The 55,073-nt window shown below is 71.2% G+C and carries 51 protein-coding genes and 4 tRNA genes (1 of these 55 running past the window's edge); 26 read left to right on the top strand and 29 right to left on the bottom strand.

Features of this window, described 5'->3' with window-relative positions; all coding sequences use genetic code 11:
• The first annotated feature begins 20 nt into the window (after positions 1-20).
• Entirely contained in the window at positions 21-461 is a 441-nt protein-coding gene (locus tag ACIBI5_RS06360; RefSeq protein WP_397243740.1) for an Asp23/Gls24 family envelope stress response protein, read from the top strand.
• A gap of 353 nt (positions 462-814) precedes the next feature.
• On the top strand, positions 815-1,534 hold the full coding sequence (locus tag ACIBI5_RS06355; RefSeq protein WP_397243738.1) for a PIG-L deacetylase family protein: 720 nt from the start codon (positions 815-817) through the stop codon (positions 1,532-1,534).
• Between the two features lie 186 nt (positions 1,535-1,720).
• On the opposite strand, the gene ACIBI5_RS06350 is transcribed toward ACIBI5_RS06355, so the two are convergent.
• Together ACIBI5_RS06350 and ACIBI5_RS06345 are read right to left on the bottom strand one after the other, a co-directional pair.
• Positions 1,721-2,446 carry a hypothetical protein gene (locus tag ACIBI5_RS06350; RefSeq protein WP_397243736.1) on the bottom strand — a complete coding sequence of 242 codons (726 nt, stop codon included), beginning with the start codon at positions 2,444-2,446 and terminating at the stop codon, positions 1,721-1,723.
• Positions 2,433-2,948 carry a SigE family RNA polymerase sigma factor gene (locus tag ACIBI5_RS06345; RefSeq protein WP_397243734.1) on the bottom strand — a complete coding sequence of 172 codons (516 nt, stop codon included), beginning with the start codon at positions 2,946-2,948 and terminating at the stop codon, positions 2,433-2,435. The genes ACIBI5_RS06350 and ACIBI5_RS06345 overlap by 14 nt, the downstream gene beginning before the upstream one ends.
• Positions 2,949-3,078: 130 nt before the next feature.
• On the opposite strand from ACIBI5_RS06345, the gene ACIBI5_RS06340 reads away from it, so the two are divergent.
• Positions 3,079-3,987 (top strand): hypothetical protein, encoded by a 909-nt coding sequence (locus tag ACIBI5_RS06340; RefSeq protein ID WP_397243732.1) that lies wholly within the window; start codon positions 3,079-3,081, stop codon positions 3,985-3,987.
• Positions 3,988-4,017: 30 nt separating this feature from the next.
• Here the strand turns inward: ACIBI5_RS06340 and ACIBI5_RS06335 are convergent, their stop codons facing one another.
• The gene (locus ACIBI5_RS06335) at positions 4,018-5,802 is read right to left on the bottom strand and encodes a family 20 glycosylhydrolase (RefSeq protein WP_397243730.1); all 1,785 of its coding nucleotides are present in this window, start codon (positions 5,800-5,802) and stop codon (positions 4,018-4,020) included.
• Between the two features lie 123 nt (positions 5,803-5,925).
• Between ACIBI5_RS06335 and ACIBI5_RS06330 the strand changes: the two genes are divergently transcribed.
• Entirely contained in the window at positions 5,926-7,830 is a 1,905-nt protein-coding gene (locus ACIBI5_RS06330; protein ID WP_397243728.1) for a primary-amine oxidase, read from the top strand.
• On the opposite strand, the gene ACIBI5_RS06325 is transcribed toward ACIBI5_RS06330, so the two are convergent.
• From ACIBI5_RS06325 to ACIBI5_RS06310, 4 genes are all read right to left on the bottom strand, one after another.
• The gene (locus ACIBI5_RS06325) at positions 7,831-8,334 is read right to left on the bottom strand and encodes a MarR family winged helix-turn-helix transcriptional regulator (RefSeq protein ID WP_397243726.1); all 504 of its coding nucleotides are present in this window, start codon (positions 8,332-8,334) and stop codon (positions 7,831-7,833) included. It abuts the gene before it with no gap.
• Positions 8,331-10,295: a threonine--tRNA ligase gene (thrS, locus tag ACIBI5_RS06320; RefSeq protein WP_397243724.1), complete on the bottom strand. Its 1,965-nt coding sequence runs from the start codon at positions 10,293-10,295 to the stop codon at positions 8,331-8,333. Before thrS ends, ACIBI5_RS06325 begins: the two co-directional genes overlap by 4 nt.
• A 41-nt stretch (positions 10,296-10,336) precedes the next feature.
• Positions 10,337-10,942 (bottom strand): glycoside hydrolase family 25 protein, encoded by a 606-nt coding sequence (locus tag ACIBI5_RS06315; RefSeq protein WP_397243722.1) that lies wholly within the window; start codon positions 10,940-10,942, stop codon positions 10,337-10,339.
• Between the two features lie 117 nt (positions 10,943-11,059).
• Positions 11,060-11,956, bottom strand: coding sequence for a TIGR03564 family F420-dependent LLM class oxidoreductase (locus ACIBI5_RS06310; protein ID WP_397243720.1), 897 nt, complete (start codon positions 11,954-11,956; stop codon positions 11,060-11,062).
• A 49-nt stretch (positions 11,957-12,005) separates the two neighbouring features.
• On the opposite strand from ACIBI5_RS06310, the gene pgm reads away from it, so the two are divergent.
• Positions 12,006-13,625 (top strand): phosphoglucomutase (alpha-D-glucose-1,6-bisphosphate-dependent), encoded by a 1,620-nt coding sequence (gene pgm, locus ACIBI5_RS06305; RefSeq protein ID WP_397243718.1) that lies wholly within the window; start codon positions 12,006-12,008, stop codon positions 13,623-13,625.
• Here pgm and ACIBI5_RS06300 read toward each other — a convergent pair.
• From ACIBI5_RS06300 to ACIBI5_RS06290, 3 genes are all read right to left on the bottom strand, one after another.
• Positions 13,622-14,473, bottom strand: a complete 852-nt coding sequence (locus tag ACIBI5_RS06300; protein ID WP_397243716.1) for a MerR family transcriptional regulator — start codon at positions 14,471-14,473, stop codon at positions 13,622-13,624. The two genes, pgm and ACIBI5_RS06300, sit on opposite strands and share 4 nt — an antisense overlap.
• Positions 14,474-14,564: 91 nt before the next feature.
• Complete coding sequence (locus tag ACIBI5_RS06295; protein ID WP_397243714.1) at positions 14,565-15,749, bottom strand: hypothetical protein; 1,185 nt, start codon at positions 15,747-15,749, stop codon at positions 14,565-14,567.
• A 153-nt stretch (positions 15,750-15,902) separates the two neighbouring features.
• Entirely contained in the window at positions 15,903-18,479 is a 2,577-nt protein-coding gene (locus tag ACIBI5_RS06290; RefSeq protein WP_397243712.1) for a phosphoenolpyruvate synthase, read from the bottom strand.
• A gap of 93 nt (positions 18,480-18,572) precedes the next feature.
• Here ACIBI5_RS06290 and ACIBI5_RS06285 point away from each other — a divergent pair, with 93 nt between their 5' ends.
• The 5 genes from ACIBI5_RS06285 (at position 18,573) to ACIBI5_RS06265 (ending at position 22,695) form a co-directional block, all read left to right on the top strand.
• Entirely contained in the window at positions 18,573-19,154 is a 582-nt protein-coding gene (locus tag ACIBI5_RS06285; protein ID WP_397243710.1) for a TetR family transcriptional regulator, read from the top strand.
• Positions 19,155-19,702: 548 nt separating this feature from the next.
• Positions 19,703-20,872: a cytochrome P450 gene (locus ACIBI5_RS06280; RefSeq protein WP_397243708.1), complete on the top strand. Its 1,170-nt coding sequence runs from the start codon at positions 19,703-19,705 to the stop codon at positions 20,870-20,872.
• Positions 20,873-20,902: 30 nt separating this feature from the next.
• Positions 20,903-21,649 (top strand): HAD family hydrolase, encoded by a 747-nt coding sequence (locus ACIBI5_RS06275; RefSeq protein ID WP_397243706.1) that lies wholly within the window; start codon positions 20,903-20,905, stop codon positions 21,647-21,649.
• A gap of 12 nt (positions 21,650-21,661) precedes the next feature.
• Positions 21,662-21,928, top strand: a complete 267-nt coding sequence (locus tag ACIBI5_RS06270) for a DUF4031 domain-containing protein (protein WP_379622405.1) — start codon at positions 21,662-21,664, stop codon at positions 21,926-21,928.
• Positions 21,929-21,957: 29 nt separating this feature from the next.
• Entirely contained in the window at positions 21,958-22,695 is a 738-nt protein-coding gene (locus tag ACIBI5_RS06265; protein WP_397243704.1) for a maleylpyruvate isomerase family mycothiol-dependent enzyme, read from the top strand.
• Here the strand turns inward: ACIBI5_RS06265 and ACIBI5_RS06260 are convergent.
• Positions 22,692-23,288: a metal-dependent phosphohydrolase gene (locus ACIBI5_RS06260; protein WP_397243702.1), complete on the bottom strand. Its 597-nt coding sequence runs from the start codon at positions 23,286-23,288 to the stop codon at positions 22,692-22,694. The two genes, ACIBI5_RS06265 and ACIBI5_RS06260, sit on opposite strands and share 4 nt — an antisense overlap.
• Before the next feature lie 47 nt (positions 23,289-23,335).
• Between ACIBI5_RS06260 and ACIBI5_RS06255 the strand changes: the two genes are divergently transcribed.
• Positions 23,336-24,520, top strand: coding sequence for an alpha-hydroxy acid oxidase (locus tag ACIBI5_RS06255; RefSeq protein ID WP_397243700.1), 1,185 nt, complete (start codon positions 23,336-23,338; stop codon positions 24,518-24,520).
• 29 nt (positions 24,521-24,549) lie between these two features.
• Here ACIBI5_RS06255 and ACIBI5_RS06250 read toward each other — a convergent pair whose 3' ends face one another.
• Complete coding sequence (locus ACIBI5_RS06250) at positions 24,550-24,789, bottom strand: DUF6011 domain-containing protein (protein WP_397243698.1); 240 nt, start codon at positions 24,787-24,789, stop codon at positions 24,550-24,552.
• Between the two features lie 58 nt (positions 24,790-24,847).
• Positions 24,848-25,264: an SsgA family sporulation/cell division regulator gene (locus ACIBI5_RS06245; RefSeq protein WP_020547189.1), complete on the bottom strand. Its 417-nt coding sequence runs from the start codon at positions 25,262-25,264 to the stop codon at positions 24,848-24,850.
• A 431-nt stretch (positions 25,265-25,695) separates the two neighbouring features.
• Here ACIBI5_RS06245 and ACIBI5_RS06240 point away from each other — a divergent pair.
• Positions 25,696-25,770 (top strand) — tRNA-Val (locus ACIBI5_RS06240).
• 475 nt (positions 25,771-26,245) lie between these two features.
• Here the strand turns inward: ACIBI5_RS06240 and ACIBI5_RS06235 are convergent.
• Together ACIBI5_RS06235 and ACIBI5_RS06230 are read right to left on the bottom strand one after the other, a co-directional pair.
• Positions 26,246-27,802, bottom strand: coding sequence for an alpha/beta fold hydrolase (locus ACIBI5_RS06235; RefSeq protein WP_397243696.1), 1,557 nt, complete (start codon positions 27,800-27,802; stop codon positions 26,246-26,248).
• A gap of 514 nt (positions 27,803-28,316) precedes the next feature.
• On the bottom strand, positions 28,317-29,012 hold the full coding sequence (locus tag ACIBI5_RS06230) for an SDR family NAD(P)-dependent oxidoreductase (RefSeq protein WP_397243694.1): 696 nt from the start codon (positions 29,010-29,012) through the stop codon (positions 28,317-28,319).
• A gap of 90 nt (positions 29,013-29,102) precedes the next feature.
• Here ACIBI5_RS06230 and ACIBI5_RS06225 point away from each other — a divergent pair, with 90 nt between their 5' ends.
• The 3 genes from ACIBI5_RS06225 to ACIBI5_RS06215 all read left to right on the top strand — a co-directional run bounded on the left by ACIBI5_RS06225 (position 29,103) and on the right by ACIBI5_RS06215 (position 34,070).
• Positions 29,103-29,702, top strand: a complete 600-nt coding sequence (locus ACIBI5_RS06225) for a TetR/AcrR family transcriptional regulator (protein WP_397243692.1) — start codon at positions 29,103-29,105, stop codon at positions 29,700-29,702.
• Positions 29,703-30,164: 462 nt separating this feature from the next.
• On the top strand, positions 30,165-33,476 hold the full coding sequence (locus ACIBI5_RS06220; RefSeq protein WP_397243690.1) for a DNRLRE domain-containing protein: 3,312 nt from the start codon (positions 30,165-30,167) through the stop codon (positions 33,474-33,476).
• Between the two features lie 15 nt (positions 33,477-33,491).
• Positions 33,492-34,070, top strand: coding sequence for a hypothetical protein (locus tag ACIBI5_RS06215; protein ID WP_397243689.1), 579 nt, complete (start codon positions 33,492-33,494; stop codon positions 34,068-34,070).
• Positions 34,071-34,186: 116 nt separating this feature from the next.
• Here the strand turns inward: ACIBI5_RS06215 and ACIBI5_RS06210 are convergent, their stop codons facing one another.
• A complete protein-coding gene (locus ACIBI5_RS06210; RefSeq protein ID WP_397243687.1) occupies positions 34,187-34,915 on the bottom strand; it encodes an SAM-dependent methyltransferase in 729 nt (242 codons plus the stop codon).
• A 492-nt stretch (positions 34,916-35,407) separates the two neighbouring features.
• Here ACIBI5_RS06210 and ACIBI5_RS06205 point away from each other — a divergent pair, with 492 nt between their 5' ends.
• On the top strand, positions 35,408-35,671 hold the full coding sequence (locus ACIBI5_RS06205) for a hypothetical protein (protein ID WP_397243685.1): 264 nt from the start codon (positions 35,408-35,410) through the stop codon (positions 35,669-35,671).
• Positions 35,672-35,821: 150 nt separating this feature from the next.
• Here the strand turns inward: ACIBI5_RS06205 and ACIBI5_RS06200 are convergent, their stop codons facing one another.
• From ACIBI5_RS06200 to ACIBI5_RS06190, 3 genes are all read right to left on the bottom strand, one after another.
• Positions 35,822-36,316: a DUF4352 domain-containing protein gene (locus tag ACIBI5_RS06200; RefSeq protein WP_397243683.1), complete on the bottom strand. Its 495-nt coding sequence runs from the start codon at positions 36,314-36,316 to the stop codon at positions 35,822-35,824.
• Between the two features lie 71 nt (positions 36,317-36,387).
• On the bottom strand, positions 36,388-36,573 hold the full coding sequence (locus tag ACIBI5_RS06195) for a hypothetical protein (protein WP_397243681.1): 186 nt from the start codon (positions 36,571-36,573) through the stop codon (positions 36,388-36,390).
• A gap of 23 nt (positions 36,574-36,596) precedes the next feature.
• Positions 36,597-37,256 (bottom strand): DUF305 domain-containing protein, encoded by a 660-nt coding sequence (locus ACIBI5_RS06190; RefSeq protein WP_397243679.1) that lies wholly within the window; start codon positions 37,254-37,256, stop codon positions 36,597-36,599.
• Positions 37,257-37,295: 39 nt separating this feature from the next.
• Between ACIBI5_RS06190 and ACIBI5_RS06185 the strand changes: the two genes are divergently transcribed.
• The gene (locus ACIBI5_RS06185; protein WP_397243677.1) at positions 37,296-38,696 is read left to right on the top strand and encodes an LVIVD repeat-containing protein; all 1,401 of its coding nucleotides are present in this window, start codon (positions 37,296-37,298) and stop codon (positions 38,694-38,696) included.
• Here ACIBI5_RS06185 and ACIBI5_RS06180 read toward each other — a convergent pair.
• Genes ACIBI5_RS06180 through ACIBI5_RS06165 form a run of 4 tightly spaced genes read right to left on the bottom strand, consistent with a single transcriptional unit; the run spans position 38,693 to position 43,250 of the window.
• Entirely contained in the window at positions 38,693-40,483 is a 1,791-nt protein-coding gene (locus ACIBI5_RS06180; RefSeq protein WP_397243675.1) for a serine/threonine protein kinase, read from the bottom strand. The two genes, ACIBI5_RS06185 and ACIBI5_RS06180, sit on opposite strands and share 4 nt — an antisense overlap.
• Before the next feature lie 39 nt (positions 40,484-40,522).
• On the bottom strand, positions 40,523-41,353 hold the full coding sequence (locus ACIBI5_RS06175) for an aminotransferase class IV (protein ID WP_397243673.1): 831 nt from the start codon (positions 41,351-41,353) through the stop codon (positions 40,523-40,525).
• Positions 41,350-42,354 (bottom strand): chorismate-binding protein, encoded by a 1,005-nt coding sequence (locus ACIBI5_RS06170; RefSeq protein WP_397243671.1) that lies wholly within the window; start codon positions 42,352-42,354, stop codon positions 41,350-41,352. Before ACIBI5_RS06170 ends, ACIBI5_RS06175 begins: the two co-directional genes overlap by 4 nt.
• Entirely contained in the window at positions 42,297-43,250 is a 954-nt protein-coding gene (locus tag ACIBI5_RS06165; protein ID WP_397243669.1) for a LysR family transcriptional regulator, read from the bottom strand. Before ACIBI5_RS06165 ends, ACIBI5_RS06170 begins: the two co-directional genes overlap by 58 nt.
• Before the next feature lie 59 nt (positions 43,251-43,309).
• Here ACIBI5_RS06165 and ACIBI5_RS06160 point away from each other — a divergent pair, with 59 nt between their 5' ends.
• Positions 43,310-44,467, top strand: coding sequence for a Rid family hydrolase (locus ACIBI5_RS06160; protein ID WP_397243667.1), 1,158 nt, complete (start codon positions 43,310-43,312; stop codon positions 44,465-44,467).
• A 190-nt stretch (positions 44,468-44,657) separates the two neighbouring features.
• On the opposite strand, the gene hutH is transcribed toward ACIBI5_RS06160, so the two are convergent.
• The 3 genes from hutH to ACIBI5_RS06145 are packed head-to-tail and all read right to left on the bottom strand — an operon-like array spanning position 44,658 to position 47,739.
• Positions 44,658-46,208, bottom strand: a complete 1,551-nt coding sequence (gene hutH / locus ACIBI5_RS06155; protein ID WP_397243665.1) for a histidine ammonia-lyase — start codon at positions 46,206-46,208, stop codon at positions 44,658-44,660.
• 16 nt (positions 46,209-46,224) lie between these two features.
• On the bottom strand, positions 46,225-46,938 hold the full coding sequence (locus ACIBI5_RS06150; RefSeq protein ID WP_397243661.1) for an ArsR/SmtB family transcription factor: 714 nt from the start codon (positions 46,936-46,938) through the stop codon (positions 46,225-46,227).
• 36 nt (positions 46,939-46,974) lie between these two features.
• Complete coding sequence (locus tag ACIBI5_RS06145) at positions 46,975-47,739, bottom strand: methyltransferase domain-containing protein (RefSeq protein WP_397243659.1); 765 nt, start codon at positions 47,737-47,739, stop codon at positions 46,975-46,977.
• Between the two features lie 107 nt (positions 47,740-47,846).
• Here ACIBI5_RS06145 and ACIBI5_RS06140 point away from each other — a divergent pair, with 107 nt between their 5' ends.
• The 4 genes from ACIBI5_RS06140 to ACIBI5_RS06125 all read left to right on the top strand — a co-directional run bounded on the left by ACIBI5_RS06140 (position 47,847) and on the right by ACIBI5_RS06125 (position 48,680).
• Complete coding sequence (locus ACIBI5_RS06140; RefSeq protein WP_397243657.1) at positions 47,847-48,374, top strand: CGNR zinc finger domain-containing protein; 528 nt, start codon at positions 47,847-47,849, stop codon at positions 48,372-48,374.
• A 59-nt stretch (positions 48,375-48,433) separates the two neighbouring features.
• A tRNA-Gly gene (locus ACIBI5_RS06135) sits at positions 48,434-48,505 on the top strand.
• Positions 48,506-48,520: 15 nt separating this feature from the next.
• A tRNA-Cys gene (locus ACIBI5_RS06130) sits at positions 48,521-48,594 on the top strand.
• 11 nt (positions 48,595-48,605) lie between these two features.
• Positions 48,606-48,680: transfer RNA gene (locus tag ACIBI5_RS06125), tRNA-Val, on the top strand.
• Positions 48,681-48,708: 28 nt separating this feature from the next.
• Here ACIBI5_RS06125 and ACIBI5_RS06120 read toward each other — a convergent pair.
• From ACIBI5_RS06120 to ACIBI5_RS06110, 3 genes are read right to left on the bottom strand one after another with little or no spacing between them, the layout of a single operon-like run.
• On the bottom strand, positions 48,709-49,725 hold the full coding sequence (locus ACIBI5_RS06120) for a cation diffusion facilitator family transporter (RefSeq protein ID WP_397243655.1): 1,017 nt from the start codon (positions 49,723-49,725) through the stop codon (positions 48,709-48,711).
• 59 nt (positions 49,726-49,784) lie between these two features.
• Entirely contained in the window at positions 49,785-50,258 is a 474-nt protein-coding gene (locus ACIBI5_RS06115) for an SRPBCC family protein (RefSeq protein WP_397243653.1), read from the bottom strand.
• A 47-nt stretch (positions 50,259-50,305) separates the two neighbouring features.
• A complete protein-coding gene (locus ACIBI5_RS06110) occupies positions 50,306-50,707 on the bottom strand; it encodes a MerR family transcriptional regulator (RefSeq protein WP_397243651.1) in 402 nt (133 codons plus the stop codon).
• A gap of 37 nt (positions 50,708-50,744) precedes the next feature.
• Between ACIBI5_RS06110 and ACIBI5_RS06105 the strand changes: the two genes are divergently transcribed.
• From ACIBI5_RS06105 to ACIBI5_RS06090, 4 genes are all read left to right on the top strand, one after another.
• A complete protein-coding gene (locus ACIBI5_RS06105; protein WP_397243649.1) occupies positions 50,745-51,680 on the top strand; it encodes an NAD(P)/FAD-dependent oxidoreductase in 936 nt (311 codons plus the stop codon).
• 5 nt (positions 51,681-51,685) lie between these two features.
• Complete coding sequence (locus tag ACIBI5_RS06100; RefSeq protein WP_397243647.1) at positions 51,686-53,008, top strand: MFS transporter; 1,323 nt, start codon at positions 51,686-51,688, stop codon at positions 53,006-53,008.
• 261 nt (positions 53,009-53,269) lie between these two features.
• Positions 53,270-54,154, top strand: a complete 885-nt coding sequence (locus ACIBI5_RS06095; RefSeq protein ID WP_397243645.1) for a sulfotransferase family protein — start codon at positions 53,270-53,272, stop codon at positions 54,152-54,154.
• 62 nt (positions 54,155-54,216) lie between these two features.
• Positions 54,217-55,073, top strand: the 5' portion of a protein-coding gene (locus ACIBI5_RS06090) for an arylsulfatase (RefSeq protein WP_397243643.1). Its footprint extends 499 nt past the window's final position; the window shows 857 of its 1,356 coding nt (coding positions 1-857); the start codon lies at positions 54,217-54,219; its stop codon lies off the right edge, out of view.

Here is a 55,073-nt window from a genome sequence, read left to right as displayed (position 1 = left end):
ATATCCGTCACAATCCCCCCATGAGCGAAGTATTAGCGGAACAGACGGAGCCCACGTCCACCCCCGCCGTCGTGAAGGGCCGGATCAAGGTAGCCGACGAGGTCGTGGAGAAGGTCGCCGCCCTGGCCGCCCTGGAAGTCGCCGGGGTGGCCGACATGGGCGGCGACCTGGCCAGGGCCTTCGAGTCGGTACGCGACCGGATCGGCATCGGCTCCCGCCGCGGCAACCAGGGCGTCAGCGCCGAGATCCAGGACCGGCAGGTGGCGGTCAACCTGGTGATCGTCGTGGAGTACGGCCACGTGGTCATGGAGGTCGCCGCCGAGGTCAAGACCAACGTGGCCCGCACGGTCAGCCGCATGCTCGGCATGCGCGTCACCGAAGTCAACGTCACCGTCGACGACGTCCGCCTCCCCGGCGAGCCCCGCCCCACCCCTCCCGACCCCGACGACCTTCCCGCCTGACCCTTTGCCTTCGTCTCCGCCCCGCTCCCCACCTCCTGATCTTTGGCCCCTATCTCCACCCCGCCGTAGGTCCCTCCATCCCTCCCATCCGCTACGGCGCGCCGCCGTAGGTCCCTCCATCCGCTACGGCGTCCCTCTGTCCCGCCCATCCGTTACGGCAAGCCGCCCTGGCGCCTCCCGCCGACCATGGCCGGGCTCCGCCGGACCACGCTCCTCCGGTGATGACGCCGCGCCGCCGTAACGCGGCACGAAACCCCCGGCCGTGGCCAGTCGTCACCCGGAGCGTCGAACCCACCTGCGGGGTGGGCGGTCTTGGGTGCGCGGGGGCAGGGGCGGGCGTCTAAGGTGTGGGCATGGTTGATCAGCTTGAGCCCATGCCCGAGGACTGGACCCGCGCGCTCGCGATCGTCGCGCACCCCGACGACCTCGAGTACGGGTGCGCGTCGGCCGTGGCCACCTGGACCGACGAAGGCCGCGAGGTCGCGTACGTGATCGTGTCCAGCGGCGAGGCCGGGATCGACTCCATCGAACCGGCCAAGTCGGGCCCGCTGCGTGAGCGGGAGGAGCGGGCCAGCGCGGCCGTCGTCGGGGTGTCCAGCGTGGAGTTCCTGGGTTACCAGGACGGAGTGATCGAATATGGCCTCCCCCTGCGCCGGGACATCGCGGCCGCGATCCGCCGGCATCGTCCGGAACTGGTGATCACGCTCAACCCCGACGACACCTGGGGCGGCACGATCTGGAACACCCCCGACCATCGAGCCGTCGGCCGAGCGGTCCTGGACGCCGCCGGCGACGCCGGAAATCGATGGATCTTCCCGGACGCCGGCGAGCGCTGGGACGGCGTCCGCTGGGTGGCCATCAACGGCACCCCCGACCCCACCCACGCCGTCGACGTCACCACGGGCCTGGAGCGCGGAGTCACCTCCCTCATGGAACACCGCGCCTACATCGAAGCCCTGACAGACGAGGACGTGGAGTCCTACGCCCGCTCGATCGTCGAGCGCTTCCCCAAGGAAAGCGCCCCCCAGTACGGCGACCGCCCCGCCGTCACCTTCCGCCTCTACCCCCGCTGACGATCCGACCGGCCACCAGGCCCGCCCTGCCCGGACAACCCCGCCGCTGGGTACAGGCGCCTGCCCTGGGTGATGCGGGCCCGCCGCAGGACGGTATCGGCAACGGCGGGTGTCCGACCTTTCGTGTTGCGTCTCAGACCTGGCCGCCTCAGGCGGGTGGGACCGCGGTTCTGACGGCGGCGGCCGCTAGTCCGTCGAGGACAGCCCCTCAGCGATCTTGCGCAGCTCGCGGTTGACGGCCTCGGAGGTGCGCAGGTCCTTCGCGTAGACCGGGCTGAACATGATCTCGGCCCGCCGCCGCTCTCCCATGTTCAGGAAGAACGTGGGAGTGCCCTTCATCCCGTCCTCGCCGACGTTCGCCACGACCGCGTAACCGCCGCGGCCGCCGACGGTCACCTCCTGGCCCTCTCCCTCCTGCCGGTGAACGCTGATGCGGTCGTCGACCTCCAGTACGGCATCGCCTTCGTACACGAAGATCTGGACGCAGTAGAAGCCGTTCTTGTCGCCGTCGTAGTCGAAGGAGGTCGTGTACGCGTCGCCAAGGTCCAGAGACCAGCGATGCCACGTGAGGCCCTCAGGCAGGTAGCCCAGCCTGACGTGCCCGAATGCTCTTCCGTCGCCCAGGTCCCCGAGGCTCTTGCTCGTGGGCGTGGCCGAGGGTGGAAGATCGTCGATGGCGGGCGGGGCCGGTGTCTCGGTGACGATCGGCGCCGGCCCGGAGCCCGGAGCCACCGCCAGGTAGAAGGGAGTGGTGGCGACGACGGCCACCGTGGCGGCCAGCGCGGCGAGCGCGCCTCGTCTCCTCTTCCGCTTCGTGGATCGGATTACCCGCTCCCCGAGGTCGGGCGCGGCGTGCATGCTCGCCGTCTCCTCCGCCATGAGGTGGCGGATCTGGTCCTCAAGCGCGGGCATTGCCGATCACTCCTTCCAAGGATTCCTCGCCGAGCGCCGTACGCAACTTGGCCAGCGCCTTCGAGCTCTGGCTCTTGACCGTTCCGATCGTGCAGCCAAGCACCTCCGCCGTCTGGTGCTCGCTCAGGTCCTCCCAGTACCGCAGGACGACCACCGCGCGCTGCCGGGGCGGTAAGGCACGCAGCGCGTCCATGAGCACCTGGCGCAGGTCGGTGTCGGATGTACGCACGGGGGTGTCCGGCGGCGTCCGCACGGGGATGATCCGCAGGATCGCCCGGCGCCGGGCCCTGCTGATGGCGGTGTTCACGATCACACGGCGTACGTAGGGTTCGGGGCTGTCGTGCCGCACCCTGTCCCAGTGCCTGAAGGTACGCTCCAGCGCCGTCTGCAGCAGATCCTCCGCCTCCAGCCGGTCCCCGCAGGCGAGGTAGGCGACCCGCAACAGGGTCGTGGCCCTCGCCGCCACGAACGCGCCGAAGTCATGTTCCGCGCTGCTGCTCACGGCTCTCTGTCCCTTTTCACGCCCCCTTATACGCCTCGGGCGCCCGTACAGTTGCCCGGATGTCGCAGGCAACCTCGCAGGGCGTCCAAGCGTATGTGGGGGCATCACCACGGAATCACGGAGGATGCATATGAAGCTGACGACCGTACCAGGGTGGCGGCTGACCGTCGCGGGGACCGGCCTGGCGGTTGCGGCCGCCGTGCTGCTCACGCTGCCGGGCGCGGCCAAGACGTCGCTCACGAGGCCGGTGGCCGCGTCAGGGCCGGAGGGCGCCTACTGGCACACCCGGATGTTGTCGCGTAGCACCGGCTTCCGCCAGGTCGGCAGCCGGGCGAACCCCTACTGGGTGGTTCAGCAGCGGCTCACCGAGAAGTGGCACACGGCGGACGGCAGGAGCTGGACCGGATACCGGGAACCGGGCGCGTACCCGAGGAGTGCGAAGGACCGCGAGGCATGGCGGCGCGACGGCTCGCCCGTCAAGTGGACTCGCGATCTGGCCGGCCAGACCGTGGTGCTGTCCACGCGGCCGACCAGGGGTCACGTCACCCCGGTACGCGGCCAGGGCGCGAACTTCTTCCTCGCCGGGCAGATTCTGACCTACGAGGAGGTACAGCGGCTGCCGGCCGACCCGGCCGCGCTGAAGGCCTGGCTGACGAAGGCCGCCCAGGCGTCGGAGGGCGGGCAGATCGACCCCTTCATCGCCGGCTCGCTGCCCGACCTGCTCCACCGCCTCCCGGCGCCGAAGGAGGTCCGCGCCGCGGCGTACCAGGTACTGCTGACCATGCCCGGCGTGCGCGTCGAGGGCGCGGCGCGCGATGACCTGGGCAGGAACGGCACCGCTCTGTCGATCAGCCGGCCACAGCCCACCGGCCCGAAGACCGAAGCGGGGAAGATCACCAGGAAGCTGATCGTGGACACCTCCACCATGATCCTGCTGTCGGACGAGTCCGCGGGTGCGCACCCGGGCGGGAGCGCTACCGATCTCGTCCTGCGGGCCGGCTGGACGGACACCGCTCCCGCAGTGCCCGCCCTGCCCTGAGCCGGACGAGGTCGTCACCAGCCGGCGACGCTACTCGCTCCACCACTCGATCTCCAGGCCGCCGGGCGCGCCGAACGCCCGCAGGCACGCGTGAGCCTCACCGGCTTCGACGTCCAGCACGTTCCAGGTGGTGGTGGGCAGCCACTCGACCACCGCGAGATCCTCCCAGGGCCCATCGGGTGCGGGCGCGCCCTGGAACCTGGTCCCGCGCACCGCGTCCAGCGCCCGCCACACCGGCTCCGGCCACTTCCCGCCCACGGCCCGCGCGCCGGAGGGCACCGCGGGCCGGAAGCGCACACGCCGGACGCGGGCGGGCACGGTCGGCGCCACAACGGGCCATGCCTCGCCTGCCGACCGCACCTCACCGACCGACCCCAAGCCGCTGGTCGGCCGTACCCCGCCGACCGGCCGCAACTCGCCGACAGGCCGTAGCTGCGCGCTTCCCGGGTACGGCAGCGCGTCCACCACGGCCAGGTAGTCGTCCACGTCGCCCAGCAGCGGCCCGCCCCACAACCGGTCGGCCAGGACGTCGAGCGCCCGGGTGGCGTACCAGTCGAAGTAGGCGTCGGACTGCTCCTCGGCCCAGTCGGCCCACACGCACAGCTGGTAGCCGGTGACCTGCGACGGCGTCCAGTCGTGGTAGAGGTGGCGCGGGTCGGCGGTGACGTAGTTGATGCCGGCGCGGTTGCCCGGGGCGGTGCGCGGGGTGACGTAGTGGCTGACGGCCGGGGCGGCGATCACGTCGTAGCCGTCGTCGGAGAAGGCGCGCACCTCGGCTTCGGTGTCCGGCCAGGCGGTGAGGCGGATGTCGCGGGCGGGGCTGATCCGGTGGGTGCCGCCGGAGGCGTACTCCCACCAGTTCCACATCTCCGGCCGTTTTCCATGATCCCGGACGACCTGGGCGAGCTCGTTGACGAAGGCGATGAGCGCGTCGCTGGGGCCGTGGTCCGGGTGGATCGAGCGAGCGTACGCCACCAGGGCGGGGGCGGCCGACAGGGCGGGCTCGACCGGCCATTCGTCGGCGCCGATGTGGATGGCGGGGGTGTCGAAGGCGGCGCAGAACGCGGCCAGCAGACCCTTGATCCACTCGCGGTTGGCGGGCCGGGTGATGTCCATGGTCCAGGCGTCGGTGGTGTGCCCGGTCCAGTGGGCGCCGTCGTTGAGGGCGGAGTCGGCCGGACGCAGTTCGGGGCGGCGGGCGATGAGGTGGGAGGCGTGGGCGGGCAGGTCGATCTCCGGCACCACCTCGACCCGCAGCGAACGGGCGTAGCCGATCAGCTCGGTCAGCTCGTCGAGGCTGTACGCGGGCTCGGTGGCCAGATCCTCATGGCCGGGCAGGCGGACGCGGAAGCCGTTCCACTCGGTGAGGTGGAGCTGGAGGCGGTTGTAGCCGAGCCAGGCGATCCGGCGCACGAAGCGGCGCAGGTAGGCGGGGTCCCAGTGACGGCGGCCGAGGTCGAGCATGACGCCGCGGACGGCGACCGCCGGGCCGTCGGCGATCGTGACCTTGGGCAGCTCCGGGCCGGACAGCAGTTTCAGCACGGTCTGCAGGCCGTAGAAGGCACCGGCGGGGTCGGAGTACCGCACCCGGACCCGGTCGGCGATCTCCAGGACGTAGGACTGCGGCGCGAGCGCGGGGTCGGCGGTGAGTTCGAGGTCGGCGCCGCGTTCGCGCTCGGGAAGGGGCAGCCCGGTCGCGGCGCGCAGTTCGGCGAGCAGCGGCCCGGCGCCGGGGCTGATCGTCGTGTGCGGGCCGAGGCGCAGGCGGGCGCCGTCGGCGCTCAGCCGGTGCGGGGTGGGAACGAGCGAGATCACACACTCTCCGTAGATCGGGATGCCGTGCGAATGACCTTAACCATCGTTTCCGGGCATCCAGCACTTCACCGGGAACATCATTTCGCGCACGATGGAAGTCCCCTCTGACGTAAGGAGTGCCTCATGACCGTGCACCCGCTTGCGATGATCACCGCTGACGAGGTCCACGCCGCGCGCCGCATCCTGGGTACGGCGGGGCACCTCGGCCCGGACGTGCGCTTCGCCTACCTCGGCCCGGAAGAACCCGCCAAGGCCGACCTGCTGGCCCACAACCCGGGCGACCTCGTGGACCGGCGCCTGCGCGTGCTGCTGCTCGACCGGGCCACCGGCGCCGCCTCCTCCCTGCTCGTCTCCGTCACCCGCGGCGTCGTGGACCACGTCGAGAAGCTCGACCCCGCCGTGTCCGGCCAGCCGCCCATCATGGTCGAGGAGTTCGAGGCGGTACAGCGCATCCTCGACACCGACCCCGGGTGGGGCAAGGCGCTGGCCAGGCGCGGCCTCACCCCGGACACCGTACGCGCCTGCCCGCTGTCGGCCGGCCACTACGCCTACCCGGAGGAGTCGGGCCGGCGCATCATCCGCAGCTTCGGCTTCCACCAGGACCACGAGCACGACCACCCGTGGGCCCACCCGGTCGACGGCCTGGTCGCCTACGTCGACCTCATCGCGGGCACGGTCATCAAGGTGATCGACGAGGAGCTGACCGAGGTACCGCGCGAGCCGGGCAACTTCCATGACCCCGACTACACCGGCCCCGCCCGCACCAGTCTCCGCCCCATCGAGATCACCCAGCCGGAGGGCCCGAGCTTCACCGTCGAGGACGGGCTCGTGCACTGGGAGAACTGGAGCCTGCGCATCGGCTTCAACGTGCGCGAGGGCCTCACGCTGCACCAGATCAGCTTCCGCGACCAGGGACGCGACCGGCCGGTCGTGCACCGCGCCTCGATCGCCGAGATGGTCGTCCCCTACGCCGACCCGTCACCGGTGCGGTTCTGGCAGAACTACTTCGACCAGGGCGAGTACCTGTTCGGCCGCTTCACCAACTCCCTCGAACTGGGCTGCGACTGCCTCGGCGAGATCCACTACACCGACGTCGTCGTCGCCGACGAGCAGGGCGAGCCCGCCACGATCCGCAACGCGATCTGCATGCACGAAGAGGACTACGGCGTGCTGTGGAAGCACTCCGACATGTTCGCCGGCTCGAACGAGACCCGCCGCCAGCGCCGCCTGGTGATCTCCTTCTTCACCACCGTCGGCAACTACGACTACGGCTTCTACTGGTACCTCTACCTCGACGGCACCATCGGCTGCGAGTGCAAGGCCACCGGCGTGCTGTTCACCTCCGCCTACCCGCCCGAGGGCCGCGAGTACGCCGCCCAGGTCGCCCCCGGCCTGGCCGCCCCCTTCCACCAGCACCTGTTCTCCGCCCGGCTGGACATGGCGGTCGACGGCCACACCAACGCGGTGGACGAGATCGACGCCGTGAGCGTGCCGATCGGCGAGGGCAACCCGTACGGCAACGCCTTCGCCCGCCAGGTCACCCGCCTGGCCACGGAGAGCCAGGCCCAGCGCCTGGCCGACCCGTCGCGCGGCCGCGTCTGGCAGGTCGTCAACCCGCGGGTCACCAACCGTCTGGGCGCGCCGGTCGGCTACACCCTCATCCCGGAGCCCCGCCCGACGCTGCTGGCCGACCCGGCCTCCTCCATCGCCGCCCGCGCCGCCTTCGCCACCCGCCACCTGTGGGTCACCCGGCACGCCGACGACGAGCGTTTCCCGGCCGGCGACCTGATCAACCAGCATCCGGGCGGCGGCGGCCTGCCCGACTGGACCGCCGCCGACCGGAGCCTGGACGGCGAGGACATCGTGCTGTGGCACACCTTCGGCGTGACGCACTTCCCGCGCACCGAGGACTGGCCGGTCATGCCGGTGGACCACATCGGGTTCTCGCTCAAGCCGACCGGCTTCTTCGACCGCAACCCGACGCTGGACGTGCCGCGCTCGACCGGCGGCCACTGCCACCCGCAGTGATCAGCCGAGTTGCTCGTCCATGGCGGCGCGCATCCCGGCCAGGAACGTCTCGACGTGGTGGAGCTGCTCCTGGGTGTAGCGGCCCAGGAGCTGCTCCTGCCGCTGGACGATCGGGCCGAAGAACTCCTCGGCCAGTTCCTTGGCCCGCGCCCGCGCGTAGAGGGTGACGACGCGCCGGTCGGCGTGCTCGCGCACCCGGGAGACGTAGCCGTGCTCTTCCAGCCGGTTGACCAGCGCCGTCATCGCGCCCGACGACAGCGCGACGCGCTTGCCGAGCTGGGCGGGCGACAGCGGCGCGCCCGCCGACTCGGCCTTGGCGATCTCCATCAGGGCGAAGGCGTCGGTGAGGTGGATGCCGAGCCGGTCGGCGAAGCGGCGCCCGAGCTCGTTGAAGCTGGCCCCGTAGGCCCGCAGTTCCTCCGCCAGCCGCGTGTGCTGCGCCATGGCGGCCTCGCGCGCCCGCTCCTCCATCCGGTCGTCTCCCGCCTGGCCCCGGCGCGTCACACCTGGATGCGGCGCTCCACCGCGTCGACGATCTCGGCGACGGCCACGTCGACGGGGACGCCGTTCTTCTGCTCGCCGCTGCGGTAGCGGAAGGAGACCGCGCCGGCCGCGATGTCCTCGTCACCGGCCAGCAGCATGAACGGCACCTTGGCCTTCTGCGCGTTTCTGATCTTCTTCTGCATGCGGTCGTCGGCGCTGTCGACCTCGACCCGGATGCCGCGCTCGCGCAGCTTCTTGGCCACGTCCTGCAGGTAGGCGACGTGCGCCTCGGCGATCGGGATGCCGACCGCCTGGACCGGCGACAGCCACGCGGGGAAGGCGCCCGCGTAGTGCTCGACGAGCACGCCCATGAACCGCTCGACCGACCCGAACAGCGCCCGGTGGATCATGACCGGCGTCTGCCGCGAACCGTCGGCGGCCTGGTACTCAAGGCCGAAGCGCTTGGGCTGGTTGAAGTCGAGCTGGATGGTCGACAGCTGCCAGGTACGCCCGATGGCGTCCTTGGCCTGCACCGAGATCTTGGGGCCGTAGAAGGCGGCGCCACCGGGGTCGGCCACGAGCTCGAGGCCGGACTCCTCGGCCGCCTGGCGCAGCGACTCGGTGGCCTCGTCCCAGTCGGCCTGCTCGCCGATGAACTTGTCGGAGTCGTCGCGGGTGGACAGCTCCAGGTAGAACTCCTCCAGGCCGAAGTCGCGCAGCACACTCAGCACGAAAGCCAGCAGCGACTTGATCTCATCGCCCATCTGCTCCTTGGTGGTGTAGATGTGCGAGTCGTCCTGCGTCATGCCGCGTACGCGGGTCAGGCCGTGGACCACACCGGACTTCTCATACCGGTAGACCGAGCCGAACTCGCACAGCCGCAGCGGCAGCTCCCGGTAGGACCGCCCGCGCGCCCGGAAGATCAGGTTGTGCATCGGGCAGTTCATCGGCTTGACGCGGTACTCGGTGCCGTCGAGCTCGAAGGGCGGGAACATGTCCTCGCCGTACCACGGCAGGTGCCCGGAGGTCTCGAACAGCGACGACTTGGTCAGATGCGGCGTGTTGACGAACTCGTAGCCCGCCTCCAGCTGCCGCCTGCGCATGTAGTCTTCCATCTCCTTGCGGATGATCCCGCCCTTGGGATGGAAGACCGGCAGCCCGGAGCCGAGCTCCGGCGGGAAGCTGAACAGGTCGAGCTCGGCGCCGAGACGCCGGTGGTCGCGCTTCTCGGCCTCCTCCAGCAGCTTGAGGTATTCGTCCTGCTTGTCGCGGGACTCCCAGGCGGTGCCGTAGATGCGCTGGAGCTGCGGGTTCTTCTCGCTGCCCCGCCAGTAGGCGCCGCCGGTGCGCATGAGCTTGAAGGCCGGGATCGACCTGGTGGAGGGCACGTGCGGCCCGCGGCACAGGTCCTTCCAGCACAGCTCGCCCGTCTTGGGGTCGAGGTTGTCGTAGATGGTCAGCTCCGCGCCGCCGACCTCGACGCTCTCCTCGTCGGCCGCCCCGCCTTTGAGCCCGATGAGCTCCAGCTTGTACGGCTCCGCAGCCAGCTCGGCCCGCGCGTCGTCGTCGGAGACCACGCGGCGCGAGAACAGCTGCCCCTGCTTGACGATCTCCCGCATGCGCTTCTCCACGCGCTTGAGGTCGTCGGGGTGGAAGGCCTGCGGGACGTCGAAGTCGTAGTAGAAGCCGTTCTCGACCGGCGGGCCGATGCCCAGCTTGGCCTCGGGGAACAGCTCCTGAACCGCCTGCGCCATGACGTGCGCGGCAGAGTGGCGGACGATGGCCCGCCCGTCGGCGCTGCCGGCCTCGACCGGCTCGACCACGTCGCCGGGGACCGCGTGCGCGGCCAGGTCGCGCAGCTCGCCGTTGACCCGGGCGGCGACGACCGTGCGGCCGTCGGCCTCCAGCGCGTCGCCGTACGTCGTGCCGGCCGCGACCACACGCTCGGCTCCGGCGAGGGTGATGCGTAGCTCGGCTGACACGGTGACTCCCTTGGATGGCGGTGAAACGGGTGCACCGCATGCTATCGCGGGTCGAAGCCCAGCCTGGTCAGCTCCTCCCGGCTGCCGTGGAAGACGTTGCGGTCGAGCGGGCTGTTGGAGTGCTGGTGAATCGTCCACGCGGTCCACGGTCCCGGCACGATCGGCCGGCCGCGCGGCTGCTGGGGCGAGGCGATCCACAGGGGGTACTCGCCCAGGCCCGCGCAGTTGCCCGACTTGGCGAACCACAGGAAGGTGTAGATGAACGGCCGCACGCCCGCCTCGCGCTCGATGAAGCGGCACCAGCGGCGCGCGTAACGGGCCACCCGGTCGGGCGGCAGCCCGTCGTTGGTCTCCAGGTCGAGGGCGATCAGGTCGCCCCTGCGCAGGCCGCCGGCGGCCTGGACGGTGCGCAGGAAGTGCCGGGCGTGCTCGGCCGGATCGCCTTTGGGCCGCCCGAAGTGGTAGGCGCCGCTGACGATCCAGCTTTCGCGCATGCCGTTCCAGTTGCGGCGGAAGAACCGGTCGCTCCAGTCTCCGCCCTCGGTGGCCTTGGCGAAGGCGAAGGCGACGCCGGACTTGGCGTGCGCGCCCCAGTCCACCGCCCCCTGCCAGTTGGACACGTCGATGCCATGCAGCAAGCGCTTCACCGCGCCCCTTTCGTCGGCGCGGCGAAGCTTGTCCTGCTCTGCCCGCCGTTTCGCCCGCTCACCTTGCCGGATCCTATTGAGCCATCCTCCGGCCGGCCCCGCGCCGCGCCGTACGCCCTATTGAACTAGGCCCTTGAGGAACTGTCGCGTACGTTCCCGCCCGGAGTACTCCGAGGCGACGAAGTCGGTGACGCCCGCCTCGGCGAGCCGCTCGATCTGGGCGCGGACGGAGTCCTCGTCGCCGACCACCGCCACGTCGCCGGGGCCGCCGGCGCCCTCCTTGTCGAGCATCGCCCGGTAGGAGGGCAGCTCGCCGTACCCCGAGAAGACCTCTTCGGCGCGCGCCCGCGCGGCGGCGGGGTCGTCGGTGACGCAGACGGGCAGGGCGCAGACGATGCGCGGCGCGGGACGTCCGGCCTCCTCGGCGGCGGCGGTCACGGCCGGCGCGATGTGCTCGGCGACGGCCTTGGGGCCGGTCATCCACAGGACGGTGCCGTCGGCCACGGCGCCGGCCAGGTGGAGCATGCGCGGGGCCAGGGCGGCGATGAGGACCGGCAGGCCACGCCCGGGGGTGCTCAGGCGCACGTCGGCCTTGAGCGTCTCGCCCTGGAAGCTGACCTCGCCCTCGCGCACCAGCGGCAGCAGCGCCGACAGGTACTCGCTCATGTGGCGGGCGGGCTTGTCGAAGCTGTAGCCGTACACGTTCTCGATGACGATCTTGTGCGACAGGCCGATGCCCAGCGCGAGGCGGCCGCCGAGCGCGGCGTTGGCGGTCAGCGCCTGCTGGGCGAGGACGGCCGGGTGGCGCGGGTAGGTCGGCACGACGGCGGTGCCGAGTTCGATGCCGGGCGCCGCGCCGCCCGCGGCGGCCAGGGCGGTCAGCGCGTCGAGGCCGAAGATGTTGGACAGCCAGGCCGAGGCGAAGCCGTCGGCGGCTACGCCGGCCAGGCGTTCGCGCAGCTCGGCGATGGGGTCATCGCCCCGGGGCTCATTGAGGAACAGTCCGATCCGCATCGCTACCGAACTCCATTCTAGTTTTTCCGACCATCATAGGCTTGCTTCCATGACCCATGATCGCGCAGGACAACCCGCTCGGCCGGCCGACCTGGTCGACGTCTCCCGGCTGGTCACCGCCTACTACGCCCTGCATCCGGATCCCGGCGATCCCGGTCAGCGCGTGGCGTTCGGCACCTCGGGGCATCGCGGGTCGGCGCTGAAGAGCGCGTTCAACGAAGATCACATCCTGGCGACCAGCCAGGCCATCTGCGAGTACCGGGCGGCGCAGGGCGTGTCGGGGCCGCTGTTCCTCGGCATCGACACGCACGCGCTGTCCGAGCCCGCCCGGGTCTCCGCGCTGGAGGTCTTCGCCGCCAACCAGGTCGAGGTGCGCATCGACAGCCGCGACGGCTACACGCCGACGCCCGCCGTCTCCCACGCCATCCTCACCCACCCGGGCTCCGACGGGGTCGTGGTCACGCCGTCGCACAACCCGCCCGCCGACGGGGGCTTCAAGTACAACCCGCCCAACGGCGGTCCCGCCGGCACCGACGCCACCGGGTGGGTCCAGGAGCGGGCCAACGCGCTGCTCGCCGCGGGTCTCAAGGGAGTACGGCGGGTGCCGTACACCCGAGCCCTTGAGGCGGAGACGACACGCCGGCACGACTTCATGGGCGCGTACGTGAACGACCTGCCCTCGGTCCTCGACCTCGACGCCATCCGCGGCGCGGGCGTGCGCATCGGCGCCGACCCGCTCGGCGGGGCGAGCGTCGCCTACTGGGCCGAGATCGCCGAACGGCACCGGCTCGACCTGACCGTGGTCAACCCGCTCGTCGACCCGACCTGGCGCTTCATGACCCTCGACTGGGACGGCAAGATCCGCATGGACTGCTCCTCCCCCTACGCGATGGCCTCCCTGATCGACAACCGCTCCCGCTACGACATCTCCACCGGCAACGACGCCGACGCCGACCGGCACGGCGTCGTGACGCCGGACGGGGGGCTGCTCAACCCGAACCACTACCTCGCCGTCGCCATCTCCTACCTGTACGAGCACCGCACCGGCTGGCCGGGCGAGGCCGGGGTCGGCAAGACCATGGTCAGCAGCAGCATGATCGACCGGGTCACGGAGTCGCTGGGACGCCGGCTGGTGGAGGTGCCGGTCGGGTTCAAGTGGTTCGTACCGGGGCTGCTGGACGGCTCGCTCGGGTTCGGCGGGGAGGAGAGCGCGGGGGCGTCGTTCCTGCGGCGGGACGGCTCGGTGTGGACGACCGACAAGGACGGGCTCATCCTGGCGTTGCTGGCCGCCGAGATCCTGGCCGTGACCGGGTCCTCGCCCAGCGAGCACTACACCAAGCTGACCGAGCGCTTCGGCGCGCCCGCCTACGCCCGGGTGGACGCGCCCGCGACCCGCGAGGAGAAGGCGGTGCTGGGCAGGCTGTCGGCCTCGCAGATCACCGCCCGCACCCTGGCCGGCGACCCCATCACGGCGGTCCAGACCGAGGCGCCGGGCAACGGTTCGGCGCTGGGCGGGGTGAAGGTGTCCACCGGCCACGCCTGGTTCGCCGCCCGCCCTTCCGGAACCGAGGACGTCTACAAGATCTACGCCGAGTCCTTCAAGGGCCCCGACCATCTGGCCGAGGTCCAGGAGGAGGCCAGAGCAGTGGTCTCCGCCGCCCTGACCTAGGTCGTGTCCGAGGAAGCGGCGAGTTCTCCGGCCAGTTCCATGCAGCGCAGGCGGGCCGGGGAGAAGTCGTAGGGCATCCTGCCGAGGGCCTCGAACGCGCTCATGGACTTGTGCCCGGCCTCATCAGCGGTGGCGGGGTGCGAAGCGTCCCAGGAGCCGAAGAGCGCCTCGTCGTCCTCCGCCAGGCCGGAGTCCTCGATGACGGCCCGCAGCGCCTGTTCGAAGGCGTGCCGTTCGGCGGCCACCCGGGCCACGCGGGGGTCGTCGACGGCGACCGTGTCATCGAGTGCCTCCTCGGCGGCGTCGACACGGTCGGAGTCCTCGCGCAGATCCGGGTGGGTGGCCAGCGCGATGAAACGGGTGGCCTGGACGGCCGCGCCGAGTGGGCCGAAGATCCGCTCGGTGACCAGCAGGCTGTCCAGGTCCGCCTGGCGCAGGGAGCCCTCGGGCAGGCTCCTGAGCCGGCCGGTGACGAAGCCGGAGAGCAGACCCGTCCTGCTGCCCTCGGTACGCATGCGCCGCACGGCGGTCCGTTGCCGCCGCAGTTCCGCTTCCTGGGCGACGAGGGCTTCCTCCAGCCGCTCCAGGACGCTCGCGATGCCGTCGTCGCCGCCGGCGAAGGCGGCACGGATGTCGTCCAGGGCGATCCCGGCGTCGGCCATCTTGCGGATCCACAGCAGCCGGATCATGTCGTCGTAGCCGTAGCGGCGGCGATCGTCGCCGCCCCGCACGGGCTCGGGGAGCAGGCCGATCTCGTGGTAGTGACGGATCGCCCGCGGTGTGGTGCCGGCGAAGGCCGCCGCGTCGCCGATCTTGACCTGACGCGGCGGGACGAAGGACGAGTACATGAAGCGGGAGCCTTCCTCAGTGGGGCGGGACGCAGGTCCACAGGACCACATACCGCTGCGGAAGGTGCAACCCACGACACCCCGCCCGAGGTCAGGGGGTGTTGGTGAGGATGCGGTCGTCGTCCTTGACCGCGGGGAAGGAGCCGGTGTCGACGATGCCGTGCTCCTGGTACAGGGCCTCGATGATGGCGTGCGCCTGCGGTTCGAGCTTCCACAGGGCGCGCCACTCCCGGGCCGTGCCCACCGCGATGCCGACCTCCTGCGCGATGTCCACGGTGCGCGGCACGATGCGCTTTTCGATCTGCCGGTCCCAGTACCGCCGGGCGGCGCGCATCAGCCGTGCCCGCTCGGCCGTGTCGAGCACCTGCGGCGTCGCGTCGAACACGTCGTCGTCCTCGTCGTCGTGCAGCTGGGTCAGCGCGGGCGGCAGCGCGCGGGCGGGCACCGGCTGGTGGTCGTGCTCCGGCTCCCACGGCACCCGCGGGTCGGCGTCGACGAGCTTGGAGGTGTTGTACAGGGCGGCGATCTGTGCCAGCAGCGCCTCCTGACGCTGCGGGTCGACGGCCAGGCCGGTGTGCTCGACGGCCTGGTCCATGGCCTTGTCGAGCTTGGCCAGCGCGGCGCGTACCTTCCGCTCGGAGCCTCCGCCCTCGCGCAGCGCCTTGGCCCGTTTGGCGGCCAGCGCGACGCGGGTCAGGCGGCGGTGGGCGTCGACCTCGCTGGCGGTGCGGTCGCTGACCTCGGCCAGGCCCATGCGCACCAGCAGCCGCTCGGGGGTGAGGCGCCAGTTGATGCGGCCGGTGCCGCGGATGCGGTGCCGTTCGATGGCCATGCCGCGCTCCCACAGCCAGGCCGCGACGAGCGGCGCGGCCAGGCGGAAGATCGCCTCGGGCAGGCTGCGCGCGTCCATGCTGGACAGCACCGCGGTCAGGCAGGTCAGCGCCCATACGGCGATGCCGTCGATGCCCGCGGAGAAGTTCTCGCGCATGTTGCGCCTGGCCCGCACCGCCGAGGTGATGATCGCGACCTCGATGAAGGCGAACAGCAGGAATCGCAGCGGCCCGTCGAGCCCGAGTACGTCGCCGGAGAAGCGCCACATGCCCTGCGCCGACACGCCCGTGGCGATGCACGCGGCCACGACCGTGAGGACGTCCTCGATCGGCCGTGGCGAGACGTAGCGGCTGAACAACCACGCTCCCGCCCGCCAGCCGATCTTGATGAGCATGAAGGCCAGCGCGAGCACGATCAGTCCCAGCACGGAGATGATCACGGTCACGACCGGCTTTTCCGCGACAAAAGCGGCGATTTCCTCAAATGGGGGCATCAGTCACTGTCCGTCAGGTTGGATGTCCGACTGTATACAGCGAGATCATCGCAGAATGTCGCCCTCTTGTACGCCAAACCGGTCTCGCCCCATCATTTTCTCCCGTCACAGGAGGTGCACGGTACCCAGGGTGCCGTCCACCCGGATCCGCGCCCCGTCCGGAATCGCCGTCGTCGCCCCGTCCACCCCGACGACGGCGGGCAGCCCCAGCTCACGGGCCACGACCGCGCCGTGCGTCATCATCCCGCCCACCTCCAGCACCAGCCCCCTCACCGCCGCGAACAACGGCGTCCACCCCGGATCCGTGTACGGCGCGACCAGAATGTCCCCCGGCTCCAGCCGCGCGTCCCGCGGCCGCAGGACGACCCTGGCGCGTCCCTCCGCGCTCCCCGCCGAGACCGCCTGCCCGGCCAGCACGCCCTCCCGCTCCGGCGCCGCCCGCGCCACGGCGACGGCCTCGCCGTCGCCGGTCAGCACCCTGGGCGGGCGCAGGAGCGCATCCGCCGCGTGCGCCTCCCGCCGCTCCTTCACCGGTACGGCCGGCCCGCCCTCGGCCAGCAGGCCGCGCAGTTCCCCGAGCGTCAGGTAGTGCACGTCGTCCACGGCCTCCAGCAGCCCGTTCGCCACCAGCCCTGCCGCCTCCTCGCGCACCGCCGCACCGAAGACGTCGAACAGCCGCACGGTGAAGTACTTGTCGTGCTCCCGCAGCGCCAGCAACTCCCGGTAGACCCGCACCACCCGCGCCATCACCACCGCCTTGGCCTGCCCGCCCCCGGTCGCCAGGAGGCGGGCGCGCAGCCGCCGCGCCGCCCGCACGGCCTCCCGCTCGCCGTCGCGGAAGCGCCGCCGGTGCTCCCCCAGCTCCGTCGTCTCGACGTTGGCCAGGATCCCGGCGAACAACTGCTCCGGATCCTCCCGCCACCGCGGCCTGGTGAGATCGATCTCGCCGGGGGCGCGCATGCCGTACCGGCGCAGGAAGTCCTCGAAGGCGCGCGTGAACGCGCCCTCCGGCCACACCAGCGGGTGCGGCGGGTCACGCAGGAACGCGAGCACGCCGGGGTCGTCGCGGGCCAGGTCGGCGAGGTCGCCGACGGCGAGGCCCATCTCGGTGGTGACGTTGCCCGGCAGCGACCTGGTGAGCGCGGGCAGTTCCGCGTCGTCGCCGAGCCAGCGCCTGCTCAGGGCGGCGGCGACGGCCCCGGCCAGCATGCCGGCGACGGGCTTGAGCAGCACCTCGGTGTACATGCGGATCGGCACGTGGCGCATCGTGCGCTGGATGCGGCGCACGCGTTCGGCTCCGGTGCTCGCGCCGATCTCCGCCCCGGCCCGGCGCAGCGTGCGCGCGATGAACGCCTCCGCCTCCGCGCGGGCGGCTCCGGGGCGCAGCAGGCTCTTGACGATCTTGCCGAGGGTCCGGGCGGCGAAGCGGGCGACGGCCAGTTCGCCGCGGAGGCCGCTCCGGCGGTACTCAGGCCGCTCCGCCACCCGGGCGAGCGCGGCGGCGGCCTGCTCGTCCATGCCGGCGAGGGCGCGGAGCAGCAGCGGCCGTCCGAGGCGGGTGGCCAGGACCCGGGTGACGTCGATGTACAGGCGGCCGCCCGCGGGCACCAGGTAGGGGCTCTCCTGGCCGATCGCCGAGCCGCCGAAGGGGAAGAACGTGCGCAGGACCGAGCGTCCGAGCGGCTTGATGGCGTCGGTCATCATCTGCTGGTGGCCGAAGGAGAAGTACACCCTCGGCCCCGCCCCCTCGGGAACGGGGAACAGCGAGGTGATCGGCCGCGACTGCACGATGTGGAAGCGGCCGCGCGCCCAGGTCCACTCGACGTCCTGGGGCGTGCCGAAGTGGCGCTGGATGCGCGCGCCCAGCTCGGCCAGCGCGCGGATCCGGGCGTCGGGCAGCGCCTGTCCGCGTTCGGTGCTTTCGACGGTACGCGTGCCGCCGCCGGGCAGCGATTCGATCGTCACCTTCTTGCCGCCGAGGACGCGGTCGGTGACGACGCCGTGCCGTACCCGGTAGAGGTCGGCGTCGACCAGCCCGGACACGATCGACTCGCCCAGCCCCCACGAGGCGTTGACCACGATGTCGCGGCGATCGCCGGAGACCGGGTCGGCGGTGAACATCACGCCCGACACCTCGGGCTCGACCATGTGCTGCACGACGACGGCGAGGCGGACGCCGCGGTGCCCGAAGCCGCGGCGGGCGCGGTAGGCGATGGCGCGGTCGGTGTAGAGCGAGGCCCAGCAGCGGTGGACGGCGTCGAGGAGCTGCTCGCGGCCGACGACGTTGAGGAAGGTGTCCTGCTGTCCGGCGAAGGACGCCCCGGCCAGGTCCTCGGCGGTCGCCGACGAGCGCACGGCGTAGGCGCGCCCGGGGCCCGCCTCGTTCCAGGCGGCCAGGAGCTGGGCCTCGACGTCCGGGGGCACGGGCAGGTCCATGAGGTGGGCGCGCACCCGGGCGCCGGCGTGGGCGAGCGCCGCGAGGTCGGTGTGGTCGAGCGCGTCGAGCTCGGCGTGGAGGGCTCCCATGCCGTCCCCGGCGAAGGCCTCGTAGGCGGCGGTGGTGAGGCAGAAGCCCCCGGGCACCGGCAGCCCGGCACGGGTCAGCTCGCCGAGATTGGCGCTCTTGCCGCCCACCCGCTCACGGTCCGGCTCCTCGAAGGTCGCGATGAAGGGGTACGGCATGCCGGCCTCATTTCTTCGTCGTTGGTGAAGAATTTTGCCAGAGTTCACATGCTTTCTTCAACAGCGATGGAGAAAAGTAGGATCACTCTCACCATGAGCGGGACGGGCGCCGGGCGGCGCGGCAGGTGGCGCAGCGGCGAAGAGAGCCGCCGGCGCATCCTCGACGCGGCGCGGGCCCGCTTCGTCTCCCACGGATACGACACCGTCACCGTGCGGTCCATCGCCGCCGACGCCGGAGTGGATCCGGCGATGATCCACTACTTCTTCGGGAGCAAGGACAAGCTGTTCGCGGCGGCGCTGGAGGGGCCGGTGAGCCCGCGCGACCCGCTGGACGACCTGCTCGCGGACGGCCTCGACGGCGCCGCGGCCCGCATCGTCCGCGGCTTCCTGGCCGCCTTCGACGAGGCCGGCGGGATGGGCCCGCTGGCGCTCCTGCGCTCCGGCCAGTCACCCGGAATGGTGCGCGAGTACGTCGAACGCGAATTCACCACCCGCCTGGCCGGCCACCTCCAGGGCCCCCACACCGCCCTGCGCGCCCAGCTCATCACCGCCCAGCTCCTGGGCCTGGCCCTGGCCCGCTACGGCCTCCGACTCCCCGGCCCCGCCACCGCCTCCCCCGAGGACCTGGTCACCTGGTACGCCCCCCTCATCCAACCCCTCCTCGACACCCCCTGACCCGAACCCGCCACCGCCCCACGTCGCCACGGCCGACACACCGCTCCCGAGCAGCCATCACCCCCTGGCCCGAGCCGGGACAACCCGTGAGCGGAAGGCCGAGCCCGTCGACCGTAGCCCGGCCACCGCCCGGCATCGCCGCACCCCTCCTGGGCAGCGGTCACGCCCCGAGGGCTGGAGCCGGAGGCCAGAGGGCGGGAGCGATCCTGGGCCTCGGAAGCCAGAGGGCGGAGGGTGGGAGTCGGGGCTTCCCTGGGGCGGGTGCGGGTTGAGAGGTTGCTCACGGTGGCCGGCGGGGGGCTTGGGTCGGGGCAAACCCCGGTCGTACCCCCATTTCGGGCCGCCGTTCCCCCCAGATGCCCCGGGCTTGCGGGCACACCGGAGGCGCGGGGCGTCCGGCGTGCGTAACGTGGCGTGCGGATGCGCCCTGCCGTACCGAATCTGAGGGTTGTGGATGGGGGTGGACGAAGGCCCGTCAGCAGGTGGGACCATCTATAACGGGATTTATCCCGACAAAATGCGATGACGCCTCCGGCAGGATGGGTTTGATGTCTGAGTCAGAGTTTCCCCTCGTGCAGTTCATGCGCGAAGGCTTCGACCCCGTGGCCGAGTTGGCCCGGATCCGCACAGAACAGCCGGTGTTCCCGATGGAGATCCCCGGCGACCAGACCGTGTACCTGGTGACCCGCTACGACGACGTCCGCGCCGTGCTGGGTGACCACGAGCGGTTCAGCAACGACTTCGCCGGTGTGATCGGCCTGGGGTCCAACCAGGACGACCCGGGCGGCCTCGGCTTCCGCGACCCGCCCGAGCACACGCGGCTGCGCAAGTACTTGACGCCGGAGTTCACCATGCGCCGCCTGCGCAGGCTGGAGCCCCGGATCGAGGCCATGGTCGAGGAGCACCTGGACCGCATGGAGGCGGCGGGCAACACCGCCGACCTGGTCGAGGCGTTCGCGCTGCCGATCCCGTCGCTGGTGGTGTGCGAGCTGCTCGGCGTGCCGTACGCGGACAGGTCGGACTTCCTCAAGCTGAGCACCGACCGCTTCGACTTCACGGCGGGACCCGAGGCGTCGCTGCAGGCGATCAACGACGCGATGACGTACCTGACCGACCTGGTCGCCCGCGAGCGCCTGAACCCCGGCGACGGCCTGCTCGGCCAGCTGCTGCGCGAGCACGGCGACGAGCTCGACGACCGCACGCTCGCCAGCATGGCCGACGGCCTGCTGACCGGCGGCCACGACACCAGCACCAGCATGCTCGCCCTCGGCTCGCTCTGGCTGATGAACAACCCGGACGAGGCCGCCAAGGTCCGCGAGGTCGACGGCTACGTCAACCATGTCGTCGAGGAACTGCTGCGCTACATGACGGTCGTGCAGGTGGCCTTCCCGCGCTTCGCCCGCGAGGACCTCGACCTGTTCGGCACGCCCATCACCAAGGGCCAGCTCGTGCTGTGCTCGCTGACCGCCGCCAACCGCGACCCCGCGCTCGGCGAGAGCATGGACACGGCCGTGCCCACCCGGGAGAGCGCCGGTTCCCATCTGGCCTTCGGGCACGGCATCCACCGCTGCATCGGCGCCCCGCTGGCGCAGATGGAGATGCGCATCGCCTATCCGGCGCTGCTGCGCCGTTTCCCGAACCTCCGGGTGGACGGCGAGGTGCCCTTCAGGAAGCTCGCGATCGTGTACGGCCTGGAGAAGCTCCCCGTCGCCTGGTAGACGGCAGATCGGCGGCGTAACGTCACGTATGTGAACGGACACGCCATCGACCTGAGCGCCATCGGCGCCGTCGTGTTCGACAGCGACGGCGTCGTGACCGACACCGCGCGGGTGCACGCGGCCGCGTGGAAACATGTCTTCGACGGATTCCTGCGTGGCCGCTCGGCGCCGTTCGACATCCGCGCCGACTACGTGCGCCATGTCGACGGACGCCCCCGCCTGGACGGGCTGCGCACCTTCCTGGCCTCGCGCGGCATCACCGTGCCCGCGGGCTCGCCCGACGACGAGCCGGGCGCGCCGACCGTGCACGGCCTGGGACGGGCCAAGGATCTGGAGTTCCAGGCCCAGGTCGACAAGTACGGCGTGGCCGCCTTCCCCTCGGCCGTCGCGCTCCTGCACGAGCTGCGCCGCCGGGGCTGCCGCACCGCGGCGGTGACCTCCAGCACCCACGGCCGCAGGCTGATCACCGGGGCGGGCGTCGCCCACCTGTTCGACCTGGTCGTGGACGGCAACGACGCGGCCCTCATGAACCTGCCCGGCAAGCCCGACCCCGCCCTGTTCCTGGAGGCCTGCCGCCGCCTGGACCTTCCGGCCGCCCGCGCCGCCGTCGTCGAAGCGGCCCTGCCGGGCCTGGAAGCGGGCAGGAAGGGCGGTTTCGGGCTGGTCGTGGCCGTCGACCGCAACGGCCGCGCGGCGGAGATGCGCGAACTGGGCGCCGACCTGGTGGTGGCCGACCTCAGCGAGCTGGAGGTACGCGGGCGGGTGCCGGTTTCGTAGACAATGTGAGGGATGACCGTCCTCATTGATCCGCCGAACTGGCCGGGGCCGCGTGGCCTCATGTGGTCCCACCTGGTCAGCGACACCTCTTTGGAGGAGTTGCACGCGTTCGCGGGGCGCCTCGGGGTGCCGGTGCGCGCCTTCGACCGCGACCACTACGACGTCCCCGAGACCGTGCACGCCCAGGCGGTGTCGCTGGGCGCCGAGGCGGTCAGCAGCCGGGAACTGCTGAGGCGGCTGACCGAGGGCGGGCTGCGGCGCCGTAAACGATCGTCGTAAGCCAGAACATTATTCGGTACGGTGAGTCCATGACGGACATCTTCGGCGACCTGGAAGCCGAGTACCGGCAGCTGGACTCCGTCCTCGCCGCCCTCACCCCCGCGCAGTGGTCCCATCCCTCGGCCGCCGAGGGATGGACCGTCTCCGACGTCGTGCTCCACCTCGCCCAGACCGAGGAGCTGGTCACCGCCTCCCTGGACGGCCACGACGGCCTGTTCGCCCGCGACCCGGCCGTCAGCGACGTGGACGGCATGGCCGCCGGCCTCGTGGCGGCCCAGCGCGACATCACCCCGGACGCGCTGCTGGCCCGCTGGCGCGCGGCGGCCTTCGCCACCCCGCCCGCCCTGGCCGGACACCCGCCGCGATCCCGCCTGACGTGGGTGGCCGGCACCCTGTCGCCGGGCACCCTGGCCACCACCCGCCTGGCCGAGCACTGGGCGCACGCCTACGACGTCACCGCGCCGCTCGGCCTCGCCTACCCCGCCACCGCGCGGCTGCGCCACATCGCCTGGCTCGGCCACCGCACCCTGCCCTACGCCTTCACCCTGGCCGGCCTGGAACCCCAACCCGTCCACTGCGTCCTGACCGCCCCCGACGGCGGCTCGTGGCACTACGGCGAGCCCGGCTCGCCGTCGGTCATCACCGGTCCCGCGGCCGAGTTCTGCCTGGTGGGCGCCCGCCGCCTGGCCCCGGCCGACTCCACGCTCCAGGCCACGGGCCCGCACGCCGCCCAGGCCCTGGCCGTCCTGCGCAACTACGCCGCCTAGCCCCCGAGCGCGGCCAGTTCGGCGCTCATGTTGTGGCGGGCGCGCTCCTGCCACAGCGCGCGGGCGCGTTCCGTCCGGTAGAGGTTGGGTACGGCCAGCAGCCGCTCCAGCACCGCGCTCCGCCCGGCCGCGAACAGTTCGTCCGGCACATGCGCGTACTCCCGGCGGATGTCGGCCGCGTACACCTCGTATCCGGGCCGGCCCAGGACCGCGAGGTCGGCGTCGCACAGGACCGCGCCGTTGGCGTCGCCGTCCCGGAGGGTGTCGTGGGCGGCGGTCAGGCGGACCAGCCTGGCCACCTCGGCCACCCGCTCCGCCGGTACGCCACAGGCGGGCAGGCGGCGCTGGGCCATCTGGGCGCTGCGTTCCTCGTCCCAGCCGGGCCGGCCGTCGTAGACCGCGTCGTGGAACCAGGCGGCCAGCCGTACCGCCACAGGATCGCCGGCCAGGTCGGCGAGGTCGTCGACGGCGGCGAGCACCGCGCGCAGGTGCGTGAGCGTGTGGTAGCGGCGATGCGGCTCCGACCAGCGGGCCACCAGCTCGGCGTGGAGCGCCTGGGCGGCGGGCGTGTCGGCGACGAGCTCCCCGATCATGGCTTCAACGCTATCGCGAGTGACGGCAAATTTCGTGTAATGGTCGGATGGGCGATGGACGGCGGTTTCCCCGGTGGCGCGACCTGCGGGCGGTGCTGCCGCCCCTCGGCAGGCGGGACCGGCTGCTGGCCGCGGCCGACGTCGCCGACATCCGGCTGCTGGCCAGGCGACGGGCTCCCCGGCTCGTCTTCGACTACGTGGACGGCGCGGCGGAGGACGAGATCTCCCTGGCGCGGGCGCGCGAGGCGTTCGCTCGGGTGGAGTTCCGGCCGCGGATCCTGCGCGACGTCGGCGAGGTGCCGCTGACGGCGCGGGTGCTGGGGCGGGAGATCAGCATGCCGCTCGTTCTCGGGCCGACCGGGTTCACACGCATGATGCACCGCGACGGGGAGAAGGCGGTGGCGCGGGCCGCGGCCAGGGCGGGCGTGCCGTACACGCTGTCGACCATGGGGACCACGCCCGCGCCCGAGGTGACGCGCGCCGCGCCCGGCGGGTGGAACTGGTTCCAGCTCTACGTGGCGCGCGATCGCGGACGCAGCCGCGCCGCGCTCGACCTCGCCCGCGACGCGGGCATGGACGTGCTGGTCGTCACCGCCGACGTGCCGGTCGCCGGCGCGCGGCTGCGTGACGTACGGCACGGCCTCACCATGCCGCCGACGTTGCGCTGGGGCAGCGCGCTGCGGGTGGTGCGGCATCCGGCCTGGTGGTTCGACTTCCTGACCAGCGAACCCCTCACCTTCGCCACCATGGGCGGCAGCGATCTGGCCGGGATCACCAACCTCATGTTCGACCCGGGCGTGACCTTCGCCGACCTGGAGTGGATCCGCGGGGCGTGGGGCGGTCCGCTGGTGGTCAAGGGCGTGCAACGCGTGGACGACGCGGTCGCCCTGGCCGAGGCCGGGATCGACGGGATCGCCGTCTCCAACCACGGCGGCCGCCAGCTCGACCGCGCGGCCACGCCCCTGGAACTGCTGCCCCGGGTGGCCGAGGCCGTGGGCGACCGCGCGGAGGTGTACCTGGACGGCGGCGTGCGCGGCGGGGCCGACGTCGCCGCCGCGCTCGCGCTGGGGGCGCGCGCGTGCTTCATCGGCCGCGCCTACCTCTACGGGCTGATGGCCGCGGGCGAGCCGGGGGTGGACCGCGTGCTGGACCTCGTCCGCGCCGAACTGACCCGCACGATCCAGTTGCTCGGCGGCTCTCTCGACCCTTCCGTGGTACGGCTCCGCCCCTGATCGCGACGGCGGCACCGGGTCGTCAGGCGCTACCGCGACTCGGTCTCCTGCCTCTGAGCCAGGAGATCGAGCTGGCCCTCGCACATCCAGTGGGCCGCGGCGGCCCGGATCCGCACCGGTTTACGCCTGGCAAGACCGAGGCGTTCGGCGCATTCCGGGCCGATTCTGGCCCAGCGCGACTCGGGTGCGCGCAGAACATGCCGGCACGCGCGGCAGCGCACCACGTGCTCACGCGCGGCGGGTTCGCTGAAGACTTCGAGGAGGTTCACGGCGCCTCCCATCCTGCCATGGGGGTCTGGTACGGCCGGGCAGGCGCGGCCGAGGGGGTCAGGACGGCCAGAGCATGTTGGTGAGCTCGGCGTCGAGGTCCATGAAGTCGGTCTCCCTGCCTGCGGGCACCTTCTCGTAGGTGCGATGCAGGAACTCGGTGAGAGGTGCCAGCGGGACTTCGAAGAGCGCCTGCCCGAACGGTGACGTCAGGCTGATGTGCAGGGTGCGTTCGCCGTCGGCGCGGGCAGGCCAGACCTGCACGTCGCCGTCGCCGACACGCCGCACGATCCCAACGGTCAGGAGTTCGCGGGCGAAGATCCACTCGACCGGTTCGTCGTTCCCTACGTGGAAGGCCATGCGGATGGCATACGGGTCGTCGGCTGTGTAGCTCAGTCCGGCGAGCAGGGGGACGGTCGTACGGTCGGGGACCACAAGCCGAAGGCCAAGCTCGGCAGAGACGGTGGTGCTGTTCATCGTCAGCCAAACCTTTTCGTCGTAGGGTCCCCTCTTCGGGGCTTACTGCTCTGACGGGCTTCGTCCTGAGCTATGACGCGGAACGAAGAAACCTGTAGGAAAGATTCCGCTCCTGAGGCCTTCTGTAACGCACATCACAGCAGGACATTTGGGCATCTACCAGGCTAAACGGCATCAATCGGGCCGTGTTTGCAAGGGTTTTGCGAGCTGTAGAGCCCACCCCGGCGAGCCCTCGGCACCTTTCGGGCGAAAGATCCCCTTTCCCAGCGCCTTCCGAACATGACCGATGCTATGCCAACCAGCCGCCACGCCGACGGGCAACCACCGCGTTTCCCCCCGAATCCTCTCGGGGCAGCTCGCCGCTTCGCCACCTGCTCCGGAAGTGCGGTATGGTTTTCCCCGTCGGGCACCGCAAAGGGGCCAGGCAGGGCGGGCGATTAGCTCAGCGGGAGAGCGCTTCGTTCACACCGAAGAGGTCACTGGTTCGATCCCAGTATCGCCCACCAGCTCAGAAGGGGTTTCGGAGCCATCCGAGGCCCCTTTTCGCATGTCTGGGAAGCCAATCGGGGAGCCATCCCCCTCAGGCTTGACCCAAGATGGCTCGGGCCTCACGGCTTCAGACCAGGTACCCCAGGGCGTCTGCACCTGGACCACGCCCTCGCCGCCGTGGGCCGGTCGAGCCCGTTCCGCCGCGGCTGTTCGTCTGGCTTGTTTTCAGATCTTCGCGGTTGACCGGTCCGGGGTGATCGCGGTGAGTGGATCGGGGTAGCGCAGGCCTTCGCCCGCCATGCTCGCGCTCCAGGAGCGAAGGGCCCGCTTGACCTTCTCGTCGTGCTGCGACGGGGTCGTAGGCGGCGGGCGTCCCTCCGGCGGTCGCGGCCGGCGCGGCGCGTACCGCACCGATAGGCCGCGACAGCCCGCGAGTAGGTGCTCAGAAGAGAGCGTTCCAGGTCGGAGTGAGTGGACGAATTTGAGGTTGGCTCAGGGGGCGATCTCGAATTCCGGGGGCTTGAGGTCCTTCAGGCAGCCGGTGATCGGGGCTGTGGGGGTGTCGAAGAAGGAGGCGGTGATGGATTGGGCGCACTTCGAGGTGGCGAAGACCACGTGGGGTTCGTACGGCACCGTGACGACGGTGGCTCGGGGCAGGGTGCGGGCCACGTACGGGCCGTTGGCGGCGCCGGTCTGGGAGTCGAAGCCGCCCGACAGGGCGAGGGTGGGGATGTCGCTTCGGGTGACGTCCCGGATCGAGCGCGGGGCGGCGGGGACGTCCCAGACCGCGCAGTCCGGTCGGAGGAAGGTGAGCTGAGGAGCCTGGGCCAGGACCGAGCGGGGGAACGCCGGGAAGGCCGCCCGGCCGGCCCGCATGGCTTCCGCCTCGGTTTCGTACGGCACCCACTCGCTGCAGAAGACGCCGTAGGCCAGGCCGTGGGAGGTGCGGCCGAAAGAATGCGGGCTGATCTTGCCGCCCGCCCACTGCTCGGCGATGCGCCGCGGTTCGCCGTGGGCCAGTTCGTCGAGCGAGCGGGGGACGCCGGTGGCCAGGTGGGTGGCGGAGGTCAGCCAGTTGACCAGCGCTCCGCCGTCCAGAACGACCTTGACGGGGTTCGGGCTGCCGGGGGGTGTGACGACGGTGGCGACCGGCTTGGCCTCCAGATCGCGGACCAGGCGGTCGAAGGTGGCGGACAGGTTCGGGTAGCGGCGGTCGCAGGCGGGCTGTTCCGCGCAGGCCTTGAACAGGCCGTCGAAGCCCTGCCGGGCGCTGCTCCAGGTCAGCGCCGACCCTGCCGTGGACGGTGGCAGGATGCCGTCGATGCCGACCGAGCGGATTCCCTCCGGGTGGTCACGCATGTAGACGAGCGCCAGGTGGGTGCCGTAGGAGATGCCGAACACGTTCCATCGCGGGATGTTCAGGGTGCGGCGCAGGTCGGCGTAGTCGGCGGCGCTCTCGATGTCGTTGTAGGCGGCGAGGTCGGCGCCGCGGTCCGCCAGCTGGTCGCGGCAGCTCCGGGTCGCCTCGACGTGGCGGCGCCCGGTGGCCGGGGCGTCGTAGACCAGGCCGACGGCGCGGGCGTTGAACTCGTCGATGGTGCGGCAGGTGAGCACGGGGTCGGCCGAGTACGTTCCCCGCTGAGACATGAAGATCACGTCCCGGTCGCGGTTCAGGCCGCCGTCGACCGCCATCGTCGCCTCGCCGACGGCGTCGTCGCCGGGCCCGCCGGCCAGCCACACGATCGGGTCGGGTTCCGGCTTGCGGGCCGCCGCCGCCACGATCGCGACACGGAGCTTGATCGGGCGACTGTCCGGTTTGGTGCGGTTCTCGGGCACGGTGAGCGTTCCACAGCGAGCTCTTTCGAGAACGGCGACCGGCTCCGGCGTCCTGGGGCAGGGGCCCGGCTCGAATCGGGCATCGCCCACGGTCCGGGCGACCGTGCCGGTCGCTTCCCGCACGCTCGGTGTCGCCGTGAGCAGACCGGTGAAGAGGATTCCGGTCGCCGCCGCGGCCGACGTGGTGCGCAAACTCGCGCGTGACCGTGCCATCTGCCCTCCCCGTCACTTCGGGATGATCGTGAACGGTTCCCACCGAAGCCCTGCCACACAGCCGGTGTCGGACGCGGCCGGGTGGGCCGGGAAGGACGCCAGCACCTTCTGGGCGCAGGGCGACCGCGGGACCACCCAGTGCCACGTGCCGCCGTGCCGGACCCTGTGGTGCCGGCGCCGGCCGTTGCCGGGCAGAGGGGCGCGAGAAGCGTCAGCGTGGCCCCTACGGCCGACGCTCCGGCGAGAAGGCTCTGCTCTGCCATATGGCCCCGTTCCCCCGCCGGGCGATGCCTCGGCGGTATTGGCGGAACGCGCATAATCCACGTTACCGGAGGCCCGAAAACACACCAAGGGCGCCGAACGCCCTCGCGGTCCAGCGATGCCGTCAGGTGCTCGATCCCCCGATCGATGGAGTGCCGGTGGCCTGCTGTTGTGGTTCGTCATGCGTCGTTGAGGCGGAGGGGTTCCAGGCGATCATGCGGATCCCAGCGGAGCGAGATGCCGGGACTGACCGCTACCACGGGACGATCTTGCCGTGGCGGTCCAGGAACCGCAGGCCCGGGATGCCGGTCTGTGCTTCGAGGACATCGGTGACCGCTGGGATGCTCTCCTGAGCGGTCAGTGGCGCGTCGGGGCCGCCCAAGCGGGTCTGGTTGTGGCCGGGGTCGATGAGGAGTTTGGTCTGTCCGTCGTCGGCATGGCGGGTGGCGTAGCTGCGCATCAGCTGGTTGAGGGCGGCCTTGCTGGCCTTGTAGAGCTCGTAGCCGGGCTCGGTGTTGCGCGAGACGCTGCCCTGCTCGGATGACATGACGGCGACGGTTCCGCCGGGTACGACGAGGTCGCGGAGGGTTTCGAGGGCCCGCAACGGGCTCAACGCGTTGGTGATCATCACCTCGGTGAACATGCCGGTCGGGACCTCGTTGATCGGCAGGTCGCCTCGGTCGATGGCGGCGTTGACGAAGAGCAGGTCCAGCCGGCGGCCCGCCAGGCGCTCGCGTAGTGCGGCCAACTGGTCGGTCCTGGTCATCTCCAGCGACTCGATGGTCAGCCGGCCGTTCGAGGCCTCGGCACTCGCGCGTAGTTCGGCGGTGCTCTGGCGCATCGTGGCGGTGACGCGCCAGCCGCGCCGGGTGAGCTCGCCGGCGAGGGCGAGTCCCAACCCTCGGGAGGCTCCGAGGATGAGGGCTTGGCGGTCGGGCGTGGTGGACACATGGGCTCCTTCGTCGTGGAGCTGTCACCATAGACGCAACGTTGCGTCCAGACAAATGCGCGGCAGCGCCGGACGGGTATCGTGTCCCGCATGCCCGTCGCGAACTCCCAGCCCCGCAGGACGCGCTCAGGTAGCCGACGCGACGAGGCCGCCCGCCTGGCAGTACTGCACGCCGCGGACGACCTGCTCGCCGAGCACGGCTTCGGCGCACTGACCGTCGAGGCGATCGCGCGTCGTGCCGGTGTCGCCAAGCAGACGATCTACCGCTGGTGGCCCTCGAAGGTCGAGGTTCTCCTTGACACGCTCATCGAGGACAGCGGCAAGCGCCTGCCCATCCCCGCGGACACGCCCACGGCGGACGGCATCCGTGGCTACATGCGGGCCTTCGCGCGATTCGTCACCAGCGATCCGGCCGGCAAGGTCCTGCTCGCCCTCATCGCCGAGGCACAGCACGATCCCGCTACGGCCAAGCTCTTTCACGAGCGCTACCTCGGTCCACGCCGTGAACAGGAACGTGACATGCTCGCGCGCGCGATCGACGCCGGAACGGTCTCGCCCAGCCTCGGCCCCGACGCCACGATCGACGCGCTGATCGGGCCGATCGTCTATCGGGCCCTGACCGGGTCGAGTGTCCCCAGCCGCCTGGTGAACGCCCTTTGCGACGACCTCCTCAGGCCTCGCTCCGGCTGAGGCCGGCATCCGCCGGCGCAATGGACGCTGACACGCCACGCGCATCGCGGTCCCTTTCTACGCCTGTGCGGCAACCCGGCGCCGTGGTCTGCGACGGGGGCTCCGGTGCGGCAATGCACCGCGGCTGCCGGTGAGGAGGGCGTGCGTGTGACGCCGATCTGGTCGTCGGCCTCGATCGCGAGGTTACCGGCGGACAGTTCGCGCCGCGATTGGCCGGCGCATATCAGTGAAAGAGGCTTCTACATTCTTACTACATTTTGAATAGCACTCATATTTGACATGGTGATATACGTCACACCCATGCTTTGATAAAGATTGCCCGCCGGCCAGCGGACATGCCTTCATAACTCACCCTGAGTATCGGGAAGGCGACTTTTCCAGCCTTGACCTCGCCCCACCTCCGGCAGATAGTGCGATGGATCATCAGCAAAATCGCACCGAATTCTCCGGAGGATCAAGCGCATGAGCTTACCCTTCTTATCCGGCAAACGCCGCGCACTCACCCTGGCAGCCGTGCTCATCGCGGGATTCCTGGTGAACGGTGGCTCGGTCAGCGCGGAGCCCACACCAGCCCCCGCGCAGAGCGACCTGTCCGCCACCGTCGCGGCCGCCAAGGCGAAAGGCACTCGGGTCGAGGTTGTTTCGGCCAGACGTGAGGACTCCACGCTTTACGCGATGCCGGACGGCTCTTTCGGAGTCGAGATGCACGCCGGCCCGATCCGTGTCAAGAAAGGACGGGAATATGTGCCGATCGACACCGACCTGATTGCGGAGAACGGACGGCTGACGCCCAAGGCCGCCAGAAACATGACGACTTTCTCCGGCGGCGGAACGGGGCCTCTCGTTGAATTCACCGACGGCACGGCCGACCGTACGATCAGATGGCCGCAGGCCCTTTCCGCTCCGGTGGTCAGCGGCGATACGGCCACGTATCGCGACGCGGTTCCCGGCGGGGATCTGGTCCTGACCGCCACACCCAGCGGTTTCAACCAGGCGCTGGTGTTGCGCGCGAGACCGGCCAAGGCGCTGGAGATCTCGATTCCGGTCGGGCTGCCCCATGGCCAGAAGTATCGTCAGGCCGACGGCGGGCGGCTCAACCTGGTCGGCGCCGATGGGAAGGTCCTGGCCACGTCCGCGCCCCTGCGTCTGGGGGATGCCAGGTCCCTCGACTCACCGGATTCCGGTGCGACCTCCGCGGTCGCCGTGGAGATCCGGCAGACGCGTGCGGGAAGCACGCTGATCCTGCGGCCGGATCAGCGCTTTCTCACCGATTCCACGGTGAGCTACCCCGTGACGCTCGGCATGTCCGACTGGGTGGGCGCCGGGCTCAAGGTGGACACCATGATCAGTTCGGACTATCCGAACTCGCAGACCTCGGCCACCTGGCTTCACGCGGGCAAGTTCGGCAGCGGCTCCAAGACCGCCAGAAGCTATATCCGGTTCAACGCGGGACTGCCGCTGCGCGGGGCGACGATTCTGAACGCCGACCTGCGTCTGTGGAACTACCGGTCCAACACGTGTGGCTCCTCCGTGGGGTCGGGCATTCAGGTGCGTCGCATCACGAGTTCGTGGACACCGAGCACGCTGACCATGTCGAACCAGCCCTCGACCACCACGAGCGGCGCGATCGTTCAAGGCGCGGCCGCCGGTGAGCCCGGTTGTTCGGAGGCCGAGCTCTACTACTCCGTGGAGGACATCGTCCAATCGTGGGCCGACGGCGCCGCCGACTTCGGCTTCCAACTGCGTGCGGCCAATGAGTCGGACACGACCAACTGGCGCATGTACCGTTCCTCCGAAAGCGGCGCCATCGGGCCGGTGCTCTTCATCCTGTTCACCCATCCCGGGCCCGAACAGGTCGAGCTCACGACCTATCAAGGCGAGGCGTCGGTTCCTCTCGACGGCACGCCGTACGAGTTCCATTCCTTGATGAATCTGCCGGGCATGCGCGAGGACGATCTCTCCGAGTTCGCGCAGACCGGAAAGGCGACACGGTCGCCGGTGGTGGCGGAACCGGCGACCGAATGGCCGCTCACCGGTGACTGGGAGGCGCCACCCAGGTACTACGAGGTGCAGCATGGAGAGCGGCCGGAAGTGACCCCGACCCCATCGCCCACTCCGACGCCCTCCCCCTCCCCGACGTCCGGCGAGCAGACGATCGCCCTGCCGCTTCAGGCCGACACGTGGATCGATGATTCGGGCTCGTCCGGCCACGACGACACGACGCTGTGGGCGGGCAAGTACGACGATGGTGACGTCTCGATCACCGAGCGGACGTACCTGAAGTTCGACACCGCCGCGCTCGCCGGCCGGACCGTCACCGACGCCCGGCTCGAACTCTGGAACAACGACTCCTACGGATGCGGCGGGGCGATCAAGGCCCAGCGTGTCACCGGCGCCTGGCAGGCCGAGACCCTCGATTGGGGCGATCAGCCGGCCGCCACGACCGCCGGGGAGAGCAGCGCCACCGACCCCGGCGCCTGCCCCGCGGAGTCGGTGCCCTGGATCTGGCGGCTGACCGACATCGCCGCGGCGTGGGCATCGGGACAGCCCGACCACGGCGTACTGCTGCGGGCGGCGGACGAGTCGGTGACCGCCGGGATGTACGACCGCGGGTTCGACGCCTCGGAAGCGACCCATCCCCCGGTTCTCAAGGTGACCGTGGCCGGCGGGCCGGACCCGTCGCCGTCCGGCCCCGGTGACACGACACCGCCTGCCGTCACCGCGGTGAACCCGCCCGCCGGGGCGACAGGAGTGCCGGCGGACGCACCCGTCACGGTCACGTTCAGCGAGCCGGTGACCGATGCGCAGATCAGCGTTCTGGACGAGTGGTACGAGGACCAGGTGCCCGGCGCCACGCAGCTGAACCCGGAGCGTACGGTGCTGACGTTCACCCCGTCAGAACCGTGGATGGACTCCCTCATGGCCGTCACGGTGTCCGGGGCGAGAGACGCCGCGGGCAACACGATGAACCCGCACACGTGGAGGTTCGGCGAGGAACCTCCGAAGAAGGCCGCCGTGAAGACCGCCGCTCCCGCGGTCGACCGCGCCTGGACCCGTCCGGACGGGCGCACCTTGATGGTCAAGGTGGGTGGTGAGGCGCGCCGGCCGTACCGTGTCATGGTCGAGGTGAGGTCCGCCGCCAAGAGCGGCGCGGCACTCCTGTGGTCCGGTACGGCGGACGCCGTGCGGACGGGCACGGTCGCGCGGCTGAGGATCCCGGTCGGCAAGGTCACCGGCAAGGCGCACTGGCGGGCTCGCGTCGCGACCGGCGCGTGGTCCGCGTGGCGGCAGACCGGCGCGCCCGTGAACGACGTCGTGACCGCCGCGGCGCCGCCGGCCGACGCGTTCGCCCTGCTCGGTAACTGGCAGAGCAAGGACGGCAAGCGGATCAACTACCGCAAGGGGTACTGGGACCGATCCCGGGATGAGGGGTTCGGCAACGTCAAGATCGTGCAAAAGCATGACCTGGACTACCTGTCCGCTCATCAGATGACGAAGCACCCGCATCGCGGCATCGTCCCCGACCCGTTCATCATGACGCGCTACCACTATCAGGCCACGGCCTACCGGCACACGTGCAGCGGCTTCCTCTGGTGGCGGACCTGCAGGGTGACGCAGAGCCGCGACACCAGGACGATCGTGGACTTCAACACGGAGCCGAACAAGTATCAGGGCACCCTGGGGGTTCTCACCGCGTACTGCGAGGGGATTACGGTGTGCCCGCCGTGGATGAAACGATCGTTCGGAGCCGTACTCCTGCCCATGCCCGGATAGCCGAGGAACCTCCCCATGCGGATCGACGCCCGGACCGAAGACCAGCCTGAGCTGGTCGCACATCTACGGCTGTCGTACGACCTGGCCGCGACGCAGCGGGCCAACGCCGCGGACAGCCTGAGGTTCGCCTCGATCCGGCTCGACGACGACGCCGGCCGATGCACGGTGATACCGGCCGGCGGCGCCGCCGTCGAGTGTGACGTCGGCTATTCGATCTCTTCACGGGACGCCCTGCGCGACGCGCTCGCCGCGCAGGGCGTCCCGCTCCGCGCCGCCGCTCCGGACGACGGGTCGATGGGCATGCCCGCGGACGACGATCCACCCCTGATCCAGCACGCCTGGATCATCAAAATGATCGCCTACGGACTGGATCCCTGGACCGTGTACGCCCGTTCGTGGGCAGGCGACCTCGTGGAGATCCGGCTGTCCTCGCGGTCGACGCAGGCCCTTTTCCGGATCGACGGGGTGGCCCCCGTGATCACCGTCGACGTCAGCCACGCAGCACCGTCGCGGCGGCTCGGGCTCAACTACACCATCGTGGATCGCATCAGCCGCCTCGTGGACGAGGGAGGCGAGCCGGTGATCGGCTTGTGACGCGCAGGGTTTCCCTCGTCGGGTTCCTGGCGCCGGCCGTGCTTCGTGCTCGCCCGGCGCTTCGCGGACTGGGGCGAAGGCCGATGGGCACGGCATTCAAGGACCTGGTGTCCTGGTCAGCTGCGCTGGAGGAGCAGGGAGACGAAGCCCAGCGTGTTCCGGTAGCCGTTGAGCCACAGGTCGCGGTGTTCTCTCGCGGCGGCCAGGGCCTGGTCGGCGTCGGGGCCGGAGGTCGCCGCGGCCCAGCGGGTCAGGGTGCCGGTCCATGACCACTCGTACTCGTCCCACTCGGCCGGCTCGCTCACGTGGGCGTAGACGGTCAGCCAGCCGTCGGATTCGGCCGTCTCCACGGTGCCCGCCAGGTCGGGGTACTGGCCGATGGCTTCGAGGATCTCCGGTGCGGGGGGCCGGTCCCAGAAGCCTTCGCCCACCAGGGCCAGGCCGCCGGGGCGGACGAAGCGCCCGAGCGCTTCCATCGTCTGCTTCAGGTCGCCGAAAGCGTGCGTCGAGCCCACACAGAGCACCAGGTCGTACGGCTCGGCAGCGGAGAAGTCCGCGGCGGGCATCGTGTGCAGCGACATGCGGCCCGACAGGTTTCGCCGGGCGGCGGCCCGCTCGGCGGCCGCCACGGCGTGCGGTGAGATGTCCACGCCGTCGGCCACGGCCGTCGGGGCCAGTTCGAGTGCCCGCAGCGACCACTCTCCCCCACCACAGCCCAGGTCGAGAATTCTGGCCCGGTCCGGCAAAGCTGCCCGGCGCAGCAGCCTGTCGAGGCTGGACTCCGAGATCGGTGCGGCGATCGGGTGGTCACGGTGGGCGATGGCGCTCAGCAGTTGTCGATCCATGCCGTCATCCTTCCAGGAGCCCGGCGCCGGACCGCCCTTGTGATCGATCCGCAGGGGTGGCCGGAGAATCGGTCCGCGGCGATCGGCGCCGGGACTGGAGAGCATGAGAAAGAGCCGCGCCCTGGCTTTTCCGAAAGGCCGGTGCGCTTTCCCACCATTTGTTGAACTTGATGTGATTGCTTTTGTCACATCGGGGTACAAGGGCGCGCCGGGGTGCTTGGATACCTGGCCCCGGGAGTCGGATCGGCGATGAAATGCCTGTTCAGACAGAGTTCATCCAAGCCACAGATCCTGCAAAAAAGGGTCTTTCCGGCTAAATAGTGAAATGTCGGAAATAAGGCTTTGCTTCCTGGCGGGTGACCGTGCGGGGTGTCGCCGGTTAGCGTCGGATACGTTCCGTTAGCGCCGTTCTCGTGTGTCCTGTTGACCGGAATTCGGCGCCATCCACCTGCCCAGACATCTGCTGGGCCTCAAATCAGGGATGGATCTCTGATGCTCAAGCGCATTCTCGTCGGCACCGCGATCGCGGCGTCCGTGTTCGCGGTCACCGGAACGGTCACCTCGCAGGCCGCAAGCGCGTCGACCCAGACGAAGACCAGCTGCTCGGTGGCGTCCACCACGCAGCTCTCGACGTCGGCGGCGAAGCCCAAGTGCAAGTGGCGGTGGGACAAGCACGACCGCAAGTGCTGGTACTGCTGGAAGCACCACCGCTGGATCAAGAAGTGGTGCAAGGACAAACACCACAACAACCACTAGGCCGCGCCTGGCGGCGAACATCGTCCGCGTCAACCGCCCCGCGAGGGACTCCTCGCGGGGCCATCCCTGCGCCCGCAACCGCAGGCGATCCGGGCTGAGGACCGCCCGAAGGTCCGGGCCCGGGGACTGTCTGCAGGCCCGTGGCAGTGGCTATTGGGGCTGGAGGTTCACCTCGGCGCCGCCGGACGACGCCCGCTCGTGCAGTTCGACGCTGCCCGGCCGGGCGTCCTTGGGGACGTCGAAGACGAGCGCGCCGGCGATCGTGTCACCGGGCTTGATCTTCTCGTAGAGGAGCTTCGAGTCCGCTCCGTCCACGTAGACGGCGGCGCCCGGGTCGGCCTGGTACTCGGCGCCGCCGGCCAGCAGCTTCTGGGAGTCGCTGATGAACGCCTGCGCCCGGGTGCCGGTGTTCTTCACCGACAGGTGGACGACGACGAACCGCCCCCGCGCGGTCTTTCCGAGGCTTTCGCCGCCGATCCGGTCGAGCTGCTCCACTTTGGTCACGGTCATCGTGAAGCCGCCGTCCGTGACGGCCTGGCCGATGTTCGCGGACGTCCCGGAACGCAGGAAGAACACCACGGCGACGACGCCCAGCACGAGCGCGGCGGCGGCGAGGGCGACCCGCGTGCGCGGAACCTGGGACATCGTGGGGGCCTCCTGGCGATCGGACGCGCGGCCAACCACTTAACCAGCAAGGGCCCGCGCTCCGCCAGAGGTCAGGCGGCGGGGTGTTCGGTGAGGTCGGCCAGGTCCACACCGTGTTTGTGGAGATCGTCCACACTGGCCACGTAGCCGCGGAAGTACAGCTTGTCCTCGACGCGCCGCGACACGCGCAGGACGGGCTGATCGTCGACTACGACCGCCTCCACCTGCATCCCGTCGGAAGTGCGCCAGATTGCCATGGTTGAAGCCTAAGGGCAGAAACCTAAAGAGCAGGTAATGACCTCAAGGCCTCGCGCATACGGGCGATCTCGATGCTCTGGCCCGCGGACACGTCTCTGGCCAGCATCCGCATACGCTGGTCGGTACCCTCGCGCAGGGCGGCGTCGGCCATCGTCAGGGCGCCCTCGTGGTGCCTGATCATGAGGCGCAGGAACATGCGGTCGAACGGGCCGTCGCGGGCCGCGCGCAGGGCGTTCATCTCGGTGAGGGTGGCCATGCCGTTCGCGGGCTGTCCCGTGGGGTGGCCGTGAGTCCGGGGTACGGCCCGGCCCAGCGCCGACAGCCAGGCGGACATGATGCGGATCTCGGGTTCCTGCGTCAGCGTGATCTGATCGGCGATGCGGCGGATGGAGGGGGTGCGGGTGCGTTCGGCGACCAGACCGGCCATCTCCAGGGCCTGGCGGTGGTGCGGGATCATGCCTTCGGCGAATCGCACGTCGGCCGCGGACGGCTGCTGCTCCGGCTGCGGGAGGCGTTCGCCGGGCGTGGCCGTACGCGCGGGAGATCCCGGGGCGTGCGGGACCAGGACGGGCGCGTCGGTGCCGACGGGAGAGGGTCCGGCGCTCTCCGTCGCGCAGGCGGCCAGGGCGAATGTCAGCAGAACTGTGATGAAGAGAAGACGCGGCCGGAACTGTACTGACATAGCTTCCATACTGGGCCACGACATTGAAGGAGTGCACGCGTGATCCCTGCGAAGCTACGAGCGGCGGTGGTCGGCGCGGCTGTCATGCTGGTGGCGGCCTGCGCCGGGGCACCGGCCGCCAGGCCCGGTCCGAGTGCGGCGAGCAAGGCGCCATCGAGCGCGTCGCCCTCGGCGAAGACCATGGCCGACGTGACGACCAGCGACAACGTGAAGCTGGTCGCCAACATGCCGCGGACGGCTCCGCTCGACGGTCCGATGAGCTGGAACTCCGACCTGGCCTTCCAGGGGAACTACGCGTTCGTGGGCAACTTCGGCGGGTTCTCGATCTTCGACATCAGCGACCCCGCGCAGCCGAAGCCGGTCAGCCAGGTCTCCTGCCCGGCGCAGCAGAACGACGTCTCCGTCTACGGCGACCTGCTGATCCTGTCGATCGACGAGCCACGCGGCGGCGAGAAGTGCGACTCGGGGCAGGGCACCGGGCCGGCGTCGGGCGGCTGGGAAGGCCTGCGCATCTTCGACATCAGCGACAAGAAGAACCCCACGTACGTCTCAGCGGTGCGCACCGACTGCGGCTCGCACACCCACACGATGGTCCCGGGCAAGAACCCCGACACCTTGTACGTGTACGTCTCCTCCCCCGGCCCCGAGCCGGACTCGAAGACCTGCCCGCCGCCCCACGAACTCATCCAGATCGTAGAGATTCCAGTAAAGAACCCGAAGTCCGCAAAAATCGTGGCAAAGCCGAATATCTTCCCTGATGGCCAGGGCGAAGGCATGTTCGCCGCCGGCTGCCACGACATCACCGCCTACCCCGAGAAGAACCTCGCCGCCGCGGCCTGCTTCGGCGACGGCGTCCTGCTGGACATCGCCGACCCGGTCAAGCCCAAGGTCCTGCAGCAGGTACGCGACACCGAGAACTTCCAGATCTGGCACTCGGCCACGTTCAACAACGACGCCACCAAGGTCGTCTTCAGCGACGAGCTCGGCGGCGGCGGGATGGCGACCTGCGACAGCAAGACGCCCAAGACGAAGGGCGCCAACGCCATCTACGACATCGTGGACGGCAAGCTCGAACGCCGCGGCTACTTCAAGATGCCGCGCGAGCAGACGTCGAACGAGAACTGCGTCGCCCACAACGGCTCGCTGCTGCCGATCGAGGGCAAGGACGTGATGGTCCAGGCCTGGTACCAGGGCGGCGTCTCGGTCTGGGACTTCACCGACTCCAACAACCCGCGCGAGGTCGGATTCTTCGACCGCGGCCCGGCCGGCGGCGACCACTCGATCGCCGGCTCCTGGTCGGCGTACTACTACAACGGCTACATCTACTCCAGCGACATCCTCAAGGGCCTGGACGTCATCCAGATCGACGACCCGCTGACCGACCCGGCCAAGCAGGTCAAGATGGACGACTTCAACGTCCAGACGCAGAAGTCGTACTAGCCGGGCTCGCTGATCTCCCCGTCGCGCCACCCCTTGTAGGTGACGTCGAACGGGGAGGTCAGCCGGGCGCCCTGGTCGAGCAGCATGTGCCAGGACAGCCGCAGCGAGCGCGGCCGGTTGTGCTCGTCCAGCTTGAGCACCCAGGAGAGCGTGGTCTTGGCGAGCTGCGCCTCGGGGATCTCGTCGTTGTTGATGGCGCTGATCTGCCGCCAGAGCGACTCCGGGCCCTTGGTGGTGGGCAGCGAGCCGGTGTAGGTCCGGCCCTCCGACTGCACGCCCGAGGTGAGCCTGGCCAGGTCGGCCACGTTGGCGATCGAGGCGACCGCGTGCACGAACCGGGCGTACAGCATGATCGGGGTCTTGGCCTGGTCGGTGACGAGCTTGCCGCCGACGTAGTCCTGCCCGGCCATCAGCACGCGCCCGGTCAGCGCGGGCTCGACGTGCTCGGCGGTGACCCGCGCGTCCATGCGGACGTCGGAGATCTGCGGGTCGTAGGCCAGGCGGCCGGTGGCGGTGGTGTGCCAGGTGCCCTGGGTGATGCGGGCGTCGAGGGTGAAGTCGGCCATCGGCGCCAGCCCGACCGCGCTCTCCATGATGTCGGCGAGCTGCCCGGCCGCGGGCGGGACGGCCGCGCTGGGGGTGCCGCTCGGAGTGCCGCCAGGGGTGCTGCTCAAGGTGGGTGAGGTGGTGGGGGTGGCGGTCGGCGTGCTGCCGACGGTGGGGTCCGCGCGCGTGCCGGTGCCCCTGCCGAACCCGCCGCGCCACAGCACCACGCCGGTGGTCGCCGCGGCCAGCACCGCCACGCCCCCCGCGAGCGCCGCCCGCCGCGACACTCCTCCCGCGCGGGCCTGCCCTGGCGCCCCGTCCGTGGGTACGGCCCCGCCCCCGGAACCCGGCGCCGTGGACGCCCCCGGCACCGCACCCGAAGCGCCCGGCGTCCCCGCCATGGCACCCTGGGCGCCCGGCACGGCACCCGAAAAGCCCGGCGTGGGCCGGCTCGCGGGCTGGGCGGCGGCGACGCCCTGCCGCAGGGCGGCGTCCGGCTGTGCGGGCGCGCGCTCGCCCAGCAGGTTCAGCAGCAGGTCGCGGGCGGCGGGCCGGGCGGCGGGGTTCTTGGCGAGGCAGCGGGCCACGATCGTCCGCAGCGGCTCGGGCAGCTCGCCCAGGTCGGGGTCGGCGTGGATGATGCGGTAGGCGACGGCGGCGAGGGTGTCGGAGCCGAACGGCGGCCGTCCGGAGGCGGCGAACACCATGGTCGCGCCCCACGCGAACACGTCCGCGGCGGGCCCGACCTGCCCGCCCGCGAACTGCTCCGGCGCCATGTAGGGCGGCGTCCCGGCGGCGCCCTGCGACTGGGACAGGTCCACCAGCCGCGCGATGCCGAAGTCGATCACCCGCGGGCCGTCCGGGCCCATGAGGACGTTGCCCGGCTTGAAGTCCCGGTGCACGACTCCGGCCCGGTGAATGGCGGTCAGCGCGGTGGCGGTGCCGATGGCCAGCCGGGTCAGCGCCGCCCCGCGCAGCGGCGCCACCTGGTGCAGCGCGGGCCCGTCGATGAACTCGCTGGCCACGTAGGGCGGGTTGTGGTCCAGGTCGGCACGCAGGACGCGGGCCGTACAGAACTCGGCCACCTGGCGGGCGGCGGCGAGCTCGCGGTCGAAGGCACGGTCGAACCCGTGGACGACCTTGACCGCGGCGAGCTCGCCGCGGTCGTCCCGGCCCAGGTAGACGGTGCCCTGACCGCCTCGGCCGAGCTCGCGGAGAATGCGGTACGGGCCGATGTCCACGATGCCTCACATGATCGGTATGCGGGGCACGAGACTAGCTCACGGGTCGAGATCGGCGGCAGAGCGCTCGGCGAAGACCCGCATCGCCTTGGCGGTGATCGGTCCCGGCGCGACCGGCAGCGTGGTCTGGTCGACCAGCTTGATGGGCTGCACGTCGCGCGTGGTGGAGGTGAGGAACGCCTCCTCGGCCTCGTAGAGGGCCCGCAGCGGCACGTCGGCCTCCTCGGCGCCGCACCACTCGACGACCAGCGCCCGCGTGACTCCGGCCAGCGGCCCGGCCTCCAGGGTGGGGGTGATCAGGCGACCGTCCCTGACGATGAAGATGTTGGAGCCGGTGCCCTCGCACAGGTTCCCGGCGAGGTTGCCGAAGATCGCCTCGCCGCCGCCGCGCGCCTTGGCGTAGGCCAGGGCCTTGGCGTTGTCGCCGTAGGAGGTGGACTTGACGCCGGACAGCGCGCCGCGCTCGTTGCGCGGCCACGGCACGACGGTGACGGCGGCGGTGCCGGGGAAGGGCTTCTGCTCGTCCACGATCACGACGGAGGTGCCGCCCTGGTCGCCGCGGTCGGAGCCGAGCGGGCCGGGGCCGCTGGTGTAGGTGACGCGGATGCGGCCGAGCGGCCACGCGGGGGCGACGGCCAGGAGCTTGCCGATGCCGTCGGCGATGGCGTCGGTGTCGGGCTCGGGCAGATCCATGCGCCGTGCCGAGAGCCGGAGCCGGTCGAGGTGGCGGGTGAGCGCGAACGAGACGCCGTTGACGATCTTGATGGTCTCGAAGACGCCGTCGCCGACCATGAGACCGTGGTCGAAGACCGAGACGCTCGCTCGGGCGGGGTCGAGGATCTCCCCGTTGACCCAGACAGGGACTGTCATCTATCTCCTCCAAAGCGAGATGCGAGTGCGATGAGCCTGGATGCTTTCAGCTCGGTCTCCTGCCATTCACGCCGGGGGTCGCTGCCCCAGGTGATGCCCGCGCCGGTGCCGAACCGGATCTCCTGGCCGGAGATCCAGAAGGTCCGGATGCCCACGGCCAGCGCGGCCGTGCCGCGGTCGGCGTCGACCCAGCCCACGGCCCCACAGTACGGCCCGCGGGGCTCGGGTTCGAGTTCATTGATGATGCGCAGGGCCGAGGACTTGGGGGCGCCGGTGATCGAGCCGGGCGGGAACGTGGCCGCGAACAGCTCGGGCCATCCCTTGCCGGGCTCCAGCCGGGCGCGGACGGTCGAGACCAGGTGCACCGAGCCCGGGTAGGCCTCGGGCACGCACAGCGCGGGAACCTGCACCGAGCCGACCGCCGCCACCCGGCCGAGGTCGTTGCGGACCAGGTCGACGATCATGACGTTCTCGGAGTAGTCCTTGTCGAGCAGGTCGGCCTCGGTGGCTCCGGTGCCCTTGATGGGGCGGGACTCGACGACGGCGCCGTCGCGCGAGAGGTACAGCTCGGGCGAGGCGGAGACCACGGCGCGGCCGGGCAGGCTGATCACCGCGGCGTACGCGGCGGGGTTGCGCTCGGCCAGGCGGTGGGCCAGGGCGAGCGGGTCGGCCTCCGGCGGCAGGGGCGCGGTCAGGACGCGGGTGAGGTTGGCCTGGTAGACCTCGCCCCGGCGGATGTGCTCGCGGATGGCCTGGACGCCGCGCTCGTAGGCGGCCTGGTCGAGGGAACTGCGCCACTGGCGGGCGCCGGGGCCGTGCCAGGGTCCGGCCGGGGGCAGCGGGGCGGGGCGTACCTGGTCGAAGCGGGCGCAGCTGACCTTGCCCTCGTAGTCGACGACCACGGCCCACCAGCCCTCGCCGTCGAGGGCGGCCAGGTCCGTGGTCAGGTCGCGCAGGCCGGTGGCGAGCCGCCCGCCGACATAGGCGAAGCTGTCGTACACGCGGCCATTGTCCCAGTGCGTGATGCCACCTCGCACAGCAAGTCCACGAAGGCCAGGGCGGCGGGCAACGGGACGCCGGGGAGCGCCGCGTAGTAACGCCTGGCCGGGACGGCGGCGCCGAGCGGGCGGAGCACGACTCCCCGCGGTACGGCCCGCGCCGCCAGCTCCGGCACGAGCGTGACGCCCAGCCCGGCGGCGACGAAGCCGAACTTGCCCGACCATTCGGCCACGCGCAGGCCGCCGCGCGGTACGAACCCGGCCGCGGCGCAGGCGGTCACGAGCAGCGTCGGCTGACCGCTCGGCGCGGCCTCGATCCAGGTCTCCTCGCGCAGGTCGGCCAGGTCGACGGTGGTACGCGCGGCGAGGGGGTGGCCTTCGGGGAGCGCCACCAGCAGCCGGTCCTCCCCCAGCGGCACCGTGTGGCCGCCCGTGGGCAGCCCGGCCGGGTAGTCGCTGATCACGGCGACGTCGAGCTCACCGGCTTCCAGGCGCTCGACCAGGCGGGGGCTGAGCCCTTCCGCGAGCCGTACCTCGACGGCCGGCCTCCGGTCGGCGAAGCGCTGGAGCGCGGCGGGCACCAGTTCGACGTTGGCGGTCGCGAACGCCCCCACGCGCAGCCTGCCGCCGCCCCCGGCGTGGATGGCGGCCAGCTCCTCCCCCGCCTGGTCCAGGCGCTCCAGGACGGCGAGGGTGTGGCGGTGCAGGGCGTGGCCGGCGGGCGTCAGCCGTACACCCCGGGCGCGGCGCTCGAACAGCGCGCCGCCCGCCTCGCGCTCCAGCGCGGCGATGCGGCGCGAGACCGCGGACTGGGTGTATCCGAGCAGTTCGGCGGCGGCGGTGAAGGAGCCGGAGCGGGCTACCTCGTCGAACAGTCGCAAGTCATTCGTCTCAAGCATGGCTGGTATGCAATGTAGTCGGTGGTGGAATGGCTCGCATCTCTCCTATAAAGGGGAACATGATTGCTTTTCTTGGACAGGGGCGCATGGGCGTCCCCATGGCCCGGCGGCTTGAGGCGGCCGGGCACGAGGTGACCACGTGGCGGCGCGGGACCGGTACGCCGGTGGAGCGGGCCGTCGAGGGCGCCTCGGTCGTCATCACGATGCTGCGCGACGGGCCCGCCGTGCTCGACGTGCTGGAGTCGGCCCTGCCGGGGCTGCGGCCGGACGCGATCGTGATCGAGATGTCCACGATCGGGCCGCCGGCCGTCACGCGGGTGCGCGAGCTGCTGCCGTCCTCGGTCGGGCTGGTGGACGCGCCCGTGCTCGGCAGCGTGGGACCCGCCACCGACGGCACGCTGACGGTGCTGGCGGGCGGCGCGGTGGCGCCGGTGCGCGAGGTGCTGTCCGTCTTCGGGACCGTGCGCGAGTGCGGGCCGCTGGGGTCGGGGGCGGCGCTGAAACTCGCCGTCATGAGCGCGTTCCTGCCCGCGCAGGTGCTCGTCGCCGAGTCTCTCGCGTACGGCGAGGCGCACGGCGTCCCCCGCGAGGCGGTGCTGGACGTTTTGGCGGGCACCCCGCTCGGCGGCCTGTCGGAACGCCTGCGCGATCCCGCAGCGGAAACCCGTTTCGCGCTCGGACTGGCCGCCAAGGACCTGGAACTGGCCGCGTGGGAGGGCGGAACGCTGGCCACCGCCGCCCGCCTGCGCCTGCGCGCGGCCGAGGCGGCCGGTCTCGGCGACCAGGACGTGACCGCGATCGCGCGGCACGTCGGCGCGGGCCGTCCGTCCCGGGTCACGCCGGTCAACCCGGCGACCGTGCCCGCCACCAACGGCATGTACTCGCACGCGGTGCGGACCGGGGACACGTTGTACATCTCGGGGCAGGCCGCCTTCGACGCCGACGGGAACGTGGTGGCGCCCGGGGACATGGCGGCGCAGGCCGAGCATGTGTTCGCGTGCCTGGAGCGGATTCTGGCCGATCAGGGGGCGGGGTTCGGGGACATCGCGTTCATCCGGTCGTACCTGACGGACATGGCGCAGGCTCCCGCCTACCGGGAGGTGCGCAAGCGCTACATCACGGGCACGCCTCCGGCCAGCACGTCGGTGGAGGTGTCCCGGCTGTTCATGCCGGGGCTGGTGCTGGAGGTGGACGCGATCGTGGCGCTGCCCTCCTGACCCAGCGCCGGGCGGCCGGCGGGGCGCTCGTCACGGCGGCCGGCCACCCCCGCCGGACGAGCGTCTCCCTGGACGGAGGGATCCACGTGCGGCGGGTGGGGGTGGCTGCGGCTTCGCCGTAACGGATAGGGGCTCTCCAAGAGAGCCGTAACGGACGGAGGGCTCTCAAGGAGAGCCACAACGGGCGGCCCTACGAGAGAGGACCCGTGACCACCTCGGCGGCGGAGAGCAGGGCGCCGTCGGCGACGAGGCGGACGGTGGACTCGATCTCCGGGGCGAGGAAGCGGTCCGGGCCGGGGCCGGGGACCGCCTCGCGCAGTGCGGACACCACGGCGCCGGTCGCGGGGGCGGGCGTCAGCGGGGCGCGCAGGTCGAGGGCGCGGGCGGCGGTGAGGATCTCGATGGCCAGGACCCGCGTCAGGCCGTCCACCGACTTGCGCAGCTTGCGCGCGGCCGACCAGCCCATGGAGACGTGGTCCTCCTGCATGGCCGAGCTCGGGATCGAGTCGACGCTGGCCGGGACGGCCAGGCGCTTCATCTCGGAGACGATGGCGGCCTGCGTGTACTGGGCGATCATGTGGCCGGAGTCCACGCCGGGGTCGTCGGCGAGGAAGGCGGGCAGGCCGTGGTTGCGGGCCACGTCGAGGAAGCGGTCGGTGCGGCGCTCGGACATGGAGGCCACGTCGGCGGCGACGATGGCGAGGAAGTCGAGCGCGTAGGCGACGGGGGCGCCGTGGAAGTTGCCGTTGGACTCCACGCGGCCGTCGTCGAGCACGGCCGGGTTGTCGACGGCGCTGGCCAGCTCCCAGCCGGCGACGTTGGCGGCGTGCGCGACGGTGTCGCGGGCGGCGCCGGCGACCTGCGGGGCGCAGCGCAGGGAGTAGGCGTCCTGGACGCGGGCGCAGTTCTCGGGGTCGCGGTGGCTGGCCATGACGCCGGAGCCGGCCAGGATTCTGACCATGTTGGCGGCGGCGAGCGCCTGGCCGGGCTGCGGGCGCAGGGCCTGCAGCTCGGGGGCGAAGACGCGATCGGTGCCGAGCAGCGCCTCCACGCTCATGGCCGCGCTCAGGTCGGCGGTCTTCAGCAGCCTGGACAGGTCGTCGATGGCCAGGACGAGCATGCCGAGCATGCCGTCGGTGCCGTTGATGAGGGCCAGGCCCTCCTTGGCGGCCAGTTCGACCGGTTCGATGCCGGCCTGCTTGAGCGCCTCGGCCGCCTGGGTGAGGGTGCCGGAGGAGTCGCGTACGACGCCTTCGCCCATCAACGTCAGCGCCACATGGGCCAGCGGCGCCAGGTCGCCCGAGCACCCCAGCGAGCCGAACTCGTGCACCACCGGCGTGATCCCCGCGCTCAGCAGCGCGGCGAGCGTCTTGGCCGTCATCGGGCGGATGCCGGTGTGGCCGGTGGCCAGCGTGTGCAGGCGCAACAGCATGAGCGCCCGCACGACCTCCGTCTCGACCTCGGGACCGCTGCCCGCGGCGTGCGAGCGCACGAGCGAGCGCTGCAGCTGCGCGCGCAGCGCGGGATCGATGTGCCGCGTGGCCAGCGCGCCGAACCCGGTTGACACACCGTAGGCGGGCGTCGGGCTCTCGGCGAGCTCGTCCACGCGCTGGCGGGCCGCGGAGATCGCCGCGATCGCGTCGTCGGTCAGGCGTACGGCGGCGCCGCCACGGGCCACACGGATGACGTCCTCGAAGCTCAGCGGCTCGGGACCGACGTTCACGACTACGTTGTCGCGCATGCTGCCACTCTCTCGTTTAAGGGTGTTGGGTAACCGGCGTATGTGATGTTAGCTCCTTACCATCGAACAACTCCCTTCTGCCCTCTTCTGTCACGGTCACCGCGCGGGGGATGTTCCCGCGGACGATCCAGCCCCGCTCGAACAGCACATCGGTCAGCGCGGCGCCGAGCGCTCCGCCCAGGTGGGCCCGCCGTTCCGTCCAGTCGAGGCAGTCGGGCGCGAACCTCCTGCGTGTCCTGCGCACCGCGTCCACGTCCACGCCGATCAGCTTGAGCGCCCGCTCCCCCGCCGCGGTGAGCTCGCCGCCGTCGAGGTGCCCGTCGGCGCGCAGCCGGTCCAGCAGCGCCACGCCCGCCCGTCCGGCCAGGTGGTCGTAGCACGTGCGGGCCTCTTCCAGCAGCCGCGCCTGGCGCGACTGCCGCAGCGACCGTACGGCGGGCCGCGCGCTGACCCGGGCCAGCACCTCCAGGACCTCGGCCACGTCGTGCCCGGCCAGGCGGTAGTAGCGGTGGCGGCCCTGGCTGACCACCTCCACGAGGCGGCCCTCCAGCAGCTTGGCCAGATGGGAACTGGCGGTGGCGGCGCTCACTCCGGCCAGCCTGGCCAGTTCCCCGGCCGCCAGGGCTCGGCCGTCGAGCAGTGCGTTGAGCATGGCGGCCCTGGTCGGGTCGGCGATGAGCGCGGCGACCGGTGCGATGTCGGCGTCTCGGGTGAGATGTTCTGCGGCCATGATGCGACGCTAACCCACCGACGTTTCGGCCCCGGTCTAAGCATCGCGGCTCTTCACGGCGCACACGAGCCGGTTGTTGCCGCGCTGCCACAGCGTGCCGACCTCGGCGAACCCGGCCGTGCGCAGCGCCCGCTCGTGCGTGGACAGGAGCTCGGACTCCTCCCCGTTGTGCGTGGTGCCCTGGTCGTGGCGGGCGGTGTTGAGCTCGGCCAGATCGGGGTCTGCGACGACGGCCTTCCACCACTCCTGCCAGTCCTCGGGCCGGTTCTCGCGGAAGCGGCGCTCGGTCTCCTTCTCGTGGATCGCGCGCTCGAGCTCGGCCAGGGCGGGGCTGGCGTCGTCGGTGTTGAGGTGGTCGCCGTTGAGGAGCACGCCGCCGGGCCGCAGCGCCCGGTGCACCTCGGCATAGACGCCGGCCAGTTCGGAGCCGGTGATCCAATGCAGGGCGGTCGTGCTGACCGCGGCGTCCACGGGGCGGTCAAGGCCGAGTCCTTCGCTCCAGCCCCGGACCCGCAGGTCCCGGGAGACGAAGGTCAGTCGCGGGTACGCGGCGCGGCCCAGGCCCAGCAGGAGCGGGTCGGCGTCGATGGAGATCACCGTGGCCTTGGGCAGGCGCTCAAGCAGGCGGGCCGAGAGCGATCCGGGACCGCAGCCGAGGTCCAGCACAAGGGGGTCGGGGCGGCCGAGGGACTCAACGGCGTCGATCAGCGCGGTGAAACGCTCCTCGCGGTCGGGCAGATATCCGGCCTGCTGCAGGTCCCAGCGGTCGATCCACTGACGGGCGGCGTCATAGGTAAGCACAACCGGCTCCTTGTAACTGTCGTCTACACTTTGGATAGTCACAAGCTAACCGAGAGGTTGTAACCGGTCAAGTGAACTTCAACAGTCACACGGACAGTGTCACGCGGGTGACGGTGAGCTTCGTCAACGCGCTGACGCCCGGCATGCGGCGCGGGCGTCCCTTCACACCCGCCGTTCTCGACGAGGCCGCCACGGCCGGCGCGCGCGAGATCTATCCGGCGCACCGGCCGTTCACCACCCCGGAGGCGGAGGAACTGGCGGGCGTGGCCGTACGGCTGCGCGCGGTCTTCGAAGCCGTGGCCGCCGAGGACAACGACACCGCCGCCGCCCGGCTCAACCGCCTGCTCGACGACCACAACGCCCGTCCCCGCCTCGACCGCCACGACGGCGAGCCGTGGCACCTGCACTTCCACGGCCCCGGCGGCACCGTGGCCGGCGACTGGGGCGCCAGTTGCTCGACGGCGCTGGCGATCGTGCTGGGCAGCGAGTTCGCCGACCGGCTCGGCGTGTGCACGGCGCCCGCCTGCGACCGCGTCTACGTGGACGTCTCCCGCAACGGCACCAAGCGCTTCTGCTCGACCGCGTGCCAGAACCGGGTGAAGACGGCCGCCTTCCGGGCCAGGGCGAAGAACTGAGTTGGGGGAGAGGGGGAAGATTCGCTACAGTTCTCTCGTCGCCGCCGATCGCGGCGGACGCGGAAGTGGCTCAGTGGTAGAGCATCACCTTGCCAAGGTGAGGGTCGCGGGTTCAAATCCCGTCTTCCGCTCGGAGCTTCCGGCTCGGTGGAGTGGCCGAGAGGCGAGGCAGCGGCCTGCAAAGCCGTCCACACGGGTTCAAATCCCGTCTCCACCTCCAGTTGAATACCCGGACGATTAGCTCAGCGGGAGAGCGCTTCCCTGACACGGAAGAGGTCACTGGTTCAATCCCAGTATCGTCCACCAGTTTTGAGTCCCACGCCGTAGTCCCGTTTCACCGGTGGGTGAGCAAGGGGGCGTGGTGGTCGGTGTCCGGTGGGCCGTCGGGGTCGGCGTGGACGGTCGCGGCCCTCAGGCGGGGCAGGTCGTGGATCAGGCGGTGTTCGGCCTCCACCGCCACTGCGTGGGCTTCGATCAGCGACAACTGGTGGCTGACCGTGATGTCCACTTCGGCGCGTAGCGTGTGGCCGATCCAGCGCATGCGGACCGCGCCCACGCCTTTCACGCCGGGTACCACGGTCAGGATCCTCTCCGCCCGCGTGATGAGGGCGGGGTCCACGGCGTCCATCAGGCGGTGGTAGATCTCCCTGGCGGCGTCGCGCAGGACGAAGCAGATCGCGACCGTGATGAGCAGGCCGACGATCGGATCGGCCAGAGGGAAGCCCAGGGCGGCGCCGCCCGCGCTCAGCAGGACGGCCAGGGAGGTGAAGCCGTCGGTACGGGCGTGCAGGCCGTCGGCCACCAGCGCGGCCGAGCCGATTTCGCGGCCCACCCTGATGCGGTAGCGGGCCACCCACTCGTTGCCGACGAAGCCCACGACGCCCGCGGCGGCCACCAGGCCCACGGCGCGGATGTCCTCTGGGGTGATCAGGCGCTTCACGGCCTCGTACGCGGCCAGTGCGGCTGAGGCGGCGATCAGGGCGACGATGACGATGCCGGCCAGGTCCTCGGCGCGGCCGTACCCGTAGGTGAAACGGCGGGTGGCGGCGCGGCGCCCCAGGGAGAAGGCGATCGCCAGCGGGACGGCGGTCAGGGCGTCGGCGAAGTTGTGCAGCGTGTCGCCCAGCAGGGCCACCGAGCCGGACAGGGCGACGATGGCGGCCTGGACGAGGGCGGTGACCATGAGGACCGCGAAGGAGACGGCCAGCACCCGCATGCCACGGCTGCTGGACTCCAGGGCCGCGTCGGTTCTGTCGGCGGTGTCGTGGCTGTGGGGTTTGAGGAGGCGGCCCAGCTTCGACGGGGCGTGTCCGTGCCCGTGGCCGTGTGACGGGGGGTCGGGGTGCGTCATCGTCTCCCCTCTCGGTGGCCCTCGCATTATAGATATTCATGTACGCATATGACAACGGGTCAGAGAGGCGCCGGGTGGTGGTCGGAGACGGCGTTGAGCTCGATGCCGTGCTCGAGCAGGGCCTTCAGCGCGCACAACACCGTGGTGAAGCCGCCGACGGTGTCGTTGACCCACTGGAGGGTGTCGTCGCCCGAGCCCTGGTAGCCGGTCTCGGTGACCTCGACGAACGTGGCGTCCCCGGCGATGGGGGTGAAGCGCAGCTCCACCGTGGTCGGCTGCGCGTAGTTGCCCCACTCGAACCTGATCAGCCGCCCCTCCTGCACCGCCTTGACCCAGACCTGGACGCTCGCGCCGTACGTCTCCCACTCCCAGCGCAACTCCGCCCCCGGAAGCATGGGCCCGCTGCTCTTGGAGTACCACAGGCGCGTGGTGACGGCCGGGTCGGCGAAGGCCTGGAAGGCCGTCTCGGCGGGCGTGCGGACGATCATGCACGCGTACGCGGCGGGGGCTTGGGTGAGCTGGAGAGTCTGCATGGCCAGGAGTGTGCCCCCAGGGATCTGGTCGCCCTACCCCGGCACGTTCAAGAATCGGCCACGCAGCCGGAGAGGCCGGCCGCGGTTTCCACCATGCGCCGGTAGTCCGGGCACTGGGTGAAGTCGTCCGCGCCGCATTCCATGAGGTGTTCGATCAGCCGCTTGGACGTCGTGATCTCCGCGAGCCGCCGCTCCAGGTCCGCGTGGTGCCGCTGGAGCAGGGTCCGGCGTTCGGCCCTGCCGGTGGCCGACAGGACCTCACCGATCTGGTCGAGGCTCATGCCGCCGCCCTTGGCGCGAATGATCGTCATGACGCGGATGACGTGGTCGCGGGTGTAGCGGCGGCGGCCGTTCACCCGGGCGGCCGGGGTCAGCAGGCCCATCGCCTCCCAGTGGCGCAGGACGTGCGTCCCGAGACCGAACCGGTCGGCCAATTCCCCGATACGCATTGACTTCATGTTGACATTAACTTGCAGACTTTCCCGCATGTCAACCAACGACGTGGTCATCATCGGAGGCGGGCCGGCCGGGCTGGCCGCCGCCCTCACCCTCGGGCGGGCGCACCGCCGGGTACTCCTGCTCGACGCCGGGCACGGCCGCAACGCCCCGGCCGAGGCCGTTCACAACTTCCTGACCAGGGACGGCATACCACCGGCCGAGTTGCGCGAGCTCGCCCGCGAGGAGCTGTCGGCCTACCCGTCGGTCGAGATCCGGGAGGAGACGGTCACCGATGTCCGCCCCGGCTTCCGGGTGGAGCTGTCGGGAGGGGGAACGGCGGGCGCGCGCCGGCTCCTGCTGGCTACCGGTCTGTCCGACGACCTTCCCGGCCCGCCCGGCGTCGAGTCGCTGTGGGGGCGATCGGCCTTCCACTGCCCGTACTGCCACGGGTGGGAGGTCACGGGCAGGCCGGTCGCGGTGATCGGGGCCTCCCCCGCCCGGGTACGGCTGGCGCTGCAGCTGAGCCGCTTCGCCGACGTGGCCCTGTGCACCGGCCGGGAACCGCTCGACCCGGCCTCGCGGGCGAAGCTCCTGGCCCAGGGCGTCGCCGTGAGGGACGAGCGGATCGCCCGCCTGGAGTCGGCCGGCGGCAGGCTGGAGCGGATCGTGTTCGAGGACGGCCCGCCGCTGCCCCGGCAGGCGGTGTTCGTGGTCAACGTGCCGCGCAGGCACAGGACGGACCTGGCCGCCCGGCTGGGCTGCGCCACGTTCACCGACGGCTGCGTGGAGGTGAACGAGTTCGGCCAGACCGGCGTCCCGGGCGTCTACGCGGCGGGCGACACGGCGCGCAGGGCCACCGTCCCGGTCCCGCTGGCAGCGGTCATAGCCGCTGCGGCCGGCGGAACCGTCGCCGGCGCGGCCATCGACCAGGACCTGCTGAGCGCCGACTTCGGCCTGCCCGCGTTCGCGGCCCCGAAGGGCTGAGCGCGATGTCCGTGAACCTGACCAGGAAGACGATGGCCACCGCCGGCCTGTTGCTGGGCATGCTGCTCTCGGTCCTGGACCAGACCGTGGTGGCCATAGCGCTGCCCGCCATCGCCGAAGACCTGGGCGGCATGGACGCGATCGGCTGGATCGTCACCTCCTACGTCCTGGCCTCGACCGCGACCGGCGCCCTCTACGGCCGCGTCAGCGACCGCTTCGGCCGGCGCGCGGTGTTCCTGGTCGCGCTGGCCGTCTTCGCCGTAGGTTCCGCGCTGTCCGGCCTGGCCCAGACGACGCCCCACCTGATCGCGGCGAGGACGCTCCAGGGCATCGGAGCGGGCGCGTTGTTCGTGATCCCGGCGGTGGCCCTGTCCGAGCTGTATCCGCGTCACCTGCGCAGCCGCGTCCAGGGCTTCACCGGCGGCGTCTTCGCCCTGGCCAGCGTGGGCGGCCCGCCGGCGGGCGGGCTGATCACCGACGCCGCGGGCTGGCGCTGGATCTTCTACGTCAACCTGCCGCTCGCCGTGGTCGGCATGGCTCTGACCGGGTACGCGCTGCGCCTGCCCAAGCCGGATGCCGCGGGCGGGCTCGACCTCGCCGGAGCGCTGCTGATCGCGGGCACCGCCGTCAGCCTGCTGCTGGTGACCGAGTCGCCGGCGGGCGCGGGGGTGGCCTTCGCGGTGCTGCTGACGCTGTCGGTGTGGTGGCAGCGCCGCGCGCCCGACCCGATGCTGCCTCCCCGGCTGTTCGCCGTCCCGGCGCTGCGCGTGGTCCTGCCCGCCACCGCCCTGCTCGGCGCGCTGCTCGGCGGCTCGCTCGTCTACCTGCCCACGTTCTTGCAGGCCGCGTACGGGATGGGCGCGACCGCGGCGGGGCTGGCGCTCACGCCGTACGTCCTGACGTTCACGGCGGTGTCGTTCGTGGCGGGCGCCGGGGTCGGGACCCGGTTCAAGCCGTTCCTGCTGGCCGGGGCGTCGATCGTGGTCCTGGGGTTCGTGCTGCTGAGCCGGCTGGAACCCGGCACGCCCTATGCGCCGGCGGCCGTCACGCTCGGCGTGCTCGGCGCCGGGTTCGGGCTGCTGATGCAGAACCTGGTGGTCGTCGCGCAGAACGCCGCGGCCCCCGCCGACCTGGCCGCCACCACCTCGGCCACGATGACCGCGCGCGGCCTCGGCCTCTCGCTCGGCGTGGCCGCCTTCGGCAACCTGCTCACCCGCGAGCTCGAGAACAGCCCGCAGGCGACGGCCGCGGCCGTCCCCGAGGTCCTGGCCTGGGGGATACCGGCCGCCGTCGTCCTGGTCGCGCTCCTCGTGTTCCTGCCCCGCTAGATGCGCAGAAGGAACTCCGCCGTGTCCAGCAACCAGATCAGCCCCCACATCGCCACGACCCACAGATGACCGGATCCCCGCCCGGACCCACCCCAGGTCCGCATGTCCACCAGCCCCCTCGACGGTGCTATGCCTCCCAGTCTGTCGGGCAGCTCCCCCAAAAGCGCGGCATGTCGGGAAAAGTAATGAATGGCGGCAAGCCGAACACGTTCTCAGCCGGGGTTAACGCGTGGTTAACCGGCTCCCTCTACGGTGCCGGGCATGAACTGGAAGTACCGAGCGAACGCCACGCTCGAAGGCCTCACCGGGTACACGCTCTCGCGGGCCACCCGCGTGCCCCGTCCGGTACCCCCGCCGAAGCCGCACCCCGCGCTGGTACGGCTGCCGGACGACGAGGTCAGGAGCCCCGCCGACCCGGTGCACGACCGGCTGCTGCGGGCTCCGGTCTTCCTGTTCTCGTCGGTGCGCTCGGGCTCGACGCTACTGCGGGTCCTGCTCAACAGCCACTCGCTGATCCACTCCCCGATCGAGACGCACTTCCGCCGCGTGACGGCCGGCTTCCCCACCGATCCGGTACGGCAGGCCGTGGCCGCCCTCGGCCACACCCACAGCGACGTGGAGCACCTGATCTGGGACCGCCTCCTGCACCGGGAGCTGGCCCGCAGCGGCAAGCAGATCATGGTGGAGAAGACGCCGAGCAACGTCTTCGCCTGGCGGCGCATCGCCACCTGCTGGCCGGACGCCCGCTTCCTGTTCCTGCTGCGCCACCCGATGTCGATCGCGCAGTCCTGGCACGAGGCCGACCCGGACAACCGGCCGATGGACGAGGCGGTCAGCCGTACCCTCAACTACATGGTCTACCTGCAGGAGGCCCGCGAGCACCTGCCCGGGCTGACCGTCACCTACGAGGACCTGGTCGCCGAGCCGGGGCCGGTGCTGCGCAAGGTCTGCGACTTCCTGGAGGTCGCGTGGGAGCCGGCCATGCTGGAGTACGGCACGCGCGACCACGGCGGGTTCGTCAAGGGCATCGGCGACTGGCGGGACAAGATCCGCACCGGCAGCGTGGTCGAGGGGCGGCCGCTGCCGGCGCCGGACGAGGTGCCCGAGAAGCTCTGGGAGATCTGCCGCCGGTGGCGCTACCTGTGAGTTCGCCCGGGGTTCACGGGTCGTTGGCCCGGCGTTCCCCCACGGCCTCCAAGGTGTCCGACATGATCTCCGGGCCCTCTCGCCGCACCCTGCTCACCGGCGCCGTGGCCGCCCCCTTCCTGGGCGGCGCGGCCACTCACGCGAGCGCCGGACCGCCCGCGCGGCCGAACGTGGTGGTGGTCCTCGCCGACGACCTGGGCTGGGGCGAGGTCGGCTTCCAGGGGCAGCGCACGATCGCGACCCCGAACCTGGACCGGCTGGCGGCCGAGGGCGTGCGCTTCGAGGCGGCCTACTCGGGCGCGCCCCTGTGCGCCCCGTCGCGTTGCGCTCTGCTCACCGGGTTGCACGCCGGGCACGGAACGGTCAGGGAGAACCCGGAGGGCGGCCCCCAGCGCTCGCTCACCGACGCCGACCTGACGTTCGGCGGGATGATGCGGCTGGCCGGGTACGACACCGCGTGCATCGGCAAGTGGGGCTTCGGCCCCGACCTGCCCGGCCAGCCCTCGCACCCCAACGAGCGGGGCTTCGCGGAGTTCTTCGGCTTCATCGGGCACCGGGACGCGCACCGGTACTACCCGCGGCGGCTCTGGCACAACGACCGCACGGTGCCCCTGAACGGGCACTATTACGCGCCCGACCTGTTCAGAGAGCGGGCCGTGCGTTTCATCAAGAAGGAGCGCGAGCGGCCGTTCCTGCTCTACTACCCGACCACGCTGCCGCACTCGCCGAGCGTGGTGCCCGGCGGTGACGCGGGGCCGTACGAGGACCGGCCGTGGACCGGCCCGAACCGGCGGCACGCGGCGCAGGTCGGCCGGCTGGACGCGGACGTGGCCGCCCTGGTGCGGGCGCTGCGCGACAGCGGGCAGGCCGAGCGCACGGTGGTGCTGTTCACCAGCGACAACGGGCCGCACAGCGAGAA

This window comes from Nonomuraea sp. NPDC050540, assembly GCF_044457485.1.
GTDB lineage: Bacteria > Actinomycetota > Actinomycetes > Streptosporangiales > Streptosporangiaceae > Nonomuraea.
This window is presented reverse-complemented; position numbering and strand designations above follow the sequence as displayed.

Excerpts from the sequence above, each read along its gene's own strand:
- pgm (WP_397243718.1), top strand. The coding sequence starts at position 12,006 with ATGACCCATGATCGCGCAGGACAACCCGCTCGGCCGGCCGACCTGGTC.
- ACIBI5_RS06360 (WP_397243740.1), top strand. The coding sequence starts at position 21 with ATGAGCGAAGTATTAGCGGAACAGACGGAGCCCACGTCCACCCCCGCC.
- ACIBI5_RS06190 (WP_397243679.1), bottom strand. The coding sequence starts at position 37,256 with ATGTCAGTACAGTTCCGGCCGCGTCTTCTCTTCATCACAGTTCTGCTG.
- hutH (WP_397243665.1), bottom strand. The coding sequence starts at position 46,208 with ATGCGCGACAACGTAGTCGTGAACGTCGGTCCCGAGCCGCTGAGCTTC.
- ACIBI5_RS06350 (WP_397243736.1), bottom strand. The coding sequence starts at position 2,446 with ATGCCCGCGCTTGAGGACCAGATCCGCCACCTCATGGCGGAGGAGACG.
- ACIBI5_RS06310 (WP_397243720.1), bottom strand. The coding sequence starts at position 11,956 with ATGCGGATCGGACTGTTCCTCAATGAGCCCCGGGGCGATGACCCCATC.
- ACIBI5_RS06220 (WP_397243690.1), top strand. The coding sequence starts at position 30,165 with ATGAGCTTACCCTTCTTATCCGGCAAACGCCGCGCACTCACCCTGGCA.
- ACIBI5_RS06225 (WP_397243692.1), top strand. The coding sequence starts at position 29,103 with ATGCCCGTCGCGAACTCCCAGCCCCGCAGGACGCGCTCAGGTAGCCGA.
- ACIBI5_RS06330 (WP_397243728.1), top strand. The coding sequence starts at position 5,926 with ATGACCGTGCACCCGCTTGCGATGATCACCGCTGACGAGGTCCACGCC.
- ACIBI5_RS06260 (WP_397243702.1), bottom strand. The coding sequence starts at position 23,288 with ATGATCGGGGAGCTCGTCGCCGACACGCCCGCCGCCCAGGCGCTCCAC.
- ACIBI5_RS06290 (WP_397243712.1), bottom strand. The coding sequence starts at position 18,479 with ATGCCGTACCCCTTCATCGCGACCTTCGAGGAGCCGGACCGTGAGCGG.
- ACIBI5_RS06115 (WP_397243653.1), bottom strand. The coding sequence starts at position 50,258 with ATGCAGACTCTCCAGCTCACCCAAGCCCCCGCCGCGTACGCGTGCATG.
- ACIBI5_RS06280 (WP_397243708.1), top strand. The coding sequence starts at position 19,703 with ATGTCTGAGTCAGAGTTTCCCCTCGTGCAGTTCATGCGCGAAGGCTTC.
- ACIBI5_RS06175 (WP_397243673.1), bottom strand. The coding sequence starts at position 41,353 with ATGACAGTCCCTGTCTGGGTCAACGGGGAGATCCTCGACCCCGCCCGA.
- ACIBI5_RS06285 (WP_397243710.1), top strand. The coding sequence starts at position 18,573 with ATGAGCGGGACGGGCGCCGGGCGGCGCGGCAGGTGGCGCAGCGGCGAA.
- ACIBI5_RS06265 (WP_397243704.1), top strand. The coding sequence starts at position 21,958 with ATGACGGACATCTTCGGCGACCTGGAAGCCGAGTACCGGCAGCTGGAC.
- ACIBI5_RS06195 (WP_397243681.1), bottom strand. The coding sequence starts at position 36,573 with ATGGCAATCTGGCGCACTTCCGACGGGATGCAGGTGGAGGCGGTCGTA.
- ACIBI5_RS06300 (WP_397243716.1), bottom strand. The coding sequence starts at position 14,473 with ATGTACTCGTCCTTCGTCCCGCCGCGTCAGGTCAAGATCGGCGACGCG.
- ACIBI5_RS06165 (WP_397243669.1), bottom strand. The coding sequence starts at position 43,250 with ATGCTTGAGACGAATGACTTGCGACTGTTCGACGAGGTAGCCCGCTCC.
- ACIBI5_RS06340 (WP_397243732.1), top strand. The coding sequence starts at position 3,079 with ATGAAGCTGACGACCGTACCAGGGTGGCGGCTGACCGTCGCGGGGACC.
- ACIBI5_RS06120 (WP_397243655.1), bottom strand. The coding sequence starts at position 49,725 with ATGACGCACCCCGACCCCCCGTCACACGGCCACGGGCACGGACACGCC.
- ACIBI5_RS06355 (WP_397243738.1), top strand. The coding sequence starts at position 815 with ATGGTTGATCAGCTTGAGCCCATGCCCGAGGACTGGACCCGCGCGCTC.
- ACIBI5_RS06110 (WP_397243651.1), bottom strand. The coding sequence starts at position 50,707 with ATGCGTATCGGGGAATTGGCCGACCGGTTCGGTCTCGGGACGCACGTC.
- ACIBI5_RS06200 (WP_397243683.1), bottom strand. The coding sequence starts at position 36,316 with ATGTCCCAGGTTCCGCGCACGCGGGTCGCCCTCGCCGCCGCCGCGCTC.
- ACIBI5_RS06205 (WP_397243685.1), top strand. The coding sequence starts at position 35,408 with ATGCTCAAGCGCATTCTCGTCGGCACCGCGATCGCGGCGTCCGTGTTC.
- ACIBI5_RS06235 (WP_397243696.1), bottom strand. The coding sequence starts at position 27,802 with ATGGCACGGTCACGCGCGAGTTTGCGCACCACGTCGGCCGCGGCGGCG.
- ACIBI5_RS06210 (WP_397243687.1), bottom strand. The coding sequence starts at position 34,915 with ATGGATCGACAACTGCTGAGCGCCATCGCCCACCGTGACCACCCGATC.
- ACIBI5_RS06255 (WP_397243700.1), top strand. The coding sequence starts at position 23,336 with ATGGGCGATGGACGGCGGTTTCCCCGGTGGCGCGACCTGCGGGCGGTG.
- ACIBI5_RS06245 (WP_020547189.1), bottom strand. The coding sequence starts at position 25,264 with ATGAACAGCACCACCGTCTCTGCCGAGCTTGGCCTTCGGCTTGTGGTC.
- ACIBI5_RS06095 (WP_397243645.1), top strand. The coding sequence starts at position 53,270 with ATGAACTGGAAGTACCGAGCGAACGCCACGCTCGAAGGCCTCACCGGG.
- ACIBI5_RS06105 (WP_397243649.1), top strand. The coding sequence starts at position 50,745 with ATGTCAACCAACGACGTGGTCATCATCGGAGGCGGGCCGGCCGGGCTG.
- ACIBI5_RS06215 (WP_397243689.1), top strand. The coding sequence starts at position 33,492 with ATGCGGATCGACGCCCGGACCGAAGACCAGCCTGAGCTGGTCGCACAT.
- ACIBI5_RS06150 (WP_397243661.1), bottom strand. The coding sequence starts at position 46,938 with ATGGCCGCAGAACATCTCACCCGAGACGCCGACATCGCACCGGTCGCC.
- ACIBI5_RS06100 (WP_397243647.1), top strand. The coding sequence starts at position 51,686 with ATGTCCGTGAACCTGACCAGGAAGACGATGGCCACCGCCGGCCTGTTG.
- ACIBI5_RS06270 (WP_379622405.1), top strand. The coding sequence starts at position 21,662 with ATGACCGTCCTCATTGATCCGCCGAACTGGCCGGGGCCGCGTGGCCTC.
- ACIBI5_RS06160 (WP_397243667.1), top strand. The coding sequence starts at position 43,310 with ATGATTGCTTTTCTTGGACAGGGGCGCATGGGCGTCCCCATGGCCCGG.